The organism is Frondihabitans sp. GW821-FHT04F02 (assembly GCF_059420045.1).
Window position 1 is genome coordinate 56,481 of record NZ_JBWKSZ010000004.1, and the last position, 56,644, is coordinate 113,124.

Below are 56,644 nucleotides of genomic sequence, written 5' to 3' on the forward strand. Positions count from 1 at the left end.
ACCCCCGAAGCCACGAGAGGCTCTGGGCACAGAAGATCGCGTCGACAGCCCAGAACCCCAGGAAGACGATCAGCCACCCCACGACGATCGCCAGGATGAGTCCACCGCCGACAGTCGAATGGCTGATCAGGTAGGCCGCGAGGGCGACGGGCCAGAGCCCGAGAATGCCCAGAGCACCCGCGATGAGAGCCTGCGGCAGGGCGGAGAGTGCGCTTCTCCGGAACGGTGTCCGTCGGGAATCGACGGACGGCTCCGGGGACGAGCTCACGAGAGGGGACCCATCATCTGCGTGATGATCATCAGGTGCTCGCGAGTCTTCACCCGGTCCAGGTGCTGCACGTCTTTCGGGCCCCCGAGGGCCAGCAGCGGAACGTGGCCGAAGATCGTGTCGGCGTCGACGGGGCCGAGTTTCGCCACGGCGTCACGGTACAGAGGCTGATCCAACCTCGTATCGAGAAACGTCTCATCAGCGAGCCAGCGCGGAAGAAGGGAGAACTTGCTCGAGACGAGCTCGTGGGTTCCCTGGCGAAAGTTCAGGAGGCCGAACGACTGCTCGGCGGTGTCCCAGATGATGACGTCACCGAATGCACTCTGGAAGATCGGCACCGCAGTCGCGATCCCTGTGTAGGAGGACGAGATCACGACCGAGCAGTCATAGGGGTCGACGACCCTGATCAGCCCGTCAGCGAGGGTGCCGGTTCCTGCCTGCCAGAGAGCGGCAACCTCCGGCGGCACCCGTGAGGAGAATCCCTCGATGACCGCCTTGGGCACACTACCCGTCTTCACGAATCCCTCGAACGGGGAATCGACTTGCTTCTTGCGACCGAACACATGTCCTCCTTCTCATATCAGAGGGGCACGTGTTGGTCCCCCCGGGGATGGAACGAGGCCGCTGACTCACTAGCGCCGCTGAGACCGTGACCCCCACCCCAAGAGCCACACTGCAGTCTGCCTACCAGCTTGTCCGGTTTCCTGACTATGTCAAAGTCGTCCGGCCCCGCCCGAACGGATGAAGTCGACGCCGACTGACGTCGCTTGTCTGTGCCCACAACCGAGGGGCCTTCTGTGCGGAAGAGCTGGGGAGGGTCAACGTCGTCTACGACGTCAGCGGTCTTGAGCCAGCGTTAGAGGCACGACTCCGAGATCCCGATGTCTCTCGCGATTGGGCTGATCGGGGATTCGCCCCGCCGAGCGACTGCGACGACGTCGCGACAAACCCTTTTCACCATCATCCTGGTCGGAGGGGGTCCTGTTCTTCCACGCCCATGGACTGGAACCTCTGACGAGCGCCTTGCGTCTGGAGGAAGTGCGTCACTGACACCCGGGTGTACTCCAGTGCCGCACAGGCCAGCTGATTTGGCAGCGCCGTCGCGGTAGTTTCGCTTGGCGGTGCCCTGTGACTCTTTCTTAGAGTCATCATGCAAGCATCTTGATCAGCTCGAGATCCCGAGACCTGGTCGGGAGCGGCCGCTGACAACTGGGCGTGGACCCTGTAGCGCTTCTGCCCCGTGTCAGTTCCAGAGTGCTGATGGCCCTGCCGTCACTTGGCCATACGGGGGAAGAGTTTCTCGGCGGCAGACCGGTGCACCTCGCCCAGCCTGTCGGATCCTGGTCCGTCGTAGGTGTCGATGAAGTTGTCGAAGCGGGCGCTCCACTTCGGGTCTGCGTAGGGGTAGTCGCTGCCGTAGAGGACATGGCCCGGTTCCGCGAACGCTAGCAACGCTGGCAAGGACGTGGGGGTTGAGGACAGGGCGGTGTCGAAGTAGAACTTCCGTAGGCCCGCCTGGATGCTCTCCGGAGTGGTGCCGGGGTTGAACATCGCTGCGGCGCTGAATCGTTCCGCTGCGTAGGGCAGGAAGCCGCCGGCGTGCGACAGGATCACGCGCAGTTCCGGATGCCGGTCAAACACCCCGTGGGCAACGAGGTCTACGGCGGTGCGTGTGGTGTCGAATGGGAAGTCGACCAGGGCCGTGGGCAGTCCGGGGAGCTGCGCCATCCGGGGTGCGGTGGGATGCACGAAGACGACGGCCGAGCGTGCGGCGAGTTCCGTCCACAGTGGTTCGTAGGCGGGATCGCCGAGGTAGCGTCCGTTGGCGTTGGATAGGAGGAGTACGCCGTCAGCGTGGAGTTCGTCGAGTGCTCGCACGGCTTCGGCGATGGCTCCGTCGAAATCCGGGAGCGGCAGCACGGCGAAGTGCCCGAACCGATCCGGGTGTGCCCTGACCAGCTCGGCCTGGTAGTCGTTCAGTTCGCGGGCGAGCTCGCGGGCCGCGGCGTCATCGCCGAAGTGCACGCCTGGTGCGCTGATCGACAGGATCCCGGTCTCGATGCCCGCCTCGTCCATCATCCTGATCGCCGCTTGGGGGTCCCATTCGGGCATGAGCCACCCGCCGATGGCCCGGGGGCCCTGTCTCGGTGTCGTCCCGCCGCTGGTGTCCCAGGGGTTCCATTGCGCGGACCCGCCTTCGACCGCCTGCGCCCCGGTCCCGGCTGCACTGCTCATTGCCCGATCTCCTGCCGTCGCTAGTGCGTCGAAGTAGCGGGGTGGGAGCAGGTGCTGGTGAACGTCGATTCTGCCTGGCATGGTGCCGACCTCCTGTTGTGTCATGACTGCTGTCTACGGGGGTGAAAAGGGATTGCCTGGCTTGCTAAGGCGTGACCTCGGCGGGATTGCCGAGAGCGGCGTGGTCGGCGTAGGACGCCGGTGACGCAGTTGCCACTAGGAAGTCCTCGTTGCGGTGGCCCGCGCCCTTCAGGCGAGCGGCCGCCTCTTTTCTGCTGCGGATGAGCATCGCGATCAGGGTGAGCAGGATGCCGGCCACAGCCCAGATCGCTAGCCGGATGATCGGGCCGGAGATGGCGGCACCGTCGAAGTACTGAACCGAGCGCAGTAGGTCGAGAGAGTCCCCTTGCGGGAACACGTAGTACAGGGCTTGGAAGAAGTCGTTGAGAAGGTGGATACCAAGGGGCCCGCCAGAAGACGTGTTGCCGAGGATCACCAGCGCGAGCGTCGTGAGGAGTGCCGCAAGAGTTCCGCCCAGTGCGGCGACGCCGGTCACTGCTCCCCCGATGGCGAGCCCCGTGAGCCAGAGCGCCGCGAAAACGGCGCCGGGATTGACGGTCACCGCACCGAGGGCGGTGTCGATCCAGAGGGTGATCAACCCGGCCAGGGCACCCGTGTAGAGGACGAGGACGATGCTGCGCTCGACGAACCTCGACGAGGTGTCGACGGTTCCGAGGATACGGCCGAAAACCGTTGCGCCCAGCGCCGCGCCGAGTCCGGCAAACAGGATCGCGTAGAACTCGATGGATCCGACGGGGTCCTTCTTTGGCAGGGGTGCAAGGTCGGTGGTCGTGCTCGTGGTCTTCAATTGCTGGGCGATGGAGTCGCCGATGCCGGAGACCGCCTGACCGAGGCCACGACCCGCACCACTGGCAATGTAGGTGGTGACGACGGCGTCCTTTCCGGCTGCGGGAAGGACGACAGCGCCGTCCACTTCGCGGTCGAGCACGGCACCTCGCGCCTTCGCCTCGGACGACACGACCGTGAGATCAAGTGCCCCCTGCTGCTCTAGAGCCACGATCGTGTCCGCATTGCCGGCGACGGCGAGGTGCACATTGTTGGGTGTCGGATTTCCGAAGGCGCTCGAGTAGCTGGTCAGCATCGCCATAGCGAAAAGCAGGATCCCGATGGCCCCCAGGATCAGGTTGCGGTAGCGGTGCTGGGATCCCGGCCCCTCGGACGTCAGAGCGCCGCCTGCCACCGCCGCTTCGAACTCCGGGTGCTGCGGAGTGTCTTCCCGTCGTGGTGCCGACTCGGTTACGTGCGTCATCTTGTCCTTTACAATCGTCCAATAGTGGACAAATGTACATCAGACGTTGGAGTCTGACAAGATGGATCCATGTCCCAGGGAACGAGCACGCTGCCACCGGAAGGGCACCGGGTGGACCCGCGTGTCACCCGAACCCGCGCCGCCCTCATCCGGGCTTTGACGACACTGGTGTCCGAGTCCCCGAAAGGCGAGGTGATCTCGATGAGTGCGGTCGCGCAACGAGCTCGCCTGAGTCGGCAGGCGCTGCACAACCACTACAGCAATGTCGGCGACCTCGCGACGGATGTCTGGATCAGTCGGCTGCTCGAGGGCTGGCTTCCCCTCGATGAGAGCGCAGCCAATCTTGTCGAGGCCCTCACGCGCGCCGTGCAGGAGCGCGGAATCGAGCCGCTGCTTGCCGCCGGACGTGCTGATCGCGACTTCTTCGACAAACTCCGCGCCATCCCCCGTGGCGAGCGGGTCGCCGAGGTTCTTGCCGCAGCGGTCACCACGTGGTTGACGGATGCGGATCGTGGCTCCGATCGACCGAAGATTGCGCTCACGGGCGACGCCCGGACCTTCACTATCGGCGGCATGGTGGCGTTGGTCTCGACGTGGCAGATGGCCGAGAACCCGCCGGACATCACCGAACAGGTAGCGACTCTTCGCGCATTCGCGGCCGCGGCGGCCGCGGCTACCGTCGGCTGAGTCGGGCGGACACCGGTAAGCCCCAACGCTTGGCGCAGCCCGCCCGGAGCCTGAAGCGCCGGACGGGAAACACGCTAGGCGTCGTAAGCGACGTAGTGCAGTTCGGCGTCCTTTCGCTCCTCGTAGAGCTTCACGTACGATTGCGCGATGACGGCGGGCTCGGCGTCCGGGCGGCCGCCACCGATGAGAGCGGTGATCGCGACGAAGCCGACGTACACCCCCTTGTCAGCCAGTGCCTGGTTGAGATTCAGCGTCCAATTCCGGAGTCCAGCCGCGGCGATGTTCACGTTCCCGCGAACCGGTGTCTGAGACAGCGCCCCGCCACCCGTCGTCACGAGAACGGTTCCGGAACCGGCCGAGATCATCTCAGGCAACGCGGCACCGATGGCGGTGACGGCACCGCCCAGGTAGAAATCGATCTGCGGCTGCAGATTCTCCATCGTCACATTCAGAGCATCGACTGACTCGAGAGTGTGGTCTGCTGGCGAGAACTCGAGGACGTCGATGGGACCCAGTTCTGCCCGGATCGACTCGATGGCATTCTTGAGCGTCTCGGGCTCGCGCACATCCGCGGTGAAACCACGAGCGCGTATGCCCTCGCTGCCAAGGTTCTCTGCAAGTGCGTCGAGCTTGGACTGGTCGCGGGCAACGAGGGCGACATCGAAGCCCTTCTGCCCGAAAGCGCGAGCGATCTCGAGGCCGAGGCCGGGGCCGGCTCCGATGATGGTGATCAGGGGCATGATGCATCCTTTCGTAGCCCACCGCGGGGCCGGGCGTTCTGAAGCGGTAAGTTGAGGTGGTCCTCACGTGCGCTCAGCATATGTTGAGGTTGCCCTCAATTTCTACTGGAGTTGCTGTGAGCACTACGCCCCGCCTGCGTCGAGACGCTCAGGCGAACCTCGACAAGCTTCGAGCGGCCGCCATAACGGTATTCTCGCGGCGGGGTCTTTCGGCCCCACTTGAGGACATCGCTCGGGAGGCCGGCGTCAGCATCGGGACGCTCTACAACCGCGTGGGTTCCCGGGAGGAGCTCATCGACGCCGTCGTCCCGGACATCGCCGGCGCGAAACTCCGGACACTCCGGGAACGGACACTGGCTCAGGAGTCTTCTCGGGCGCAGCTGGAGACGTTCATCGCCGAGATGATCGACCTGCAGCTCAGCGACCCGGCCATGAATGACGCGATGCTACGGCGCTACCCCGACGCCGTTCTCCTCATCAACGCCTGCGAACGGTCCATGGCGCTCGGGGCGGAACTCGTCGAGAACGCCCACGGCGCCGGCGTGCTCTCGAAGGAATTCACCTCCGACGACCTCCTGACCGTGCTGTGGCTGGCTGCCCTGGCCAGCCACGATCCTGCCGCTCCGGACGGCTGGCGCCGCGTCATCGAGCGCAGCGTCTCCGCTGCGTGGATCGCAGAGGCCTGACGCCGTACGGCCTCTCCTCGGAGCGGGTCACGGCAGGATGTCGAGCACGCGATCGACGGCGCGTGCCACGACGTCCTCCGGCGCATCCTCGCTCGTCAGAGCCCACCACGTCAGGGCAGAGCTCGCCGCCGCAGCCAGCGCACTGGCGATAACGGTCGCGTCGAGGCCGTCGGAGGGAGCAGGTTCCCGACTCCTGATGAACGCCGTGATGCCTCTCGTGAGTTTTGCCACGCGCCGGGCTCCCTCGCCCGCGACTTCCGGGTTCGCAGCGATCACGCGGAGTCGGTGTCGCGTCACCTCGAGGGAACTCGCGGGGAAGGCCGCGGCCTCCTGGTACGCCGTAGCCAGTGCAGACGACACTGATACGCCGGCCGGGCTGTTGTCGAGAGACTCCTGGAGTCGACCTGCGAACTCGTCGAGCCCTCCCCACAGCAACGACGCCTTCGTCGGGAACAGCCGGAAGAGGTACCGGCGACTCACCGTCGCTGCTGACGCCACGTCCTCCATCGAGACACCGTCATAGCCGAGGTCGTCGAAGAGACGAAGCGCGGTGAGGGATACCGCTTCAGGATCGATAGTCCGGGGTCGCCCGACTCGGTTCTCACGCATCTCTACCCCTTTTGTGCACTCAGTGCTACAACTGTTCTTGCGCCGAGTCGGCGCGTCTCATCGAGGAGAAGTCATGACCACGACCACTGCCGGACGTTTCGCCGGCAAGACCATCATCGTCACCGGCGCCGGATCCGGCATTGGGCGCGCCACGGCCACCCGGATCGCCCACGAGGGAGGCCGAGTGATCGCCACCGACGTCGTCGTCGACCGCCTCTCCGCCCTGACCGAAGAACTGAGGGACTTCGACGTCGTCACCGTGCCCGGGGACGTGTCCCTCCCGGAGACCATCGAAGCGATCGTCGGCGCGGGAGGCGGCACAATCGACGGCCTCGCAAACGTCGCCGGGATCATGGACGCATTCCTCCCTCCGAGCGAAGTCGACGATGCAACCTGGGACCGCGTCTTCAGCGTCAACGTGACCGGACCAATGCGGCTCACCCGAGCCGTGCTGCCTCTCATGATCGAAGCAGGTGCCGGCGCCATCGTGAACGTCGCATCGGAAGCGTCACTTCGTGCGTCGGCATCCGGGGCTGCTTACACGGCGTCGAAGCACGCCATCGCAGGATTCACCAAGAGCGTCGCCTTCTTTCACGGCCCCCAGGGAATCCGGGCGAACGCCGTCGCCCCTGGAGCTGTGGCGACCAATATCGAAGCACCGATGAAGAGCGACTACGCGGCCTCTCGGGTGGGTCCGATCATGCAGGCGATCCTGCCGCCCACTGCGCAGCCGGAACAGCTGGCCGCTGCGATCGCCTGGCTCCTCAGCGACGACTCCGCGAATGTCAACGGCGTCGTGCTGCCGAGCGATGGCGGCTGGTCCACAATCTGACAAGAATGCGGGTGGGCTACGAGCGGCACGCTTGGGTGCTGCGCCGCCCGCGATGGAACGTCGGGGGCGGTTTCGGCAAGAACCATCGTGTTCATCTAATCGAATCGGCAGGCCAGTTCGATGTCATTTTTCGGCTCCCGCGAGGGCACCCTTCACAAAGTACTTCTGCAGGAACAGATAGGCGATGAGGATTGGTGCGAGGCCTATGAGGGCGGCGGCGGCGGCGGCACCGATGTTCGTCCCTTGGCTGGAGAAGAACACTGCCACCGCTGGTGCGAGGGTGCGCATGGGTGTGCTGCTGCTGATGTAGGAGCTCATAGCGAACTCGTTCCACACGTTTGTCGCTGTGAGGATCGTCACGGTGGCAAGCACCGGCTTCATCGAAGGTAAGACGATCTGCACGAAGGTTCGAATCGTCCCTGCGCCGTCCATGGCGGCTGCTTCCTCGAGGGAGATCGGCAGGGTTCGCATGAACTGGGTGAAGAGGAACACGGCTAGCGGAAGCTGCAGGGTCGTCAGGACGAGGATGAGTCCACCGAACGTGTTCAGAAGCCCAAGCCGGGACAGCATTGTGTAAAGGGGTACGAGGATGCTGAGCGGTGGAACGATCAGCATGCCTAAAAGTGCTAGCGAGACGACTCGGTTCAGACGAGTCAAGCGGCGCGCGAGGGGGTAGGCCGCCATGGCGCCGACGAGGCACACGAGGAACGTGCTGACCGCTGTGACGAGGAGGCTGTTCTCCAGCGCCCAGTCGAGGTGGCCGACCGAGAATGCCGTTGAGAAGTTCGAGAGCGTGGCTCCGGAAAACGGCGGCACCCAGAGGGAGCTGGTGTCCGTGACAGGTTTGAGCGCAGTGGTGACAGCGAGGTAGAACGGGGTGATCTGCACCAGCGCCACGATCGCCAGGAACACGGCTTTGCCGACGTTCGCTGCCTTCCGAGGACGCCGACCTCGCAGAGGAGCAGTCTGTGTTGACATCAGGCGGTCACATCCGTTCGGCTCATCCGGCGGACGAGGAACACCGACACGATCGCGATGATGACAAAGAGGGCAACACCCATCGCCGATGCATATCCCGCCGCCTGCTGACCGAAGTAGGTGCGGCCGATGAGCGTCGATACCGAGTTCGATGCGTAGCCTGGCCCTCCACCGGTGAGAACCTGGATGACGTCGAACAGCTTCAGACCGCCGATCAGGTTGATGATGACGCTCGACACGAACGCCGGTTGGAGTAGCGGGATCGTGATGGAGCGGAGCAGGGCCCAGCCGGAAGCGCCGTCGAGGGACGCCGCTTCGTACACGTCGGGGCTGATGCCCTGCAAGCCGGCGAGGTAGATGACCATGGAGATTCCGACGAACTGCAGCGTGTTCACCAGGATGATGATCGCGATGGCGCCCGGTCCGCTGCTCAGCCATGCGATGGGGCCGACACCCAAGCCGCCCACGACGTCGTTCAAGGCGCCTCGGTTGTACTGGAACACCAGGTAATACATCAAGCCCATCACCACGGGTGACACGAGCACCGGAAGGTAGACGATCGACCGCGCAACCGCAGGCATCCGTCCCCGTCCGTCGAGTGCGACGGCGAGGGCGAGTCCGAGGACCTGTTGAAGCAGCGTGCAGCCGAACCCGAACAGAAGCGTGTTGAGGAGCGCCGTGTGGAAGGTCGCGTCGGTGAAGAGTTGGGCGAAGTTCGCGATTCCTACGAATGCTTTGGTGGGTGAGTAGCCGTCCCAGTTGGTGAAGGCCAATCCGATGCCCTGGATCAGGGGCACGAACACGAAGATGACGAGGAGCGCCGCGGCGGGGAGGTACATGAGGTTCATGGCCCAGCCACGACGCGATGGCCGTGGGGATCGCTTCTGGATCGGCGGGAGGGTGGCGCTGGGCTGAGCCCGTGGCGGCAATATGTCGGTGACGTTGTTCACGATGATTCCTGAGACTCGTGCACGTCGGGGGCGGCGGCCGCCCCCGACGTGCTGGCGGTTACTTCTGGCCGTAGAGGGTCTTGTACTGGCGACCCATCTGGGTGGAAGCGGCTTGGACGGTGCTCTGCCCGGTGATCACTGAATCCGTGACCGCGATGAGGGTGTCCCATGAACCGTTGGGCAGATAAACGCGATCGAAATACGGCTGCACGGCGGTCGTTCCCGGCGTGACGTACTTGTTGAAGCTGTCTGCAAGAGAGCCGAAATCCACCTTGACGGTGGTCAGTCCCGGGGCGGACGCGGTCGATTCCGCGAGTGCGGCGGCGTTCTTCTGTTCCGCGAGGAAGTCGAGGAACTTCAACGCCTCCTTCTGGTGGGCGCTCGTCTTCGACACGCCGAACGAGTCCACTCCTTCGCCACCGACCAGGTAAGGCTTCTCGTCGCCGGTAGTCGGGAGCGGGATGAACCCGAGGTTCGCGTTCGGGTTGATCGTCAGCGCCTGGCTCAGGAGGACCGTTTGGAACAGTTCGAAGCCGGTGGTTCCACCGGCGAGTGCCCGTGCCATGTCGTCGGTTGACGCGGAGGAGTAGTCCTTGTTGAACCATCCGGCTGTCCGCCACTGCTGTACACGGTCGAGCATCTGCTCAAAGGGGGCCGAGACGAACGTCCCGTCCTTCATTTTCTGTCCCTGGGCGGTGTCGTATGTCTGCGCGGCGAGGTAGTCGCCCATGTGGCCTGCCGGGCCCTGATCTTTGCCGCTGGAGTAGATCGCGGTGGTGCCGGTGGCTTTGACCTTCGCGGCGGCGGCGTCGAACGCATCCCAGGTCGTCAGGGACGACGGGTCGACACCGGCTTTGCTGAGGACGTCCTTGTTGTACAGGATCCCAGCGGTGTCGGTTTCGCCAGGGAAGGCGAAGATTTCGCCGTTACTGTCGCGCATTGCGGAGTCGAGTGCCGGGTTGACGTTCTTCGCCCACGACTGGTCGGTCAGGGGGGTGAGGAACTTGCTGTAGCGCAGCAGCGACCAGCCGTGTGTCGAGAAGAGGTCGGGGACTGTGTTGGCCGCGAGTTTGACCTTCATGTCGTTCTCGTAGTTCGTCGATTCGGCGGTGAGCTGAATCTTGTCGCCGGTCTTCTTTTCGAAGTCATCGACGATCTTGGTCATGACCTTGTACTGCGGAGTGTCGGCGCCCATGTTGAAGAAAAACTGCATGGTGTCGCTGTCGGTGCCGGCGCCGGCGCGGCTGCAGCCGCTGGCGGTGAGGACGAGAGCCATCGCGCCGATCGCGGCGACGATCGTCCGTCTTTTCGAGAGTTGAAGCTTCATTGCTTGCCTTCTTTCGGGTATTCGTGATGAGGGTTGTGGTGCAGGAGGGAATGGGTCAGTCGGAGGTGACCTCAAAGACCCGAGCGGAGAGACCCGGTGTCGATGGGGCGAGCGTGATGTGGCCGTCGTCTCGTACTGAGGCTGTCCACGGCGCTGCTTTTGCCGGGAACACCTGGCGGAGCGAAGCTGGTGTCGCGCCGGCGCCGAGGTCAAGAGCGAGGGGCTCGATGGTCGATTCGCTGCGGTGCCAGACATAGAGAAGCGACCGGCCCGCGCCTCGTAGCCGGAGTGACAACGACGGCGCTTCCCAGTCCGGGTAGCCGCTCGGCCATTCAGGGACGGCATCAGCGATGTGGGTCCGTGTGGATTTGAACACCCGGACCGCTTCTCGGACGAGGTCGAACTGTGCATCGTTCATTTGGTTGATGAACCCGGACAGGTAAAGCCGCCCGGATAATCCCGTCACCATGGTGAATGCGATCTCGTCATCGCTCATCCACGGTTGCGGGTAGGCCCAGTTGCCGGCCTGTTCCGGCAGCATCTGCATCGGCGCCGAGGCCGCGATAGGCGGGTACAGGCGGAGGTCTTGCTGGTCGGATGTTGACTGCAGGTCAAACGCCTCCAGCATCCCGAAGTCCGAGCGCATGGCACCGGAGCTGCAGTTCTCGAATACCACATCCGGGTGGCGGGCACGAAGGGCGGTGAACCAGCCCAGGTGCGCCCGGTTGTGCGCCAGGAGTCCGGCCCCGGGAGAGAAGGCGTCGAGGTCCGTTCCGGCGCCGGGCATCACGTTGTAGTCCAGCTTGAAGAACTGCACGCCGAAGTCGGAGATGAGCCGGTCGAAGGTTCGATCAAGGTGCTCTCGGGCCGCCTCGCTCCGCAGATCGAGGAAGTAGCGGTCGTGCTCCCGGACACGGATCCCGTGTCGCTGCATGAACGCCTCGGCGGGGAGGCTTTCAGCGAGGGGGCTGCGGACGCCGACAACCTCGGGCTCGACCCAGATGCCGACCTTCATCCCGTGTGCGCGGATCGCTTCGACGACTTCAGCCAGACCGCCGGGGAACCGTCGCGCCGAGGGAAGCCACTCGCCGACGCTCGGCCACCAGTCCCCTTCTTCGCTGTCGTCGTACCAGCCGGCATCGATGCAGAAGCACTCCGCCCCGACCGCTGCAGCGGCGTCGATGAGCGGGAGCAGCCGCACAGTCGTGGGATCGCCGAGGATGGTGTTCATGAAGTCGTTGAAAACCAGGAGCGAGGAGGTGTCTGCGCGTTGCGCTCGCCGGATCCAGCGACGGTGCCTTGTCAGTTCGGCCACGGCGCTTGCCGCGCCGGCGTCGCCGATCGTGAACGACGCGGGCACAGACTCGAACGACGCCCCGGGGACGAGTTCTTCAGCCCAGTGGTGATGCAGGTCGGTCGGCCCGAGGAGGACAAGCGCCAGAGCGTCTTCGTCTTCCCTCTGGTTGTCGAGCTCCCAGCGCCAACCGCCGTTGTGCTCGAGCTGCCATGCGATCGCACGACCAGATCGTGGGTGTTCAAGCACCCCCGTAGGTAGTGCGCGAGCGGTCGTCCAGGTCGACGTTCCCGTGGCTGCCGTGTATCCGCGACCTGGCTGGTGATTGACCGCGGAGTGGAAGTCCCCGAGGCCGGACTGTGACCAGGCCTTCGTGATCGTCCATCGGTTCTCGGCGAGCTGTTCGCCGGATCCTGAGTGGAGGAATGCGTCGTGCGGGTCGTCGCCGTGACTGACGAGCGCGCCGATCGCGATGGTCGACAGGGCCTCGAGCACGACTGGCACGATGCCGTCGTTGCGGACCGACGTACGGACACGGGCGCCGGCAATCTCGGGTGACGCCGTGAACGTGACCGTCACGACAAGACCTGTCTTCTCATCGCGCTGTTCGATGTCCAAGCCCGCGACACCGTCGGTCGTCCATTCGCGGACATCGGTCAGACGAAGACGTGCACCCACGCCCGTGTGCGTGAACCGAGTCGTGTTCCGGGCGCGGCCGTCTCCAGTGATCATGGCTTCGACTAGCGGCTGTGTCGCTTCGGTGACAACGCGCTCGGGTCCCGCGTTGAGGCCGACGATCCGGACCGGGTGGTCGCCCGAACCAAAAGACACGGTCAGTGCGCCTGCATGCCAGTCGAAGACTCGTCCGGTGGGTGTCACGACTCCAGTGACCGACGATGGTTCCTGAGTGGCCAAGACGGTTTCCGCGCTCAAACGAGGCTCCCTTGCGCTCTGCGTTGCTTGAAGCCTCCATGAAAACGTTGATCATGAAAGCGTTGATCACGACACTAGGCGTCTCCCGTCAAACGTGCAAGCCAGCTATCTAGGCCAGCGGTGAGCTGGTGCTCTCGCGGTTGAGAAGCATGCTGCCCGGCCGGTCGCTCGGGTTTGCTTCGGAGTCCGGGTTGATGAGGAGCTCGAGAGCGGCCCTTCCTGCCCATCCCCAGTCGAGTCGGTAGGTGGTCAGGCTCGGCACCCAGCTCGAAGCGAGGGGGTGGTCGTCGAGCCCCGCGACACTGACGTCCTGGGGCACTCGACGTCCGGCATCGTGCAGGCTCCGCATGACCGCGAATGCGATCTCGTCGTTCGGGCAGAAGATCGCCGAGACGCCGGCATCCGCGGCGAGCTCGGCTCCAGCGCGAAGCGCAGACTCGACCGTCCAGTCAGACACAGCTGGTTCCGGCTGAGCGACTCCGCGTGCAGCCAGCGCCTCCCGCCATCCCAGCTCGCGGGGGTGCGAACGACCACCATAGTAGGGAACAGAGACGTAGTGGACAGTGCGGTGACCGAGGTCGAGGAGATGGTCCACGACCGCGCGCGCTGCGGCGCGGTCATCGACCAGGACGTGAGCTACGTCGGCATCGGTGTCAGCGCCGTTCGTCACCGTCGCAATCGGTATCGCGCCAAGCTTTGAGTGCAGCTGGATCGTGTTGTAGGAGTTGTAGTCCAAGACCACGACGCCGAGGATCGGCTGGGACAACAAAACGTCCACTGCGGCTGACACTCCTTCGATGTCGGCCGGATCGAGGATGGCGATAGCGACGACATATCCGCTCGCCCTGGCCCGGTCCTCGATTTCGGTCAGCATGCGCGAGCGGCCGTAAGCAGCAGTATCCGGTGCGATAACGCCCACGATCGGCTGCTGACCATGTACCAGGGCGCGTGCCGCACCGTTGGGGCGGTAACCCAGTTCGTCCATGGCGGCTCGGACTTTTGCCGTCGTCAGGTCGCTCACCGGTGTCGATCCGGTCATCACCCGCGACACCGTCGGTAGGGAGACGCCGGCGACACGGGCCACATCAGAGATCGTCGGAGGTCTTCGTCGATCTAGAGGCACAGTTCAGAACCGTATGCGATCGGAGCTCACCCGGCAACGCGAGGGAGGCTGGGGTGCAGCGGGAGGCCGAAGGTATTGCCTGCTACCTGCCGTGTCGCGTGGGTGACACTCCGGTCTTTTCACTTAGGGGACGACGGCCTACTTGTCGCAAGGGACACTCGACGAATGTTCTGATCGGATAATCATCGGGTGAGTGCACGCGAAGAACTCCGGTCGTTCCTGAAATCCCGCCGCGCCTCCATCGAGCCCGCTCAGGTTGGCTTCTCAACGTCGTCAAGCCGACGCGTGGCGGGCCTTCGTCGCGAGGAGGTCGCCGTCCGCGCCAATGTGAGCGTCGACTACTACACGCAACTGGAGCAGGGGCGGCAGATCACCCCGTCGCCTGTTGTCCTCGCTGCGATCTCCGACGCTCTCCTCCTCGACGAAGCCCAGCGCGACTATCTCCGACGGCTAACGTCGGAGGCCCACGATCCGCGTACCTGGGGGCCTGCGCCTGTCCCTGATGGCTTGGTGACTCTCCTCGGCGGCTTGCGTAACCAGGGCGCCTTCATCGTCGACCACCGCATGCAGGTGCTGGCCGCGAATCGGATCGCCGACAAGCTGATGGGCGGGTGGATCGCTGCGGGCAAGCACGACGGCAACCTGGCCACGTACGTGTTCCAGGACGAGTCCGCCCGGTCCACCCACCCCGATTGGGACGAAGTCGCCTCGAGTATGGTCGCGACCCTGCGCTTCGGCGCGGCCCGATGGTCGGATGACCTCATTCTGACCTCCGTCGTCGCCGAACTGGCCCACACACCCGACTTCGCCGAACTCTGGGACCGGCACGAAGTCGAGGCGAACACGTCCGGCTCGAAGCCCTTCCGTCTCGACGAAGACACTCTGGAAGTCGACTACGAGGTGCTCGTCGTCCCGACCGACGCTGAAGCCCGACTCACCATCTACAGCGCACAGCACGGGTCGTCCGCCGCCGCGTTCTTCTCCAAGGTCGATGACGCGTGGGCCCGTCCATCCTCCGGCCCGGATCCCTGGGTGGTGCTGACGGCACCCCGCTCCGGTGCCACCTTCTAAAGACAAGCCGTGACCCTCACGCTGGTGACATGAACGACTCCTCCCCGACCCCCACCCGAACTGCGATCGTCACCGGCGCCTCGAGCGGCATCTGCGCTGCGACCGCGCGGCGCCTCGCATCGGCCAGTTTCACAGTAACCCTCGTCGCCCGCCGCAGCGACCGCCTCGAAGCCCTCGCACAAGACATCCGCGCCGAGGGTGGGAGCGCCACCGTCATCGCCGCAGATCTTGCGAACGCCAGCTCTGCGCTGACCGTCGTCGAGCAGGCCACCCGAGAATCGGGTCGCCTAGACGCTGTCGTCAACGCCGCCGGCGTCATGCTGATCGGCTCCAGCGTGGAGCAGGACCCGACCGAGTGGGAACGCATGATCGACGTGAACCTTCGCGGACTCCTGCACCTGACCAAGGCGGCGCTGCCTTCCCTTCTGAAGACCGCGAAGAAATATGACGTCGCCACGGACGTGGTCAACATCAGCTCTGTCGCAGGCCGAGTCGTCGCCCCGATGACGGCCGTGTACACGGCGACGAAATTCGCGGTCACCGCCGCCACACAAGCGTGGCGGCAAGAGTTCGCCGGCACCGGTGTCCGATTCTCGGTGATCGAGCCCGGGTTCGTCGCAACAGAGCTCGGCTCCTTCCAGGAGGCGACCCGACAGTTGTACGACACGAGGAGCGCCGACCGCGAAATTCTGCGCGCCGACGACGTAGCGTCGGCCGTCGAATACGCCATCACAAGTCCCGCACGCGTCGCCGTCAACGAGATCGTCATCCGACCCGCCCACCAGGCGTAAAACGAATCGTTCAACCGATACTGGCGCCTGTCGAGAAGGCCTACTCGCCTTTGGTCACCGTGACGCCTGGAACCGAAAGAAGTGCACGACGGGGGTTCCTCTACCGGGCGGAGCTACATCCACAGACATAACGGCCGGGCTCGAGAGGGAGACCTCGTTTGGGTACCGGCACGAGCGCCTTCGACGACACGAAAGCCTGGAAAACGACATTTTGTTTTGGAAACCACACGACAGTTTCTGTGGCTTTGCAAGTCTCGACAACCTTCAAGAACATCCCGTGAAAAGGGTCTCGGATTCCTCGGACAGCGGCAGCCTCCGTCACGGGCTACCGTTTGCCACCTAGATTGTCGCGTTCCGCGGAAAGCGACAATCTAGGTGGCACTTCGACAAATTAGATGTCGGACGACACGCGACGCTACGCAGGCATATCCACGAACCGCGAGAACATCCCGTGGAACGCCACGGTGATCGTGTCTGTGGGGCCGTTGCGGTGCTTGGCCACGATGAAGTCGGCCTCGCCCTGGCGGGGGTTGTCTTTCTCGTAGGCCGACTCGCGGTGCAGCAGGATGACCATGTCGGCGTCCTGCTCAAGCGAGCCCGACTCGCGGAGGTCGCTGATCGCGGGCTTCTTGTCGGCGCGCTGCTCGGGGCCACGGTTGAGCTGCGAGAGGGCGATGACCGGAACCTGGAGCTCCTTGGCCATGAGCTTCAAGGCACGAGAGAACTCTGAGACCTCCTGCTGGCGGCTCTCGACCTTCTTGCCGGAGGTCATCAGCTGGAGGTAGTCGATGACGACGAGCTTGAGGCCCACCTGCTGCTTGAGACGGCGGCATTTGGCGCGGATCTCGACGAGGGTCATGTTGGGGGAGTCGTCGATGTAGAAGGGCGCGTCGTTGATGCGACCGCGCGTCTGGGCGATGGTGGTCCAGTCGCGGGCATCGACTGTTCCTTTGCGCATGTTCTGCAGCGGAACGCTGGACTCGGCCGACATGAGGCGCATGGCGATCTCGGACCGCCCCATCTCGAGCGAGAAGAACACGCTGGGCTCGTTGTGCTTGATCGAGGCCGCGCGGCACAGGTCGAGGGCGAGCGTCGACTTTCCGAGCGCTGGTCGGGCGGCGATGATGATGAGCTGACCCGGGTGCAGGCCGTTGGTGAGGGCGTCGAGCTGGGCGAAGCCGGTCGGTACGCCCGTCATCTGACCGTCGCGGCCGGCGGCGGCCTCGATCTCGTCGATGGCCGCGGTGACCGCGTCGGTCAGCGGGACGTAGTCTTCGGTCTGCACGCCGCCGGCGACGTTGTAGACCTCCGCCTGCGCGTTGTTGACGAGGTCGATGACCTCGCCCTCGCTGGCGTAGCCCATCTGCACGATGCGGGTGCCCGCCTCGACGAGGCGGCGCAGCACGGCCTTCTCGGCGACGATCGACGCGTAGTAGCCGGCGTTGGCGGCGGTCGGCACGAGGCTGGTGAGTGTGTGGAGGTACTCGGCGCCGCCCGCGCGGCTGAGCTCGCCGGCCTTGGTCAGCTCGTCGGTGACGGCGATGACGTCGGTGGGCTCGCCGTGCGAGTACAGGCCGAGCAGGGCGTTGAAGATGACCTCGTGCTTCGGCAGGTAGAAGTCGGCGGCGCGGACCGTCTCGATGACGTCGGCCGTGGCGTCTTTCGAGAGCAGCATGCCGCCGATGGTGCTCTGCTCGGCGAGGAGGTCGTGGGGCGGCGTGCGACGGTCGTAACCGGCTGAGCCGTAGCCCGGTGCGCTCGTTCCTGCGCCCGAGGACGAGTTGGAGGTGTACTGCGCCGAAGAGCCGCGGTCGCCCGATGCGTCGTTGGGGGCGAGTCCGAGATGGGCAATCGACACGGGGGCCTCCTGGCGGGTTCGGGGGAGCGGTTCTGGATGCTGCGTGCTCTTGGTCTACCGCCACCCTCCGACACCGTCGTCGGAGGGCTGGCAGCAACGCCGAGACCGGGTGAGAAAAGCGCGCGGGAACATCTCGGTGAGCACCCTTCGGGTGGTGCGTGAGCCGACGATTCCGCGCCTGGTTGAGGGCGCTGTCACACACTAGGGACTTGACCCCCGTCGCTCCAAACAGGCCTGTGGATAACGGTGTGGAGAATCTGGGAGAAACGCCGGGCCAACCTGGGGACAACTGTGGACAGTCCTGTGGAGAACAAAGTTTCTTTAGCCCGCACACGCCCTCTGACCAGGTGTTTCTCTTTCCACACCCACTGTGTGAAAAGTAACTTGAATCGAGGGTTGAAGGTTGATGATTCGTGACGCCCCTGTGCACAAAACGCTTGACACGGTGTCCCCCGAGCCGGTACGAGACAGCACTTCTGCGGACACGCGGTACCCCTTAAACGCCGATAGCGGCACATGCAAATGCATGCGCCGCTATCGAACGGGTGCTACTTGGCAGCGACCACCTGAAGGGCGATCGTGGCCACGACGTCTTCGCGCAGACGGATGGTGGCTTCGTGCTCACCGGTCAGCTTGATGGCGTTGGGGATCTCGACCTTGCGCTTGTCGATCGTGCCGACGCCCTGAGCCGAGACGGCAGCGGCGACATCGGCCGGCTTGACGGAGCCGAAGAGGCGCCCGCCCGTGCCGGTCTTGACGGGAAGCGTGATCTTGACGGCCTCGAGGCGGGCCTTCATGTCTTTCGCCTCCTCGATCGTCTTGAGCTCACGCGAAGCGCGGGCGGCCTTGATCGACTCGACCTGCTTCTCGCCACCGCGGGTCCACACGACACCGAATCCCTGGGGAACCAGGTAGTTGCGTGCGTAGCCGTTCTTGACGTCGACGACGTCGCCGGCCGAACCGAGGCCGGAGACCTCGTGGATGAGGATTACCTTAGACATTCGCTACTCCCTAGCGGATCAGCGGCCGGAGCCGGCGTAGGGGAGGAGCGCCATCTCACGGGCGTTCTTCACGGCACGGGCGATGAGGCGCTGCTCCTGGACGGAGACGCCGGTGATGCGGCGAGCACGGATCTTTCCGCGCTCGGAGATGAACTTGCGAAGGGTCGCGACGTCTTTGTAGTCGATGACGCCGACGCGGATCGCCTTCGCGGGAGCGGCGTTCTTGCCGCCCTTTCCGCGGAGGGGCTTGCGGCGGTCGCCGCTGCTCTTTCCAGCCATTGGATTCTGCTTTCAGTAATGAAGAAAATGAGAGATCAGGAGCGGGTGCCCCCGAACGACGAACTCAGAAAGGCGTCTCGTCGTTGTAGGTGCCGCCGCCGGGGGTGTTCCACACGTCGCCGGAGGAGCCGGAGCCGGACGAACCCGCTGAGCCCCCACCGGTCTGCGCGGGCTGACCCCACGGCTCGTCGGCCTGACCGCCGCCGTTGCCGCCGCCGACAGGCTGACGGCTCTGGCCGCCGCCGTTGCCGCCGAAGGATCCGCCGCCGTCGCGAGACGACGATGCGCGGGTCACCTGGGCGGTGGCGTAGCGGAGCGAGGGGCCGATCTCGTCGATCTCGAGCTCAATCGAAGTGCGCTTCTCGCCCTCTTTAGTCTCGTACGAGCGCTGCTTCAGGCGCCCCTGCGCCATGACGCGGGAGCCCTTCGTCAGCGAGGCGGCAACGTGCTCGGCGAACTCACGCCACACGCTGGCGCGCAGGAACAGCGCCTCGCCGTCCTTCCACTCGTTCGACGCGCGGTCGAACGTGCGGGGGGTCGACGCGATCGTGAAGTTCGCGACCGCGAGCCCGTTCTGCGTATAACGCAGCTCGGGGTCGGAGGTCAGGTTGCCCACGACGGTGATGACGGTTTCGCCGGCCACGGGCTACTCCGCGCTCGAAGCGGCGGGGGCAGCGGCGGCGGGAGCCTTCGCCGGAGCGGCAGCCTTGCGGGCGGCCTTCTCGTCGGCGAGCTTCTTGGCCTTGGCGACCATCTCGATGCCCTCTTCGGCGCGAAGGACCTTCGTGCGCAGAACGGCCTCCGAGAGACCGAGCTGACGGTCGAGCTCCTTGGTGGCGTCGGGGTTCGCGGTCAGGTTCACGACGGCGTAGATGCCCTCGTTCTTCTTCGCGATCTCGTAGGCCAGGCGACGACGGCCCCAGATGTCGACGTTGTCGATCGATCCACCGTCGTTGCGGATGACGTTGAGGAACTTGTCCAAGCTCGGAGCGACAGTGCGCTCATCGATCTCGGGGTCAAGGATCACCATCAATTCGTACTGATGCATGTCTAACCCACCTCCTTCGGACTTAACGGCCACAGTATTTCTGTGGCAGGAGGGTAGTGGCATCGTGCAGTGCAGTGACCGCGCAGGAACTGCGGCCACTCCAAGCAACCTTGACAGCCTACCGGGTCAGCGCTGCGTCCACCAGCCCAGCAGGCGCCGGGTGGCCTCCTCCTCGCCGAGGGGCCCCTCTTCCGTCCGCAGCTCGAGCAGGAACCGGTACGCCTCGCCGACCTCGCGCGACGGCTTGATGCCGAGGATCGACTGGATCTGGTCGCCGTCGAGGTCGGGACGCATCGAGTCGAGCTCCTCCTGCTCGCGCAGGACGGCGATGCGCTGCTCGAGGTCGTCGTAGGCGAACCCGAGCCGGTCGGCCTTGCGGCGGTTGCGCGTGGTGACATCGGCGCGCGTGAGCATGTGCAGGCGCTCCAGCTGGTCTCCGGCGTCGCGGACATAGCGGCGCACGGCCGAGTCGGTCCATTCGCCGTCGGTGTAGCCGAAGAAGCGGAGGTGCAGCTCGATCAGCCGGTAGACCGCGCCGATCGTGTCGTTGTCGAAGCGCAGGGCCTTTAGCCGCTTCTTCGCGAGCTTCGCGCCGACCACGTCGTGGTGGTGGAAGGTGACCACTCCGCCGGCCTCGAGCCGGCGCGTCGCCGGCTTGCCGATGTCGTGCAGCAGCGCGGCGATGCGCAGGGTCAGGTCAGGGGGAGTGCCCGGGTGGCGCTCCTTCTCATAGCCGATCGCCTGCTCGAGCACGGTGAGGCTGTGCTCGAAGACGTCCTTGTGGTGGTGGTGCTCGTCGCGCTCGAGCATCATGGCCGGCAGCTCCGGCAGGATCAGCGCAGCGATGCCGGTGTCGACCAGAAGCCGGACACCAGGAACGGGGTCGTCCGACCTCAGCAGCTTCGAGAGCTCGTCGTTGACGCGCTCCACCGACACGATCCCGAGCGTCCGGGCGCGATCGACCATGGCGGCGAACACGGCCTCCGACACGGTGAAGCCGAGCTGCGCCGTGAAGCGCGCCGCCCGCATCATCCGGAGCGGGTCGTCGCGGAAGCTGTCCTCCGGCGTCCCGGGCGTCTCAAGCGACTTCGCCAGCAGGTGCTCCACGCCCCCCGACGGATCGACGAGCACGCGCTCGGGCAGGCGGAGCGCCATCGCGTTCACGGTGAAGTCGCGCCGCACGAGGTCGCCCTCGAGCGAGGCGCCGAACTCGACCTCGGGCTTGCGGGTCTCGCCGTCGTAGACGTCGCTGCGGTAGGTGGTGATCTCGACGGTCTCGCCCTGGATGCGGGCGGCGATCGTGCCGAAGGCGCGGCCGACGTCCCAGGTGGCGTCCGAGATCGGCTCGACGATGGCGAGGATCTCATCGGGGAGGGCCGAGGTCGTGAAGTCGAAGTCGTTCACCGCTCGGCCGAGGAAGGCGTCGCGGACCGGACCGCCGACCAGGGCGAGCTCGTGGCCGGCAGCCTTGAAGGCTCGCGCCAGCCTGTCGACCGGCCCGGTCGAGGCGAGCGTGTCGAGTCTCTCGAGAGCTCCCGCGACAGATTCCATGACGGTCAAGCTTGCCACAGCGGGCCTCCCGCCGAGTTGTCCACAGGCCGGGCGCTTCGCCCAGTCTTCTCTGGACTCTTTCCCTAGACTCGCTAACGCCCTCATGAGAATCCTTTCCGCGCTCGCTGTCGCAGCCCTCGCCGTCGCCGCCCTCGGGGTCGGCCTGCCGGTCCTGCCTGCGACTGCCGCCGCGGCCGACGGAACCGTGACGGTGTCGGTGTCGCCTCGGGCGAGCGGGGTCATCCGCGACGGCGACGGCCTGAAGGCGACGGTGACCGTGCACAACGGCACCGACGCCGATCTCGACGCCGGCACCGCCCAGGTCTTCCTCGACCGGGCCACCTTCTCGAGCCGCGACCAGATCGACGCCTGGTTCGACCGCTCGGCGAGCGACACGAGCGACGCCCTCGGCTCGTTCATGACGAGCGTCGCGGTCCCCCCCATCGACGCCGGCGCCACCTCCTCGGCGGTCACGATCGACCTCTCCTCCGAGACGCTCTCCCTGAACGGCTACGACTGGGGGGCCAAGGCGTTCGGCGTCCGCTACAGCTCGGGCGGCGCCGCTCTCACCGAGGCGCACTCGAGCGTCGTCTGGTACCCGAACGACAGCTTCCAGGCGACCCGGCTGGCCGTGGCCGTGCCCCTCACCGTGCCCGAGTCGACCAGCGGCCTGATCTCGAGCGAGGCCCTGGCGAGCTACACGTCCGAGAACGGCGTTCTGACGCAGGAACTCGACGCCGTCCGCAACCGCGACGTCGCTATCGGCATCGACCCGATGATCCTCGCCTCCATCCGGATCCTCGGCAACGTCGCCCCGCCTTCGTCGATCACCTGGCTCCGCCGTCTAGAGACGGCGACGAACGAGACGTTCTCCCTCTCCTACGGCGACTCCGACATCTCGGCGATGCGCCAGGCCGGTGCCACGACGCTCCAGAAGCCGATCGACTTCACCGACGCGATCGCCGCCCAGGAGGCCGCCGAGCCCGACTCGTACGTCGCGACGGACGACACGACCGGCGCCGGCCAGACACCGCCTGCCGACGCGACCGCACCGGCGACGGAGGCCCCGACCGGGACGCCGACGTCGGTGCCCCCGACCTCGACCGTGCCGACGACGGAGTCGCTGCTCGCCTTTGCCTACACCGAGAGCGATGTGGCCTGGCCGCTGGAGGGGACGGTGGCGTCGGGCGACCTTCCGGTCTTCAAGTCGTCGGGCGTGAAGACCACGGTCCTGTCGAGCAGCAACGTCAGCACGTCGTCCGACACGACCGAGAACGCCGCCATCGACGTGTCCTCCTATAAGACCGTCGTCTCCGACGCCGAGATCTCGTCCATGATGCGCGACGCTGTCTCGGCCGGCAGCGTCTCGGAGTGGCGAAGCGACGTCGCCCAGCTGTCGGCCGAGCTGGCCACTCTCACCCACGAGCGCCCGAGCGACGCCCGCACGCTTTTCGCCACGCTCGGACGCAACTGGGCGACCACGGGGTCGCGCCTCGACGAGACGCTCGACGCCCTGGCCACGATGAACTGGGTCTCGACGGTGCGCTTCTCCGCGGCCGCCTCGGCATCGTCGAGCGACGCCACCCTCGCCGCCAAGAAGGCCTCCGCATCGCGCGTCTCGGCTCTCGAGCCGCTCGTGGAGGCCCAGGACGACCTGCAGAGGTTCTCCACCGCCCTCAAGACGCCGTCGACCGTGACCGCCAAGGAGCGCCTGCGGGTGCTCGCGCTCTCGGGTACGGCGTGGAGCGACAACCCGAGCGGTCTCGCTTCCGAGGTGGCGAAGGTCCGCACCCAGGTCGACCGCATCCGGAGCCAGATCGGCGTCGTCCAGAGCAGCGACGTGAACATCCTCGGCGACCGCTCCTCGCTGCCGATCTTCGTCCGCAACGACACCGCCTCGGCGGCGACCGTCTACCTGCGGGTGCAGCCGTCGAACTACTACCTCAGCGTCCAGCAGAAGGCCATCGCCGTGACCATCCAGCCCGACTCGCAGACCCGCGTCACCGTGCCGGTGCAGTCGGTCGCGAACGGCAAGGTCATGCTGACGCTGTCGCTCGCCACGAAAGACGGCGTCACCGTCTCGACGCCCTCCGAAGTCGCCATCAACGTGCGCGCCGGGTGGGAGACCGTCATCACGGCCATCTTCGCCGCTGCCGTCGTCCTGCTGTTCGGCGGCGGCATCTACCGGAGCATCCGCCGACGTCGCCGAGGCAAGTCGGGCGACGAGGGCGACGACGCGACGACGCCCGACCCGGCGGCCGGCACGTGAGCGCGCTCGACCCGGTCGGCGCCGAGAACCCCGACCCCGGCGCGGTCTCCGGAGTTTCTGCGGCGCAGTCGGCTCCGGTCATGAAGGCTCGCAGCCTCGGACGCGCCAGCGCGCTGCTCGCGGGCGGCACGATTGTCTCGCGCGTGCTCGGCTTCGCCAAGACGGCTGTGCTCGCGGCGGCCATCGGCCAAACCGGTAGCCGCGCGGCCGACGCGTTCACGGTGTCGAACCAGCTGCCGAACAACATCTACGCCCTGGTGGCGGGAGGCCTGCTGAGCGCCGTGCTCGTGCCGCAGATCGTGAAGGCGGCCAAGGGCCCCGACGGCGGTCAGCGGTACATCAACAAGATCGTCACGCTCGGCACGACCGTCTTCCTGGTGGTGACACTGATCGGAACCCTGGCGGCGCCGTTCCTCGTCAACCTCTACGCGCACCAATCCGACACCGGCAAGGCGGGTTTCTCGCCGGAGGCCATAGCCCTGGCGACCGCTTTCGCTTACTGGTGCCTACCGCAGATCTTCTTCTACGCCATCTACTCGCTGCTGAGCGAGGTGCTCAACGCGAGACAGATCTTCGGGCCGTTCACCTGGGCTCCCGTGCTCAACAACGTCGTCTCGATCCTCGGCCTCGTCGTCTTCATGGTGCTGTTCGGGGGAGCGGGCGAGAACAGCCTGGTCGCAGACTGGACCCCCGGCCGCATCGTCGTGCTCGCCGGAACCGCGACGCTGGGAGTGGCGGCCCAGGCCGCCTTCCTCCTGCTGTTCTGGCGCCGGGCCGGCCTCACGTTCAAGCCCGACTTCACGTGGCGAGGCGTTGGCCTCGGCGCGACGGGCAAGGCCGCCGCCTGGATGTTCGCGCTGATCCTCGTCACGCAGCTCGCCGGCATCGTGCAGAGCAACGTGGCGACCATCGGCACGGGTGCCTCGAGTGCCGTGCTGTCGAACGCGTGGCTGATCTTCATGCTCCCGCACGGAATCATCACCGTCTCGATCGCGACTGCCTACTTCACCTCCATGACCGCCGACGCCGATCGCGGCGACCTCCGCGCTGTTCGCAACAACCTGTCGTCGTCGCTCCGCACCATCGGCATGTTCATCGTCTTCGCCGCAGTCGCGCTGTCGGTCGTGGCCTACCCGTTCGCGCGCTTCTACGAGTCGCGCTACGACTACGTCGCGGCGATGGCCCACGTGATCCTGGCCTACCTGCCGGGGCTGATCCTCTTCAGCATGCTGTTCGTGCTGCAGCGGGTGTTCTTCGCCTTCCACGAGCAGCGCACCGTCTTCTTCATGCAGCTGGTCCAGTCGGGTGTCTTCGTCGCGGGCGCCCTCCTCTGCTCGGCGGTCGTGCCGGCCGATCACATCGCCGTGGCTGTGGCGATCACGACCTCTGTGGCGGGCAGCGCCCAGGCGGTCGTCGCTCTCGTTCTCGTGCACCGTCGAATCGGCGGGCTCGACGGACGCTGGGTCGCTCGGCGCCACATCCAGTACCTCGTCTTCTCGGTGATCGCCGGGGTCGTGGGCGTTCTCGTCGTGACGGGACTGGGGGGTTACCACCCAGGCGGATTCGGCCTCTCCGGCCGCGTTCCAGCCATTCTCACGGTGATCATCGCCGGACTGGTCATGGCGGCGGTGTATCTCGGGCTGCTCACGGTGGCACGGATACCCGAGCTCTCGGCGATGACCAAGCCGGTTCTCCGTCGCCTGCGGCGCTCGTAGGCGCGTACCCCGAGTTCCTGCGTCCCTTACCGGCACCTGAGAGCCCCGGGGCACACGGAATACGCGGAAGCTAGGCTGTGTTTCACCGCACAGGCGACCGGACACACGGTCGCCACCCCAATCGAAAGGTCGCAATGCGTCAGGTCATCATCATCGGTTCCGGCCCCGCCGGTTACACCGCTGCGATCTACGCCGGTCGTGCCGGTCTCGCGCCCCTCGTGGTCGCCAGCTCCGTCGAAGCCGGCGGCGAGCTCATGAAGACCACCGAGATCGAGAACTTCCCGGGCTTCCCCGAGGGTCTTCAGGGCCCCGAGCTCATGTTCAAGATGCAGGAGCAGGCCGAGAAGTTCGGCGCCGAGGTTCTCCTCGACGACGTCGTCGAGCTCGACCTCAGCGGCGACATCAAGAAGGTCACGCTCGGTTCGGGCGCGGTCGAAGAGGCACTCACGGTGATCTTCGCGACGGGCTCCGCCTACCGCAAGCTCGGCGTCGAGGGCGAAGAGCGCCTCTCAGGCCGCGGTGTCTCGTGGTGCGCCACGTGCGACGGCTTCTTCTTCAAGCAGAAGGAGATCGCGGTTGTGGGCGGTGGCGACTCCGCCATGGAGGAGGCCACCTTCCTCACGCGCTTCGCCACCAAGGTCTATGTCATCCACCGCGGCGACACCCTCCGCGCGTCGAAGATTATGCAAGACCGCGCTTTCGACAACGAGAAGATCGAGTTCCTCTGGAACAAGAAGGTCACCGCCGTCACCGGCGACGAGAAGGCGGCTGGCGTCACGCTGACCGACACCGTCGACGGCACCGAGTCGCACCTGGACCTCGAGGGCCTGTTCATCGCGATCGGCAACGACCCGCGCGTGCACCTGGTCCACAACCAGCTCGACCTGACCTCCGACGGCACCATCGCCGTCGAGGGCCGCTCGTCGAAGACCAACCTCAAGGGCGTGTTCGCCGCTGGCGACGTCATCGACATCACCTACCGTCAGGCCATCACGGCTGCCGGTTCGGGCACCGTCGCAGCCCTCGACGCCGAGCACTACCTCGCCGGCCTCGACAAGGCCGTTCTCGACCAGGCCAAGGGCGCGGCGCCCGCCGAGCCCGTCACCGCCTCCGCCTAGTTCCTGCACCTCCAGAATTCGACTTCTCCACGAAAGGGGAACCCCATGAGCAACGCAACCGCAGTGACCGACGCCAGCTTCGAGCAGGACGTCCTCAACTCCGACGAGACGATCCTCGTCGACTTCTGGGCCGAGTGGTGTGGCCCGTGCCGCGCCGTCTCGCCCATCCTCGACCAGATCGCCGAAGAGCACGCCGGCAAGATCAAGATCGTCAAGCTCAACGTCGACGACAACCCCCAGATGGCCATGAAGTACCAGATCACGTCGATCCCGGCGATGAAGGTCTTCAAGTCGGGTGAGGTCGCCAAGACCATCATCGGTGCCAAGCCCAAGCCGGCCCTCGAGGCCGACCTGGCGGACTTCCTCGCGTAGCCAACCGCGATGAGAGCCCGCCCAGCAACCATGCTGGGCGGGCTTTCTTCTGTTAACAGGCGACTTCCGAACGACTCGACGCTCTCACCCCGACCCGTATTCTTAACCGAAACCCCCACACAGACAGGGCACTCCATGACCAACCAGGGCACCAACCTCGATCCGTGGTACGACAGCTACGCAGACCGCACGGCAGGCCTCAGCGCCTCCGAGGTGCGAGCCCTGTTCGCTGTCGCCTCGCGCCCCGAGGTCGTGTCTCTGGCCGGCGGGATGCCGTACGTGTCGGCGCTGCCGAAGGAGATGGTGCTCGGCTCCATCGAGAAGGTCATGCACGACAACGGCCCGATGGCGCTGCAATACGGCTCGGGGCAGGGCACACCGGCGATCCGAGAGCACATCATGCAGATCATGGCGCTCGAGGGCATCCGGGGGAGCGCCGACAACGTCGTCGTGACGACCGGCTCGCAGCAGGCACTCGACCTCGTGACGCGCCTGTTCATCAACCCCGGCGACGTCGTGCTCGCCGAGTCGCCCAGCTACGTCGGCGCGCTCGGGGTGTTCCGTGCGTATCAGGCCGACGTGGTGCACGTCGCGATGGACGACGAGGGCCTCGTGCCGGAGTCGCTGCGAGAGACCATCGTCGCTCTCGAGGCCGCCGGTCGCCCGATCAAGTTCCTGTACACGATTCCGAACTTCCACAACCCCGCCGGGGTCACGCTGACCTGGGCGCGTCGCCTCGAGATCCTCGACATCTGCCGATCGCACGGGATCCTCGTGCTCGAGGACAACCCGTACGGCCTCCTCTACTTCGATCAGCCGGCACCGCAGGCGATGCGCTCGGTCGACGACGAGGGCGTCATCTACCTGGGCTCGTTCTCGAAGACGCTCGCCCCGGGCTTCCGTGTCGGATGGGCACTGGCACCCCACGCCATCCGAGAGAAGCTCATCCTCGCCAACGAGAGCGCTACGCTCGCGCCGAACTCGTTCGGCCAGTACGTCATCACCGAGTACCTCGACCAGACCGACTGGAAGGGGCAGATCGATACCTTCCGCGGAATCTACTCGGAGCGACGCGACGCGATGCTGTCGGCGCTGGGGGAGTACCTGCCCTCGCTGACGTGGACGAAACCCGATGGCGGCTTCTTCGTCTGGGTCACGCTGCCCGACGAGCTGGACTCGAAGGCGATGCTGCCTCGCGCGGTGAAGGAGCTCGTCGCCTACACGCCCGGCACAGCGTTCTTCTCGGACGGCCAGGGTCGGTCGAACATCCGGCTGTCGTTCTGCTACCCGACACCGGAGTCGATCCGGCTCGGAGTGAGCCGACTCGCGACCGTCATCAACGGCGAGATCGACCTTCTGCGCACTTTCGGCGGTGCGAGCATGACGCAGTCGATCCCGACTCGATCCGGCGTCGGAAACCCGCCTCCGAACACTCTCTGAACCACCCTCTGATCTGCACTTCTTCACCGCACGAAGGCTCAGAACCGAAATGAAGGCACTCTTCGCATGACCACGCCCCTCATTCCCGCTTCGATTCGCACTGTGACCGTCCTCGCGGGCGGAATCAGCCACGAACGCGACGTCTCGCTCCGATCGGGTCGACGCGTCGCCGACAGCCTCATCGCCCACGGCGTGAAGGTCGAGCTGCGCGACCCCGACGCGTCGCTTCTCGGTCACCTTCAGACGACTCGGCCCGACGTCGTGTGGCCGGCGCTGCACGGAGCGAGCGGTGAAGATGGCGCCCTGCGCGGTCTCCTCGAGGCGGTCGACATTCCCTTCGTCGGGTCACGCGCGACAGCCGCGCGACTCGCATGGGACAAGCCGACGGCCAAGGCGCTCGTCGCTCGGGCCGGGGTCCGAACGCCGCGGAGCATCACCCTGTCGCACGACTCGTTCCGTGAGCTCGGCGCGGCGAGCGTGCTCGAAGCGATCGGCGAGGAGCACCCAGTCCCTGTCGTCGTGAAGCCCGCCCGCGGTGGTTCCGCGCAGGGTGTCACGGTTGTCGACGACGTGGCCGGCCTGCCCCGCGCCATGGTGGACGCCTACACCTACTGCGAGGACGTCATCATCGAGCAGAAGATCGTCGGAACCGAGATCGCCGTCGGGGTTCTCGACACCGGCGACGGCCCGGTGGCCCTGCCTGCCGTCGAAATCGTTCCTCGTTCGGGATTCTACGGATTCGAGGCGCGCTACAACGCGGGGGAGACCCGGTTCTTCACACCTGCTCGTCTTTCGGAGGAGGTCGCCGCGGCGGCCGCCGCCGCTGCTGTGGCGGCGCACGAGGCGCTCGGCCTGCGTCACCTGTCGCGCGTCGACCTGATCGTCGACGCGGCCGGAACCCCGTGGTTCCTCGAGGTCAACGTGCTGCCCGGTCTGACAGAGACGTCGCTCGTGCCGCTGGCGCTCGAGGCCGCCGGGTACGACCTGGGCTGGGTCTACGCGGAGCTGGCGCAGAAGGCCATCGCTGACCACAGGGCGTGAGGTGCGGGGGCGCGATTGCTCTGAGATTGGCAAGGATGTGCGGGGTAGACGTCCTTGTGGCGTGTGCGGTTCGCGGCGGCGATCCTGGTGGCACGCGCACTCGAGAGTGCTTTTCCTCGTGAGCGTGCGCGGCGTCCTTTTCGAAGGATCGCGCTGGCTGGCGGCACTCGTTGGGCTTCGCAAGGATGTGCGAGGTTAGCGTCCTTGTGGGCGGCGCACGCTCGAGCGCACTTCCTTGAGGGCCATACGCCCAGAGCCTCGTCTCCTCGTGAGCGTGCACTCCGTCCTTACCTAAGGATCGCGCTGTCCCACCCTGCGACGGAGGCCTCGCAAGGACACGCGAGGTCGGCGTCCTTGTATGGGCCACCTTCTCCGTCGACGTTCCTTGTGAGCCGTGCGCCCAGAGCGTCGTCTCCTCGTGAGCGTGCACTCCGTCCTTGCCTAAGGATCGCGCTGGCCCGCGCTGCGACTGGTGCCTCGCACGGACACGCGAGGTCGGCGTCCTTGTAGGCGGCGCACTCCCCGCCACCGTTCCTTGTAGGCCAGGCGCCCGGAGCGTTATCTCCTCCTGAGCGTGCGCGGCGTCCTTACCTAGGGATCGGCATACGCAATCGAGGGCGCCGCGTGATGCCATGCATCGTGAGCGGCGCTGAGACCGCGCATGTCCATTCACGGCCCTCGCCCCGCGCTCCGTCAAGCATGCCGTCGGGGCACGACCACTCCACACGCTCCCGGCAGCCTGGGGTTGAGCCGCGGACCCGTACCCCTCGCAATCCGTCGTTCGACAAAGAGCCCTAGCCCGCTTCTCTTCGACTCCAATCCATTCAGTTCGCAGGTCCGTCGGGCCACCGTGGCGCTCCCGCCGCCCTCACCCCGCCCCGCCCGCCTCGGCCCGTCGAGTTCACCCCAGTCGCTCCGTATACCCGCTGTCGACAGCCGACTCTCAGCACGCAAAGTGCCGTACCCGCCGAGCCCAGACCCATTAACTAGACGCCCCGCGCCCAATAACTCTGTTTCACGTGAAACAAGCAACTCGCTGCCGTGAAGTCGGGTCGCGGGTCAGCAGTTTCACGTGAGACACGGAGATAGACGCACCGCCGTCCACCCGGGCCTCGGTGATCGCAGAACCCGCACGGCAGGCTCCACCCACCAACCCCCAGAACCAGGAAACGCACCGTTTCACGTGAAACGATGCGCTCCGAAAAGGACGTGCTGCCGACCTAGACGCCGAACGGATCCTGCCCGAGCTCGCCCAAGATGCGGTTCAGGTCGCCAACTGAAGCGAAGTCGATGGTGATCGAGCCCTTGCGCGCACCCAGCACCACCTTGACACGAGTGTCGAGCCGATCGCCGAGCTTGTCTGCCACCTCGATCAGGTGTCCCTGCGTCGCACCGGTCTGCGGCTGCGGGCGCTTCGGCTTCACGGTGAGCCCAGCAGCAGCGGCCTCGGCCGCGCGGACGCTCAGATCTTCGTTCACGATCTTGTCAGCAAGGCGTTCCATGCCGGCGGCGTCGCCGACCGACAGAATCGCTCGGGCGTGACCGGCCGAGAGGACACCTGAGGCGACCCGTCGCTGGACGGGGGAGGGGAGGCGGAGCAGGCGGATCGTGTTGGTGATCTGCGGGCGGCTCCGACCGATGCGGTCAGCAAGTGCCTCCTGGGTGATGCCGAAGTCGGAGAGGAGCTGCTGGTATGCCGAAGCCTCTTCCAGAGGGTTCAGCTGAGCGCGGTGGAGGTTCTCCAAGAGGGCATCTCGGAGCATCGACTCGTCGGCGGTGTCCTTGACGATGGCTGGGACGGTGGCGAGGCCGAGCTGCTTCGTCGCACGCAGACGGCGCTCGCCCATGATCAGCTCGTACTGCGGACCACCCGCCTGAAGGTGCTTGAGCGGGCGGACGACGATGGGCTGGAGGACGCCGACTTCGCGGATGGAGGCGACGAGTTCCTGCAACTCCTCTTCGCGGAACTCTGTACGAGGCTGCTGCGCGTTCGGGACGATGTCGAGCGGGTTCAGACTCGCGAGGCGGGCGCCGGGAACAGCGATGAGGTCGTCGGCGGTCTGCTCGCGCATGGGGAAGAAGACGTCGACGGGGCGGCCCTGCGTCTCGTCGGCGACGGGGATGAGCGCGCCGATTCCGCGGCCGAGTCCGGTTCTCTTCGTTGCCATCAGCGGGGTACTCCTCGGTGTGCGAGCTCGGACGCGGCCTCGAGGTACGAGAGCGAGCCGGGGGAACTGGGGTCGTAGCTGATCACGGACTGCCCGTAGCCGGGCGCCTCGCTGATCCGCACCGACCGGGGAATCATGGTCGTGAAGACCTCTTTGGGGAAGTGCTCCCGAACGTCGGCAGCGACCTGCTGAGACAGGTTGGTGCGTCCGTCGTACATCGTAAGCAGAATGCTCGACACGGTGAGCACCGGATTCAGATGCTTCTCGATCAGCTGAATGTTGCGCAGGAGCTGGCTTAGACCCTCCAGCGCGTAGTACTCGCACTGAATCGGAATCAGGACCTCCTGCGCAGCGACGAAGGCGTTGATCGTCAGAAGCCCCAGCGACGGCGGGCAGTCCACGAAGACGTAGTCGAAGCGGCGGTTCTCTCGCTCTGTCTCTGTAAGGAAGTTCTCAAGAGCGGTGCGGAGTCGCTGCTCGCGAGCCACCAGGGAGACCAACTCGATCTCGGCGCCGGCCAGGTGAATCGTGGACGGGACGCAGTACAGTTCGGCGAACTCGGGGCTCTTCTGGATCACATCGACGATTGCGGATTCTCCGACGACGACGTCGTACACGCTGGCCGTCTCCGCTCGGTGCTCGACGCCGAGGGCGGTGGAGGCGTTGCCCTGCGGATCGAGATCGATCACCAGAACGCGCGCTCCGCCACGAGCGAGACCGGCCGCGAGGTTGACCGTTGTGGTGGTCTTGCCCACGCCGCCCTTCTGGTTCGACACCGTGATGACACGCGTCTTGGATGGGACCGGGAGTGGATCGTCTTTGATGGCCTCACGCCGACGTGTGAGGTCGGCGATCTCGCGAGCAAGGGGAGTGGTCGCATCGAAGCTGACACCGCCGGAACCGGCACGGCCGGCCCGAGCTGCGTCGGATATCGAGGCGCCTGAAGCTTTACTCACCGGATAGATCTCCGAATCGCAGGGTTTCACGTGAAACCGGCCGCCCAGGAGGGGAAAGCTTCGAGACGCGAGCGAATAGAACCTTGCGTCACGCAGCTGGAACCGTGAGAACCCGGGTGCCGCTAGTCAGTCAACTGTAGCCCGAAAGACGCGTGTGGTTTCTTCCACAAGGCCTCCTCCGAGCTCGATCACCTGGACGTCAATAAGGTGATTTCTGGCGATCACCTTTCGCGCGGCTTCGACCTCCGCCTCGACGCGAGCCCCCTTGAGGAACAGCAGCTCTCCGCCCGTCCTCACGAGCGGAACCGTCAGGGGGATCAGCTTCGAGAGGGCACTCACGGCTCGAGCTGTCACCTGGTCGAGCCAGGGATTGATCTCAGCTTCTTCTGCCCGTGCCCGGACGACCTCGACGTTCGTAAGTCCCAGGCGGTCCGCCTCGGCACGGAGCCAGTCGGTGCGTCGCTCCATCGGCTCGATCAAGATCATCGTCACATCCGGCCGAGCTGCGGCGAGAACAATACCCGGCAGGCCAGCGCCGGAACCGATGTCACCGACCCGCCCATCCCGTACGAGCAAGGGGGCGAGAAGCCCGCTATTGATGACATGCCGCGTCCACAGGCGTGGCAACTCTAGAGGACCGATGAGTCCTAGCTCCTCACCGTACTGAGCAAGGTCGGCCGTGTACTGGCGAACGACCTCGAGGCGCTCTCCAAAGAGGGTGGCCGCGACGGCGGGCTCGACCTCGAGCTCAGATAGAGGGGCGTTCATCGTTTCACGTGAAACGGAGCTGAGCGATTCATAAATTGAGAATTACTCAGGAACGAGTCACGACGGTGTGACGATCGCGCCCTTCACCCTCGGACTCGGAGCCGAAACCACGAGCCGCGACGATGTCGTGGACGAGCTTGCGCTCGTAAGACGACATCGGGGGGAGCGAAGCGGAGGTGGCGCCCTCTTCCAAGCGAGCCACGGCTCGGTCGACGAGGGTGGTCAGTTCCTGCTCGCGAGTGGCACGCGAACCCCCGACATCGAGGATCAGCCGCGAGAACTCGCCCGTGCGGGTCTGCACGGCGATACGCGTGAGCTCTTGGAGCGCGGTGACGGTGTCGGGCTTCGACAGGACGCGGAGGTCGTTCTCACCGGACGAGTCGACTGAGATGTAGGAGCGACCGCCCCGGGTCTCGATGTCGATGTCTCCGTCGAGGTCGAGGATGTCGAGCAGCTCTTCGATGTAGTCGGCGGCGATGTCGCCCTCGTCGAGGTCGGAGTCGCCGGCGGGCGACCCGGTCTCGGAAGCCGCGTCGGACGCCCCGTCGACCGCGTCGGACGCCCCGTCGACCGCTTCGGGAGCGTCGTCGACCGCTTCGGGAGCGTCGTCGCCCGAGGGGACCTCAGTGTCGGCGGTGGCCGTCTCGACCTCGAGCGCGGCGTCGTCGATGGCAGTGTCGGAGTCGGCTGCGGGCTCGGAGGAAGGGGAAAGGGAGCTCATCGGGCCCCTCCGTTCTGCTTCTTGGCGCGGTTCTTGCCGACCGGCTGCGTGCGCTGTGTGGTGGTGCGCTTGGGCGTCTCGATCTCGGTGACGGTGATCTCGGTCAGCGTCTTCAGCCCGCCGCTCTTGCCGCGCGCCTCGCGGTCTTTGCGGCGCTTCTCGAGCCGGGCTTCGCGGGCGATCGCCGCATCGCTGCCGGGGGTCGGGCTGTTGCGGATGACGATGTACTGCTGGCCCATGGTCCAGAAGTTGGAGGTCAGCCAGTAGAACATGACGCCGAGCGGGAAGGAGAGGCCCGAGAAGAGGAAGACGAGCGGGAGCACGTACAGGAGCATCTTCTGCTGGCGGTACATGGGGCTCGCCTTGGTCTCAGGCGACATGTTCTTGCTGGTCAGCTGGAGCTGCGTGTAGAACTGCGACGCCGTCATGAGCACGATCATGGCGCCGGCGATGAGCTTCACCGAGATGACGTCGGAGTTCGTGAAGGTCTCTTTGAGGGGTGCGCCAAAGAGCGTGGAGTTCGCGAATGCGTCAGACAGGTTGCGGTTCAACAGGCCGATGCCGACCTTGTCGAGCTGCGCGTTGTGGAGAACGGTGTAGAGCGAGAAGAACACCGGCATCTGGATCAGAAGCGGAAGGCACGACGAGAGCGGGTTGGTACCCGTCTCCTTGTAGAGGGCCATGGTCTCGCGCGACATCGCCTCGCGGGAGAACTGGTCTTTCTTGCCCTTGTACTTGTCCTGGATCTTCTTCAGCTGCGGGGCGACCTCCATCATCCGCCGCTGGTTCTTGATCTGGCGGACGAAGATCGGGATGAGGCAGACGCGCACGACGATGGTCAGCAGCACGATCGACAGGACCCACGTGACACCGGCGTCAGGGTCGAGTCCGATGGCTGTCAGGACGTAGTGCCATCCCACGAGGATCGCCTCGACCACCCATCGGATGGGGTAGAGGATCGTGCCGATGAAATCGAGCATGTCTAGGGTCAGCCCTTCTGGTGACTGTGGACGGGCACGAGCCCGGTAGGCGAAACAGGTGCGCCGAAGGCCGGCGAAGCGGGGGTGGAGTCGGCCGGCACAACGAAGCCGCTGGCCAGGATCGATCTCGAATGCTCATGGCGGGAGTGTGGAACATCGTCGATGCCGCCGGACGCCCAGGGATTGCAGCGGACGATGCGCCAGGCCCCGAGGCCGATGCCCCTTACGGCCCCGTGCGTCTGGATCGCCCGGAGCGTGTACGAGGAGCAGGACGGGTAGTACCGGCAGACGTCGCCGTAGAGAGGCGAGATGACGGCCCGGTAGGCGCGCAGGATCGCCACGCACACGTTGCGTGGGAGGAGTGCCAGGAACTGGACCGTGCGCCTCACCGCTTCACACCCTTCGCACCGATGACCTCGGTGATCTCTTGGAGCAGGGTAGACCACCGAACTGCATCCGAGCCTGGTAGCGCGCGGATCACGACGTCCGTTCGCTCCAGGGGGAAACCCGAGGCCAGCAGCTCGTGCGACACCGCCTTCAAGCGACGTCGGACGGTGTTGCGGACGACCGCGTTCCCCACCGTCTTGGCGACGATGAACCCGAAGCGTGGAGCATCGGTCGGGGCTGAATCCGGGCGCACGTAAACGACACAGTGCGCCGTGGCCGACTTGCGACCACGACGCACGGTGTTGCGGTAATCGTCTGCGCGGACGATCCGGTTGGGCTTAGCCAGCACCGAAGCCTCTTCCGCGGAGCCGAGGCTCGTGCGAGATCCGGCCTACGCCGAGAGCTCGGTGCGGCCCTTGCCGCGACGAGCGGCGAGGATCGCACGACCGGCACGGGTGCGCATGCGAGCGCGGAAGCCGTGCTTCTTGGCGCGACGACGGTTGTTCGGCTGGAAGGTGCGCTTGCTCATGGTTTTGTCTCCAGAAGGAAAGGGACCGAGCTGAACGCGCCGGAGACACGTGCCGCAGTCCGAGAAGTCTTGTCAGCCTGAAGGTGGCTGAAATCAACTGGTTAAAACTACGCGAGCCGGGCCTCGGGGTCAAACGGCACGCAAAACACCCATTATCCACAGTGGGGAAAACCTGGGTTGTGTTGACCACGCCGTGTCGAACTAAGGTGGGGGAGTCCTGCGCGAGATCACCCGGGATCTGGGGGATCAACCGCCCGTCCGGCTTCTCCGCGGCAGCTTTGCACCGGTGGATAACCCTGTGTAGAACTACCGAGCCCGGACAGCACCGCTACGAACGAGCAGCGCGACGAACGAGCAGCGCGACGAACAAGCAGCGCACGAACAAGCACCGCACGAACAAGCACGCGACGAACAAACAGAGAGCAGCAACGTGACCAGCACGATCGACCCGGTCCAGGGCCTCTGGCGGACCGTGCTCGCGCGCCTCACGAGCGACGACCGCATCACCCCGCAGCTGCACGGCTTCGTCAACCTCGTCGAGCCGAAGGGCGTCCTCGGCGACACCCTCTACCTCGAGGTGCCGAACGAGCTCACCCGCGGGATGCTCGAGCAGCGCGTGCGCGAGCCCCTGCTCGAGGCGATCTCGCTTCTCGACGACTCGCCCGTCGCCAGCTTCGCGATCACGGTCAACCCCGACATCACGCCCGATCTCCTGAGTCAGCCGCAGCAGCCGGCCGAGTCGGAGCGCTACGTCGAGCCCCCCTTCGTGCCTGCTCCGGTGCAGCCCGTCTCGCTGACCGCGGCTCCCACGAAGCGCACCGACTCGCGGCTGAACCCGAAGTACTCGTTCGACAACTTCGTCATCGGCGCCTCCAACCGCTTCGCCCACGCCGCCGCGGTCGCGGTCAGCGAGGCGCCGGCCAAGGCCTACAACCCGCTCTTCATCTACGGCGAGTCCGGGCTGGGCAAGACCCACCTCCTCCACGCGATCGGGCACTACGCCGAGAGCATGTACCCGGGCATCCGCGTCCGGTACGTCTCGAGCGAGGAGTTCACCAACGACTTCATCAACTCGATCGCGAACAACCGGTCGAGCCAGTTCCAGCAGCGCTACCGCGAGATCGACATCCTGCTGATCGACGACATCCAGTTCCTGCAGGGCAAGGACTCCACGCAGGAGGCCTTCTTCCACACCTTCAACACCCTGCACGACCACGACAAGCAGCTGGTCATCACCTCCGACCTCCCGCCCAAGCACCTCACCGGCTTCGAAGACCGGATGCGCTCGCGCTTCGAGTGGGGTCTGATCACCGACGTCCAGGTTCCCGACCTCGAGACGCGCATCGCGATCCTCCGCAAGAAGGCCCAGAGCGAGAAGCTCCAGATCCGCGACGAGATCCTCGAGTTCATCGCGACGAAGGTGTCGAGCAACATCCGCGAGCTCGAAGGCACGCTGATCCGGGTCACCGCGTTCGCCAGCCTGAACCGCACGGCGGTCGACATGCCGCTCGTCCAGACGGTCCTGAAAGACCTGATCACGCTCGACGAAGACAACGTGATCGCTCCGGTCGACATCATCAATCACACTGCCGACTACTTCAAGCTCTCGGTCGACGACCTGTACGGCTCGTCCCGTTCGCAGGCGATCGCAACGGCCCGCCAGATCGCGATGTACCTCTGCCGCGAGCTCACCAACCTCTCCCTCCCCAAGATCGGGCAGCTGTTCGGCAACCGCGACCACACCACGGTCATGTACGCGAACAAGAAGATCTCCGAGCTGATGAAGGAGCGCCGGTCGATCTACAACCAGGTCACCGAGCTCACCAGCCGCATCAAGCAGGACCACCGCTACAAGTAGGCGTTTCACTCGCGCACGCCGGGCGCAGACAGCCGAGTCGAAGGCGCAGGAACTTCCCTGCCGGCTCGGCTCTCGCCTGTTAACCCCCCTCCGTCGCTCCCCTCCGAGAGCCCTGGCGGGCCCAGGGGAGACGTCTCCGTGGGCACCTGGATCGTCGGGTTTCCCCAGTTGTGGATAACTTGTGGAAAGTCGTGGATAAGTCGTGTATGAATTGTTCACTCTTCGAGGTGCCCTGTGAATGACACGAATTCCGACCCTGCCGAAACCAACAGGTCCACCCCGAGGCGCTCACAATCCATCAACAACTCACACAGATGTAGTTCCCTGTGCCTGAGCGGTTATTAACAAGTTATCCACACTGTGCACAACGGTTAAGACTGTTACTCCTTCTTAGAAAAGGATTGGGAGAGAGACAACCTTGTGGACGGCGGAGGCGGCGGAGGCCCCAGGACCCGGCTCGAGAATTGCTGTGCCAGTATTAACCGGCATCGACCTGCTCTCCGTTGGTGCCCGACAGTCCGAATAGGGGTCACAGCGTGAAGTTCCAGGTCAACCGCGATGTCTTCAGCGACGCCGTGTCGTTCGCAGTGAAGCTCCTTCCGCAGCGGACCACTCTTCCGATCCTCAGCGGAGTCCTGATCGAGGCTCACGAGGGCGGGCTCACGCTGTCGTCGTTCGACTACGAGGTCTCATCGCAGACGAGCATCGCAGCCGAGGTCGACGAGCCGGGCACGATCCTCGTCTCGGGCCGGCTCCTGGCCGACATCGCTAACCGCCTGCCCAGCGCCCCCGTCGTGTTCACCACCGAAGACACCCGCATCAGCGTCGCCTGCGGCTCCGCCAACTTCTCCCTGCTGAGCATGCCCGTCGAGGAGTACCCCACGCTGCCGGCCGTCGGCGAGCAGTCGGGCGTCGTCCCCGGCGACGCGTTCTCCCTCGCCGTGTCGCAGGTCGCCGTCGCGGCGAGCCGCGACGACGTCACCCCGGTCATCACCGGCGTGCAGCTCGAGGTCACCGAGAACGCCCTCTCGCTGGTAGCCACCGACCGGTACCGCGTCGCGGTGCGGGGGATCGACTGGGACCCGGGCACCGCAGCTTCGACCCAGACGCTGACCGCGCTCGTTCCTGCGCGCACCCTGCAGGAGGTCGGCAAGACGTTCGGCAACGCCGCGACGCTGTCGGTCGCGATCACGGGTTCGGAGGACCGCGAGCTCATCGCGTTCCAGGCCGACAACAAGATCGTCACGTCGTTGCTCATCAAGGGCAACTTCCCGCCCGTCAAGCGGCTGTTCCCCGAGACGGTCGAGAACTACGCGGTGATGAACACCGCGGACCTCGTGGAGGCGACGCGTCGCGTGTCGCTCGTCCTCGAGCGCGAAGCAGCTTTGAGATTCACGTTCACCATCGACGGCCTCACCCTCGAGGCCATCGGTAGCGAGCAAGCGCAGGCGTCAGAGTCGATCGACGCGCTCCTGACCGGAGAAGACACCGTGGTTTCGCTGAAGCCGCAGTTCCTCCTGGACGGACTGGGAGCAGTCCACTCCGAATTCGTCCGCATCTCGTTCACCAAGACCGAGAACCCGAACAAACCGGGGCCCGTCCTGATCACGAGCCAGTCCTCGAAAGATCAGCCGGGTGCGGACAGCTACAAGTACCTGCTCCAGCCCAATCTCCTGCTGCGCTGACCGCGCGCTTCCACCGGACGTGCGCCCGAAACCGACGCGCGGACACCTGAACAAAAGGAACCTCATGCACATCGGCCTCATCGGTCTCGGCAAAATGGGCAACAACATGCGCACCCGCCTGCGCGAGCACGACATCGAGGTGACCGGGTACGACCACAACCCCGATGTCTCCGACGTCGCCGACCTCAAGGAGCTCGCCGCCGCACTGCCCGCCCCCCGCATCGTCTGGGCCATGGTCCCGTCGGGCGCCATCACCGCCGGCGTCGTCAAGGAACTCTCGGAGGTGCTCTCCGAGGGTGACATGGTCATCGACGGCGGCAACTCGAAGTGGACCAGCGACTTCGACAACGAGAAGCTCCTCGCCGAGAAGGGCATCAAGTACATCGACGCCGGTGTCTCTGGCGGCGTCTGGGGCCTCAAGAACGGCTACGGCCTGATGGTCGGCGGATCCGACGAGAACGTCGCCCTCGCCATGCCGATCTTCGACGCCCTTCGTCCCGAGGGCCCCAAGGCCGAGGGCTTCGTCCACGCCGGCCCCGTCGGCGCCGGCCACTACACGAAGATGGTCCACAACGGCATCGAGTACGCCATCATGCAGGCGTACGGCGAGGGCTTCGAGCTCCTCGAGGCGAAGAAGGACCTCGTCAAAGACGTCCCCGGAACCTTCAAGGCCTGGCAGCGCGGCACGGTCGTGCGCTCCTGGCTCCTCGAGCTCCTCGTCATCGGCCTCGAGGCCGACCCGAAGTTCGACGAGATCTCGGGCTACGTCGAGGACTCGGGTGAGGGTCGCTGGACTCTCGCCGATGCCATCGAGCTCGCTGTGCCGATGCCCACGATCAGCGCTTCCATCTTCGCCCGCTTCGTCTCCCGCCAGGGCGACGGGTCGCCGACGATGAAGGCCGTCGCGGCGCTGCGCAACCAGTTCGGCGGCCACGCGGTCAAGAAGGCCGACTAGCCTCTCCGTTCCACCCAGAGGGGCCCGCGTGCGTGTACTCCACCTCAGCCTGACCGATTTCCGCAACTACGCGTCTGCTGAAGTCGAACTCGCGCGCGGGCCCAATCTCTTCGTCGGCCGCAACGGCCAGGGCAAGACGAACCTCGTCGAGTCCCTCGGCTACCTGGCCACCCTCGGATCGCACCGTGTGTCGAACGACTCGGCGATGATCCGGGCCGGCTTCGATTCGGCGATCGTGCGGGCCAAGATCGAGAGCTCCGAGCGCGACCTGCTCGTCGAGGTCCAGATCAACCGGTCCGCGCCGAACCGCGCGCAGATCAACCGCGGCGCGATCAAGCCCCGCGAGCTTCCCCGCTACTTCTCGAGCATCCTGTTCGCCCCCGAAGACCTCTCGCTCGTGCGGGGGGAGCCGGGTGGGCGCAGGCGGTTCCTCGACGAGCTGCTCGTGGCGCGCAACCCTCGCCTGGCCGGAGTGCTGTCGGACTACGACAGGGTTCTCCGCCAGCGCAACACGCTGCTGAAGTCGGCGCGTAATACCGGCGTCAAGGGCGACAAGCTCTCCACGCTCGACATCTGGGACGACCGCCTCGTCGTGCTCGGCAGCGAGATCATCGCGTCGCGCGAGATGCTCGTCGAGGCGCTGCGGCCCGAGGTCGGCGCCGCGTACCAGTCGGTCGCCGGCGACGATCACGCCGCCGACCTGTCGACGGTCGTCAGCATCCGCGGCAGGCTGCAAGAAGATGACGACGCGATCGAGTCGGCGCAGCCGGCCCTGCCCGCGGCCGAGATCGAGCCGACATTCCGGGAGGCGGTCGCGCGGGTGCGCCGCAACGAGCTGGAGCGCGGCGTCACGCTCGTGGGGCCGCACCGCGACGATCTCTTCCTGCAGCTGAACAGGCTTCCGGCGCGCGGCTACGCGAGCCACGGCGAGTCGTGGTCGTTCGCCCTCGCCCTCAAGCTCGCCTCGGCCGCCGTGCTCCGCCGCGAGTCGGCCACCGGCGACCCGGTCATCGTGCTCGACGACGTCTTCGCCGAGCTCGACCGGACTCGACGCGAGCGCCTCGCCGATGCGGTCGCGGACTACGAGCAGGTGCTCATCACGGCGGCGGTGGAGGAGGACGTCCCGGAGAGACTCGCGGCGCACGTCGTGCGGATCTCGAAGGGGAGAATCGTCGAATCGGAACCACCCCGAGTTCCTGCGCCCGTGGCTTCCGCTCCCTCGCCCGAGGCGTCGATCGACGGCGGCGCATGAGCCCGCGCAGGCCGGGGCCGGTCGACGACAACGAGGCGCAGCGCGTCTACCTCCGCTTTCGGCGGGTGTTCGGCGATGCGTCGAGCCGAGGTCGCGACGCGAAGCGGCGGATCGCACGATCGGGAGCCCCGAGCCAGCCGTTCTCGAGCGGCCGCGACCCGAAGGGGATCGCCGACGTGATCCTCGGCGTCACGACAGAACTGGGCTGGAACTCGGCCCTGGCGCAGTCCGACCTGATGAACGCGTGGCCCGATCTCGTCGGCGCGGAGCTCGCCGGCCACTCCGTTCCGGTCGGAATCGAAGACGGCACCCTCACCGTGCAGTGCGACTCGACGGCGTGGGCGACGCAGCTCCGATTGATGCGGTCGCAGATCACGACGTCGATCGTCACGACCTACCCGCAGGCGGGGATCGAGTCGATGCGTTTTCTCGCCCCCAACGCCCCGACCTGGAAACGGGGTCCCAGATCGGTTCCAGGGCGTGGTCCTCGCGATACTTACGGTTGACAGGGGTGAATCGGTCAACCAGCCCAGGAAAATCGCTCTGAGGGCGTATTTCGCCCGCTGGGCCGACCTCCTGCGATAGACTTGTCCCGTCGCGCGCGAGGCCTCCGTAACCAGATACGACGGTGTGTCCACAGCCCCGTCTGCGACGTATCGAGAACAACGGCAGGAGCCCCACAACTGATGTCACCGAAGTCCAGCGACGGCACCGATCACTCCTACGAAGCCAGCGACATCCAGGTACTCGAAGGGCTCGAAGCGGTTCGCAAGCGTCCTGGCATGTACATCGGCTCCACCGGTCCCCGCGGTCTGCATCACCTCGTCTACGAGATCGTCGACAACGCCGTCGACGAGGCTCTGGCGGGGTACTGCGACACGATCCACGTCACCATGCGCGAAGACGGCGGCATCCGCGTCATCGACAACGGACGCGGCATCCCCGTCGACATCCACCCGGTCGAGAAGAAGTCGACCGTCGAGGTCGTCCTCACGGTGCTGCACGCCGGCGGCAAGTTCGGCGGCGGCGGCTACGCGGTCTCGGGTGGTCTGCACGGCGTCGGCTCATCTGTCGTGAACGCTCTGTCGACCGAGCTCGACGTCGAGGTGCACCGCCAGGGTTCCGTCTGGCGCCAGAGCTTCACCGACGGCGTGCCGGTCGCGCCTCTCGCCCAGGGCGAGGACGCCCCCGACACGGGGACGACGATCACCTTCTGGCCGAACGCCGAGATCTTCGAGACCGTCGAGTTCGACTACGAGACGCTTCGTGCCCGCTTCCAGCAGATGGCCTTCCTCAACAAGGGCCTCCGCATCACGCTGACGGACGAGCGCCCGCTCCCGGAGGACGCCCCCGACGGCGCCACGGTCAAGAGCGACGACTTCATGTACGAGAAGGGGCTCGAGGACTACGTCGAGTACCTGAACGCGACCAAGAAGGTCGAGGTCGTCCACGACGACATCATCAGCTTCGAGGCCGAGGACACCGATCGGCGCATGGCCCTCGAGGTCGCCATGCAGTGGAACACCTCGTACAGCGAGAGCGTCCACACCTACGCCAACACGATCAACACCCACGAGGGCGGCACTCACGAAGAGGGCTTCCGCGCCGCGCTGACGACGGTCGTCAACAAGTACGGCAAAGAGAAGAGCCTGATCAAGGAGAAAGACGAGAACCTGTCGGGCGAGGATGTCCGCGAGGGCCTCACCGCGGTCATCTCGATCAAGCTCGGCGAGCCGCAGTTCGAGGGGCAGACGAAGACGAAGCTCGGCAACACCGAGGCCAAGTCGTTCACGCAGAAGGTCGCCTACGACCAGATCAACGACTGGTTCGACAAGAACCCGATCCAGGCCAAGGAGATCATCAAGAAGGGTCAGGCCGCGCAGGCGGCTCGGCTGGCAGCTCGCAAGGCCCGCGACTCCACGCGTCGCAAGGGCGTTCTCGAGTCGAACGGCATGCCCGGCAAGCTCAAGGACTGCCAGAGCAAAGACCCGGCGCTCAGCGAGATCTTCCTGGTCGAGGGCGACTCGGCCGGCGGCTCGGCCGTCCAGGGCCGCAACCCCGAGACTCAGGCGATCCTCCCGCTCCGCGGCAAGATCCTCAACGTCGAGAAGGCCCGCCTCGACCGCGCTCTCGGCAACAACGAGGTGCAGTCGATGATCAAGGCGTTCGGCGCCGACATCGGAGACGACTTCGACCCCGAGAAGGCCCGGTACCACAAGATCGTGCTCATGGCCGACGCCGACGTCGACGGCCAGCACATCACGACGCTGCTGCTGACGCTGCTCTTCCGGTACATGCGCCCCCTGATCGACCTCGGCTACGTCTACCTGGCCATGCCCCCGCTGTTCAAGCTCAAGTGGTCGAACGCCCCGCACGAGTACGTGTACAGCGACCTCGAGCGCGACGCCCTGACCGCGGCCGGCAAGGCCGAAGGCAAGCGCATGCCGAAAGACAACGGCATCCAGCGCTACAAGGGTCTCGGCGAGATGGACTACAAGGAGCTCTGGGAGACCACGATGGACCCCGAGACCCGCACGCTCCGCCAGGTCACCCTGGACGACGCGGTAGCCGCCGACACGATCTTCAACACCCTCATGGGCGAAGACGTCGAGCTGCGACGCAACTTCATCCAGCAGAACGCGAAAGACGTTCGCTTCCTCGACATCTGATCCCCACCCGAGTTCCTGCACTCGTGCAGGGTCCCGAGTGATCGTCACGTGCAGGATGCACGGGGCCGACAACCGAAAGAACACGAACGATGGCAGACGAGACCGACGACACCACCGGCGGCATCCCCGAGGGCGTGGCCCCACGAGAGTTCGCCGCTCAGCTGAAGCGCGACAGCATCGAAGCCGTCGACCTCCAGCTCGAGATGCAGCGCTCCTACCTCGACTACGCGATGAGCGTCATCGTCGGGCGTGCGCTCCCCGAGGTGCGCGACGGCCTGAAGCCGGTGCACCGCCGCGTCATCTACGCGATGTACGACGGCGGCTACCGCCCCGACCGCGCGTTCTCGAAGTGCGCCCGCGTCGTCGGCGAGGTGATGGGAAACTTCCACCCCCACGGCGACTCCGCAATCTACGACGCGCTCGTCCGCCTCGTGCAGCCGTGGAGCCTCCGCTACCCGCTGGCGCTCGGCCAGGGCAACTTCGGCTCGCCGGGGAACGACGGCGCGGCCGCCCCCCGGTACACCGAGACCAAGATGGCTCCACTCGCCCTCGAGATGGTCCGCGACATCGACGAGGACACTGTCGACTTCCAGGACAACTACGACGGCCGCACGCAGGAGCCGGCGATCCTGCCGGCCCGCTTCCCGAACCTGCTCGTCAACGGCTCGGTCGGCATCGCCGTCGGCATGGCGACGAACATCCCGCCGCACAACCTTCGCGAGGTCGCCGCCGGCGCGCAGTGGTACCTCGAGAACCCCGAGGCCAACCGCGAGGAGCTCCTCGAGGCGCTCATGCAGCGCATCAAGGGCCCCGACTTCCCCACCGGCGCGCAGATCCTCGGCGTGCGCGGGATCCACGACGCCTACCGCACCGGCCGCGGCTCGATCACGATGCGCGCCGTGGTCAACGTCGAGGAGATCCAGAACCGCACGTGCCTCGTCGTCACCGAGCTGCCGTACCAGGTGAACCCCGACAACCTCGCGATCAAGATCGCCGACCTCGTCCGCGAGGGGCGCGTCGCCGGCATCGCCGACATCCGCGACGAGACCTCCGGCCGCACCGGCCAGCGCCTGGTCATCGTGCTCAAGCGCGACGCAGTCGCGAAGGTCGTGCTCAACAACCTCTACAAGCACACGTCGCTCCAGGAGAACTTCGGCGCGAACATGCTCGCCATCGTCGACGGCGTGCCGCGCACCCTGCCGCTCGACGGCTTCATCTCGGCGTGGGTCGCGCACCAGATCGAGGTCATCGTCCGCCGCACGCAGTTCCGTCTGCGCAAGGCCGAGGCCGACGCGCACATCCTGCGCGGCTATATCAAGGCCCTCGACGCCCTCGACGAGGTCATCGCGCTCATTCGCCGGTCGCCCACCGTCGACGAGGCCCGATCGGGCCTCATCGAGCTGCTCGACATCGACGAGCTCCAGGCCAATGCGGTGCTCGCGATGCAGCTTCGCCGCCTGGCCGCCCTCGAGCGCCAGAAGATCCAGGACGACCACGACGAGCTCGAGCGCAAGATCCTCGACTTCCAGGACATCCTCGCGAAGCCGGGTCGCCAGCGCAGCATCGTCAGCGACGAGCTCAAAGAGATCACCGACAAGTTCGGCGACGACCGCCGCACTGAGATCATGTTCGGGTTCGACGGCGACATGAGCGTCGAAGACCTCATTCCCGAGGAGGAGATGGTCGTCACGCTGACCCGCGGCGGCTACATCAAGCGCACGCGCAGCGACAACTACCGCTCTCAGCACCGCGGCGGCAAGGGCGTCAAGGGTGCCCAGCTCCGCGCTGACGACGTCGTCGACCACTTCTTCGTGACCACGACGCATCACTGGCTGCTGTTCCTCACCAACAAGGGCCGCGTCTACCGTGCCAAGGCGTACGAGCTGCAGGAGGCCGGCCGCGACGCCAAGGGCCAGCACGTCGCCAACCTGCTCGCGATGCAGCCCGACGAGGAGATCTCGCAGGTCCTCGACATCCCCGACTACGAAGTCGCCAGCTACCTGGTGCTCGCCACCCGCGACGGACTCATCAAGAAGACGGCGCTGACCGAGTACGACACGAACCGGACCGGCGGCATCATCGCCATCAATCTGCGTGAGGGGGACGAGCTCGTCTCCGCTCTGCTGGTCGACGAGCACGATGACCTCCTCCTGGTCTCGCGTCACGGCATGTCACTGCGCTTCACCGCCTCCAACGACTCGTTGCGCCCGATGGGCCGCTCGACGTCGGGCGTGAAGGGCATGACGTTCCGCGACGCCGACAGCCTCCTCTCGGCATCGGTCGTCGACGAGGCCGGATTCGTCTTCGTCGTGACCGAGGGCGGCTACGCGAAACGCACCGCCGCCGACCAGTACCGCATCCAGAACCGCGGCGGTCTCGGCATCAAGGTCGCCAAGCTGGCCGAAGCCCGGGGCGATCTCGCCGGCGCCATGATCGTCTCCGAGGACGACGAGGTGCTCGTCGTTCTGTCCGGAGGCAAGGTGGTAAGGTCTGCCGTGTCCGAGGTACCAGCCAAGGGCCGCGACACCATGGGCGTCGTCTTCGCGCGGTTCGCCGCCGACGACAAGATCATCGCCGTCGCACGCAACTCGGAGCGCAACCTCGAAGGTGCGTCCGACGAGAGTGCCGATGAAGATGCGCCTGAAGACGGAGGCGCAACCGGTGCAGAGTCTGCCACGGTTGACGAAAGCGCCACCGAGGCTCCAGACGGTGCCGACGACACCACGGGTGACACCGCCGGAGAGGACACGACGAACGAATGACTAGCGTCGCTGAAAAGCTTCAGAACAAGGCCAAGAAGCCAGTCGGCACCAAGCAGGTGCGACTGAAGCTCGTCTACATCGACTTCTGGTCGACGGTGAAGCTGTCCTTCCTCATCGCGGTGGCACTCGGCATCATCACCGTCGTCGCGACGTTCCTGATCTACGTGATCCTCACCCGCCTGGGGATCTTCGACACCGTCGACACCCTCCTGCAGGAAGTGCTGGGCGACAACAGCTTCACACTGCAGAACACGCTGTCGATCGGGCAGGTGATGCTGTTCGCCGTCGTCGTGGCCATCTTGAACATCGTGATCGGCACCGTGCTCGGTGCTATCGCCGCTCTCCTCTACAACCTGAGCGTGCGGATCACCGGCGGGCTGCTCGTCGGATTCACCAACAACTGAAGCCGATCCACGACAGAGCCGAACGACGACAGAGCTGAACGACGCCGAGCCGGCGCCGATTTAGCGAATGGCCGCGAATACGGTACTGTCTTATTCGGTCCAGGGGGCTATAGCTCAGGCGGTTAGAGCGCTTCGCTGATAACGAAGAGGTCATAGGTTCAAGTCCTATTAGCCCCACTCCATGCTGATAACCGGCATGAAGATCCCCTTCCCGGGGTAGCACCACCCGGGGCCTTAGCTCAGTTGGTAGAGCGCCTGCTTTGCAAGCAGGATGTCGGGAGTTCGATTCTCCCAGGCTCCACTCGATTCGCCTCCTCGTGTTCGGTTCGCCTTCGGCTTACCTCGCGGAAAACTCTCGTCGTGCTTGTTCGGCCGCTGCCGGCGGCATGCCGCATCGGCGGCATGCCGCATCGGCAACAGCGGATCCTCGTCTCGGCGGCCCGGTACCTGTCGGCGGGTGGGACGGGAGAAGCCCGCCCCCTTGCGGGGACGGGCTTCGTGGGGCACTGGATCGTGCGCTCAGGCCTTGGTCTCTTCGTCGTCGGCAACCCACAGCTCGTCGTCGGCACGGAGCGTCTGCGCCGCGGCGTAGACGACGGCGGCCAGTGCGCCGATGCCGAGGATGATCAGGAAGACCTTGCCGCCGCTGAGGCCCTTCTTCTTGGACGTCTTCTTGGCGACCTGCTTCTGGACCTTCTTGGCCTGAAGGGCGGCCTTCGCCACCTTCTTCGTGGCCTTGGGGTGCTTGCGAGCGGCCTTTGCGGCCTTCTTCAGCGCCTTGCGCTTGGCACGGCGGCTGAGCTTCTTGCCCTTTTTCTTCAGACCGTCGATGTCGAGGTCGGGAAGAGCATCGCTCAACGGGCTCGACGCGACGGCGGCCGAGACGGCGGGAGCGACATCCTTGACCAGCTTCTCCTTGGCCTGGCCGGCTGCGGCCGTGGCCGAGGCGACACCGGACGAGACGGCGGGCTTGACCTGCGCGTCGAACGCGGCCTTGACGCGCGGAGCGACGTCGTTCTTCACGACTTCGGCGGCTTCGGCGCCCGCGGCCTTCCAGAAGTCGGCAGAGTGGCCGAGGACTTCGCGCTGCTCTCCCCAGATGCCGGCGGCATCCCCCTGGAGCTTCTTCAGTTCGCGTGTGCGCTTGCGTGACGTGGCCATTAGCTCTCCCTCGTGTGGATCATTGCGACGATCAACCCATCCTGGCACGCGCTCCCCTGACAGGTCACAGGATGATCTCTGAGGAACGACTGAATCTCGATGTCCCTGTGGAAGAATCGTCACCATGTCATCGCACACCGCTGTAGCCACGATCACCACGAACCTCGGCACGATCAAGGTCGACCTCTTCGGCAACCACGCCCCGAAGACCGTCGCCAACTTCGTCGGCCTCGCCACCGGCACCATCGAGTGGACCCACCCCGCCACGGGCGTGAAGTCGACCGACAAGCTGTACGACGGCGTGGTCTTCCACCGCATCATCCCGGACTTCATGATCCAGGGCGGCGACCCCCTCGGTCAGGGCGTCGGCGGCCCGGGCTACAACTTCGACGACGAGATCCACCCCGAGCTCACCTTCAAGGAGCCCTACATCCTCGCCATGGCCAACGCCGGCACGCGCGGCGGCAAGGGCACCAACGGCTCGCAGTTCTTCATCACCACGGTGGCGACCCCCTGGCTGCAGGGCAAGCACACCATCTTCGGCGAGGTCACCGACGCCGAGTCGAAGAAGGTCGTCGACGCCATCCAGGCGACCCCGACCGACGCGCGCGACAAGCCGATCGACGACGTGGTGATCCAGAGCGTCACCATCGACGAGGTCTAGGCCTTAGTGACGAACGTTCCCCGCAACGCCGACAACTTCTGCTACCGCCACCCCGACCGGCAGAGCTTCATTCTCTGCCAGCGGTGCGGGCGCACGATCTGCACGCAGTGCCAGACGCCGGCAGCCGTCGGCGTCCACTGCCCGGAGTGCGTGCGCGAGCAGCGCGGCAGCATGCCGCGGGTGAAGCCGCGCGTCGTGACGCGCATGAACGGCCTGGCGTCGTCGGGCGGGCCCGTCGTCACCTACGGGCTGATGGCGTTGGCCGGAGTCGGCTTCCTGATCGGGCTCGTGCCCGGCGGGTTCAACCTGCTGGGCTTCAACGGAGCCCTGGCTCTGTCGCAGCCGTGGCGGATCGTCACCGGGATCTTCGTCTACAGCGGCATCTTCGCGATCATCCAGCTGGCCTTCAACGTCTACATGCTGTGGGCGTTCGGATCGATGATCGAGCGGGAGCTCGGCCGGGCGCGTTTCATAGCCCTGTACGTGCTCGGCGCCCTCGGCGGCGAGCTGGCCAGCTCGATCTTCATCCCGGGCTACATCGTGCCGATCGTCGGATCAGCGATGTTCGGCCTGTTCGGGGCCTTCTATGTGATCCTGCGGTCGAGAGGGCAGCAGGCGAACCAGATCCTCGTTCTGATCGCGCTGAACATCGTGATCGGGCTCGTCCTGGGTTCGCCCTGGCAGATGTACATCGGCGCCGCTGCGATCGGCGCTCTGTCGGCGCTGATCTTCACGCGCACCCAGCACCGGTCGCAGCTGAACGCTCAACGAGGCCTGACGATCGGCCTCGGGGTCGCGCTCATCGTGATCATCCTGGTCCGGTCTGCGACGCTGACCGGCGCCATCGGCTGACGCTATCCACGACGAAGGCCCCGCATCTCGCCTGAGATGGGGGCCTTCGTCGTGGAGCAAGTTATCCACAGGTCCATCCACAGTGGGGATAGTTACACCCGTGTAAGACCGATCGTTATCGAATCGCTCGGAGGCTCGGATCAGCGCCAGCGCGTGGTCATCAGGAAGCCGATGAACATGATGCCGAAGCCGATCAGGATGTTCCACGACCCGAGGGACGGAACAGGCAGGGTGCTCTGCGACACGTAGTAGACGATGATCCAGACGAGCCCGAGAAGCATGAAGCCGAACATCACCGGCTTGAACCAGACGGGGTTCGGTCGGTTGGCGGACGATCCCTCGCCGGTGCGTGCCGCCGGTGCGGTGGTCTTCTTATCTCTGGCCATGGGCAGAAGTGTACCGGCATACCGGCTGTGCAGACTCTGGCTGCCCCTGTGGACAACCTCTTCACGCTCACGCACGCGCCCGTAGAATCGTGTGATGACCGACTCGCTGACTCGCCGGAGCTCCCGACGCTCGTCGCGCCGTCGCACGTCCGTCGTCGGCGTCGCTGGGGAGGTCCTCATCACCCTCGGCGTGGTCGTCCTGCTCTTCATCGTCTGGCAGCAGTGGTTCAACGACATCCTGGTCTCCGGCACGACGCGCAGCGAAGCGTCGTCGCTCAGCCAGAAGCTGCACGATGAGGCCGGCGCCGGGCCGACCACCGCACCCGTCGACGGTGACTACGGGACGCCGGCCATCACCCCGGCCGCGAAAGACGGCGAGGCGTTCGGCGTGCTCTTCGTGCCCCGGTTCGGCGCCGACTACCAGGTGCCGGTCGACGGCGGCACAGGCACGGCCCAGACGCTCGACACCGGTGCGGCCGGCCACTACGACTCGACGCAGATGCCCGGGCAGGTAGGCAACTTCGCCATCGCCGGCCACCGCACCACGCACGGGGCTCCGTTCGCGAACATCGCTCAGCTGAAGATCGGCGACCACATCTACGTGCAGACGAGCAAGGGCTACTACACCTACACGTTCCGCAACCTCCAGTACGTCAAGCCGACGCAGGTCCAGGTGCTTCAAGTCGTTCCCGACGCCCCGACGATCGACGCCGCCTCGAAAGACCGGCTCATCACCCTGACGAGCTGCAATCCGAAGTACAGCGCCGCCGAGCGGATCATCGCCTACGGCGTCTTCGACTCGTGGCGACCCCTGTCCGCCGGCCCACCCGCCGAGATCGCGTCGCTCGCGACGACGAAGTCGTAGGCGCTCGTGTACGCCGCCCTCTGGAGAGTGCTGCCCGGCCCCTGGTGGGTGCGGGTGCTGATCCTGATCGTGCTCCTGGCCGCCGTGCTCTACGCGCTGGTGACCTGGGTGTTCCCCTTCGCCGATTCCCTCATCCCTTCCCCTGACGTTACGGTTGACTCCCCATGACTCGCATCCTCGTCGTCGACAACTACGACAGCTTCGTCTACACGCTCAACGGCTACCTCCAGCAGCTCGGCGCCGAGACAGAGGTCGTGCGCAACGACTCGTTCTCCGGTTCCGACTCGGCCGCCCGCATCGCCGACTACGACGGCGTGCTCCTCTCGCCGGGCCCTGGTACCCCGGCAGCCGCCGGCGTCTCGATCGACGTCGTGCACGCGGCTCTCGACGGCGGCACGCCCCTTCTCGGCGTCTGCCTGGGTCACCAGGCGATCGCGGAGGCTCTCGGCGCAACCGTCACGCACGCCGAAGAGCTCATGCACGGCAAGACCTCCCGAGTCACGCACGACAGCAGCGAGTTCTACGCGAACGTTCCGCAGCCGTTCCTCGCTACGCGCTACCACTCCCTCGCCGTCGTCGACGACACCGTGCCCGCCGAGCTGGAGGTCACCTCACGCACCTCCGGTGGCGTCATCATGGGGCTCAAGCACCGCGATGCTAACGTCTACGGTGTGCAGTTCCACCCCGAGTCGGTGCTCACGGAAGGCGGCTACAGCATGATCGGCAACTGGCTCGCCGTCGCGGGTCTGCCGACGGCGGTCGATGCCGCCAAGGGTCTGAGCCCGCTCGTCAACCTCGGCTGAGGCGGGGCGACCCGCAGGGGGTGGCTCGACGGCCAGTTCCTGCGCCGCAGGTCGTGAGAACCCGGCCGATCGTGCTGGCGGGGCCACCGCGAGAAGGCATGCCGAGGGTGCGCGCCGACGCTGCTACTGACCGCTGCAGACGGTCAGAGTGATCGTCGACCCCTGAGGCTGCTCGCCGACGGGCAGCGACTGGGTGCTGACGATGTTGCCGGTGCACGAGTCGTCGGCGGTCGTCCGCACGTCGAGGCCGAGCGACGAGAGCGCCGACATCGCGTCGGCGACCGACTTCTCTGTCACGTCGGGTACGTTGACGGTCCCGCTCGAGACGACGAGGTCGACGGTGCTGCCCGGCTCGACGCTGGTCCCTGGTTCAGGTGTGGACGAGATGACCGTGCCTGCCGCGACCGTCGGGCTGTCCTGCTCGCTGACGGAGCCCTGCTGCAGACCGAGGGTCGTGAGCTGGTCCCAGGCGTCGGCGGTGGATGATCCGCTGACGTCGGGCATCGCCACGGTGTCGGGGCCGGTCGAGACGTAGACGGTGATGATCTCGTCTTTGGCGACGGGCGTGCCGGCGGGCGGGCTGGTCTTGACGATGTCGCCCTCGTCGACCGACTCGCTCGTGATATCGGAGCGCTCGGGTACCAGACCGAGCTTCGTCAGCTTCGCGGCGCCGGTCTTGTACGGCTCGGAGGCGACCGTCGGCACGTCGATGCCGGCCGTGGAGGGCAGGACGACGGGTGACAGGCGGGCGACCCAGATGACCACGGCGATGACGATGATGGCGATGAGCACGATCCCGGCCCAGATCCAGGCGACGGGCGGCCGCGTCTGGGTGCGGGCGGGGCGGTTCGCCTCGCTGCTGTTCAGCTCTTTGAGCGCCGCCTCGGAGCCCATGGCCGCGTTGGGGTTGACCCCGAACATGGTCGTGGTCGTGTCGGCGGCCGCCACGGTGACGTGCTGCTGGCGACGGGCCGGGAGATTGCCGGATCCGGCGTCGACGACGTCGCTGCGGAACTCCGCCGCGCTCTGGAACCGGTCGAACCGGCTCTTGGCGAGGGCGTGGAGCGTGACGGCGTCGAGGGCCGGTGAGATCGCCGGGTTGAGCACGCTCGGCGGCACGGGCGGCTCGCTGACGTGCTGGTACGCGACGGCGACGGGCGACTCGCCGCGGAAGGGCGGCCGGCCGGTGAGCAGCTCGAAGAGGAGCACGCCGGTCGAGTAGAGGTCGGAGCGAGCGTCGACGGTCTCGCCGCGGGCCTGTTCGGGGCTGAAGTACTGGGCGGTGCCGAGGATCGCCGTGGTCTGCGCGACGGTGGCGGCGGAGTCGGAGACGGCCCGGGCGATGCCGAAGTCCATCACCTTGACCTGGCCGGTGTGCGTCAGCATCACGTTGCCGGGCTTGATGTCGCGGTGCACGACGCCGGCGCGGTGCGAGTACTCGAGGGCGGTCAGGACACCCTCGGTGATCCTCACGGCCTCCTTGGGATCGAGCGGCCCCTCGGCGACGATGTCTTTGAGCAGGCGCCCCTCGACGTACTCCATGACGATGTAGGGCACGAGCACCTGGTTGCCCAGGGCGTCGCGCACGCTCTCTTCGCCGGCGTCGAAGACACGCACGATCGTGGGGTGCGCCATGCGGGCGGCGGCCTGAGCCTCCTGGCGGAAGCGGGTGCGGAAGGCCGGGTCGCTGGCGAGCTGCGACTTCATGAGCTTGATCGCGACCTGGCGGCCGAGGCGGGAGTCGGTGCCCATGTAGACGTTCGCCATGCCACCGTGACCGATCAGGTGACCGATCTGGTAACGGTTGGCGAGGAGGCTGATCCCCTCGGTCACGCCTTCAGCCACGAATACTCCCAAAATGCCACGGTCCCGACCAGTGTACCTGGGCGGGACCGTGGAGGTCTGGGCGCGCTGTGAGGGCGCAAGTACCTACAGCAGACCTACTGGTTGCCTTTTCCGTTGCCGTTGTTGCCGTTTCCGTTGCCGTTCGTGCCATCGCCGGCAGCCGGATCGGTGCCGTCGTCGGTCGGATCGGCCGACGGCGCCGCCGTCACGGTGACCGACACGCCGGCCGACGCGGCCGAGGTGACGGACCCGCACTTGGCCTTGTAGCTGAACGTCAGCGTGCCGACCTCGGTCGACTTCACCGTCACGGTCGTCGTGTTGGCGCCGACCGAGTTCGACGTCTTTCCGCCCGAGTCGGTGCCGCCCGAGATCGTGTAGCTGAACCCGGTGAGCGAGTAGCCGACGGGGCAGCCGGTGTAGGTCGGGATCGTGATCGTCGCCGTCTGCGTCGTGTCGATCGCGGTGGGTGCCGCCGTGGGCGCGCCCGGCTGGTCGGCCGAGGGGGCCGCCGTGTAGACGTAGATCACGATCGGGGTCGTCTTCTTGACCACGCCGGTCGGGTTGACCTTGTAGACCTTGCCCTGGTCGGCCGTGGTCGGTGCGGTCTGCGAATCCTGCGACGTGTTCACCTCGAAGCCCATGTCGCCGAGCAGCAGGCGCACCTGCGCCTCGGTCTTGCCGGTGTAGTCGGTCTGCACGATCAGAGCGCTGTCGTCGGTCGGCGTCGTGGTCGGCGTCGGCGACTCCCTGGGGGTGCTCGACGACTTCGGCGGGGCCTTGGTCGTCTCCTGCGCCGACGGCGTGCCGCCGTTGGTCAGAGCGAACGCGAGGCCGATGCCGCCGCCGACGACGATGATGATGGCGAGCACGATGATCGGCCAGAACCACGGGCCGCGCTTCTTCTTCTGAGGCTCCTCGTCGCCCTCGCCGGGCGTCTCGACGAGGCCGGTGCCGAGGCCGGGGTTCACTGCTGTCGTCGGCGCCTGAGCGTCGGCGGCCGACATGAGGCGGGTGGTCGCGTCTGCAGCGGCGAACACCTGGGTCGCGGCGTCGCCGGCACCCCCGATTCCGAGCATCGGAACTGCGGCGGTCGCCGCCGCCACGTCGCCGCGGCGAAGAGCCCGGGCCGCCTGGGCCAGCGCCGAAGCCGACGCGGGTCGCTCCGCCGGCTTCTTGGCGATGGACGAGTAGACGAGCTTGCGCACGGGCTCGGGGATGGTCGTCGGCAGATCGGGCGGCGTCTCGTTGATCTGCGCCATCGCGATTGCGACCTGCGACTCGCCCGTGAAGGGGCGGCGGCCGGCGAGGGCCTCGTAGGCGACGATTCCGAGCGAGTAGATGTCGGTCGAGGGCGAGGCCGGGTGACCGGACGCCTGCTCGGGCGAGAGGTACTGGACGGTGCCCATGACCTGGCCGGTCGCGGTGAGCGGCACCTGGTCGGCGATGCGGGCGATGCCGAAGTCGGTGATCTTGACTCGGCCGTCCGGCGTCACGAGGAGGTTGCCGGGCTTGATGTCGCGGTGCACGAGGCCGGCCGCGTGAGCCGCCTGAAGTGCCGACGCCGTCTGCGCGACTATGTCGAGCACCTTGTCGGTGGGGAGCACGCGGTCGCGCTCGAGCACGGTCGACAGGGCCTCGCCGGGCACGAGCTCCATGACTAGGTAGGCGCTGCCCTCCTCCTCGCCGTAGTCGAAGACGTTGGCGATGCCCTCGTGGTTGACGAGAGCGGCGTGACGGGCCTCGGCGCGGAAGCGCTCGAGGAACCCCGGGTCGCCGAGGTACTCGTCTTTCAAGATCTTGACCGCGACGGTCCGGCCGATGACCAGGTCGGTCGCCTGCCACACCTCGCCCATGCCGCCGATCGCGACCCGGGACGACAGCTCGTACCGTCCGCCCAGAGTGAGCCCGCTGAATGGCCTCATTTGTTGAGCACCGCCTCCATCACTTGCTTTGCGATCGGTGCCGCAACCGTATTGCCGACCGCCGACTGTCCCTGACCGCCACCGTTCCCCACGACGACCGCCACTGCCACCTTCGGGTCTTTCGCCGGAGCGAATCCCGTGAACCAGAGCGTGTAGGGGTCGCCGTCACCGTTCTCCGCGGTGCCGGTCTTGCCCGCGACGTCGACGCCGCTAATTCTTGCATTGGTTCCGGTGCCCTTGTTGACGACCTCGGTCATGAGCTCGGTCAGAGTCGCCGCGGTGTCGGAGCTGATCGGGGTGCCCAGTTCTTGAGCCTGGAACGACTTCAGGGTCGACAGGTCGGGGTTCACGATGCTCTCGATGAGCGTGGGTGTCATCTCGGTGCCTCCGTTCGCGATCGTCGCTGTGGTCATGGCGACCTGCAGCGGCGACTCGCGGACGCTGCCCTGCCCGAAGGACTGCAGCATCAGGGTCGCGGTGTCGTCGGTGTAGGGGAACACGCTCTC

General features: G+C 66.0%; 54 protein-coding genes and 2 tRNA genes (2 of these 56 only partly in view). 26 read left to right on the forward strand and 30 right to left on the reverse strand.

Annotated elements, in window-relative coordinates; translation table 11 throughout:
• The 4 genes from AC07TY_RS11765 to AC07TY_RS11780 form a co-directional block, all read right to left on the reverse strand.
• A protein-coding gene (locus AC07TY_RS11765; RefSeq protein ID WP_488625159.1) for a hypothetical protein crosses the window boundary here: on the reverse strand, positions 1-268 show its 5' portion. It extends 173 nt beyond the left edge of the window; only the first 268 of its 441 coding nucleotides appear in the window; it begins with the start codon at positions 266-268; its stop codon lies off the left edge, out of view.
• Positions 265-786 (reverse strand): T6SS immunity protein Tdi1 domain-containing protein, encoded by a 522-nt coding sequence (locus AC07TY_RS11770; RefSeq protein ID WP_488625160.1) that lies wholly within the window; start codon positions 784-786, stop codon positions 265-267. The genes AC07TY_RS11765 and AC07TY_RS11770 overlap by 4 nt, the downstream gene beginning before the upstream one ends.
• A gap of 754 nt (positions 787-1,540) precedes the next feature.
• Positions 1,541-2,608 (reverse strand): amidohydrolase family protein, encoded by a 1,068-nt coding sequence (locus tag AC07TY_RS11775; RefSeq protein WP_488625161.1) that lies wholly within the window; start codon positions 2,606-2,608, stop codon positions 1,541-1,543.
• Between the two features lie 40 nt (positions 2,609-2,648).
• Positions 2,649-3,833, reverse strand: coding sequence for a hypothetical protein (locus AC07TY_RS11780; RefSeq protein WP_494785479.1), 1,185 nt, complete (start codon positions 3,831-3,833; stop codon positions 2,649-2,651).
• A gap of 69 nt (positions 3,834-3,902) precedes the next feature.
• Here AC07TY_RS11780 and AC07TY_RS11785 point away from each other — a divergent pair, with 69 nt between their 5' ends.
• On the forward strand, positions 3,903-4,520 hold the full coding sequence (locus AC07TY_RS11785) for a TetR/AcrR family transcriptional regulator (RefSeq protein WP_488625163.1): 618 nt from the start codon (positions 3,903-3,905) through the stop codon (positions 4,518-4,520).
• Between the two features lie 74 nt (positions 4,521-4,594).
• On the opposite strand, the gene AC07TY_RS11790 is transcribed toward AC07TY_RS11785, so the two are convergent.
• A complete protein-coding gene (locus AC07TY_RS11790) occupies positions 4,595-5,260 on the reverse strand; it encodes an SDR family NAD(P)-dependent oxidoreductase (protein WP_494785480.1) in 666 nt (221 codons plus the stop codon).
• A 116-nt stretch (positions 5,261-5,376) separates the two neighbouring features.
• Here AC07TY_RS11790 and AC07TY_RS11795 point away from each other — a divergent pair, with 116 nt between their 5' ends.
• On the forward strand, positions 5,377-5,946 hold the full coding sequence (locus tag AC07TY_RS11795; protein WP_488625165.1) for a TetR/AcrR family transcriptional regulator: 570 nt from the start codon (positions 5,377-5,379) through the stop codon (positions 5,944-5,946).
• Between the two features lie 27 nt (positions 5,947-5,973).
• Here AC07TY_RS11795 and AC07TY_RS11800 read toward each other — a convergent pair whose 3' ends face one another.
• On the reverse strand, positions 5,974-6,555 hold the full coding sequence (locus AC07TY_RS11800; protein WP_488625166.1) for a TetR/AcrR family transcriptional regulator: 582 nt from the start codon (positions 6,553-6,555) through the stop codon (positions 5,974-5,976).
• 73 nt (positions 6,556-6,628) lie between these two features.
• Here AC07TY_RS11800 and AC07TY_RS11805 point away from each other — a divergent pair, with 73 nt between their 5' ends.
• Positions 6,629-7,387 carry an SDR family NAD(P)-dependent oxidoreductase gene (locus tag AC07TY_RS11805; protein ID WP_488626751.1) on the forward strand — a complete coding sequence of 253 codons (759 nt, stop codon included), beginning with the start codon at positions 6,629-6,631 and terminating at the stop codon, positions 7,385-7,387.
• 123 nt (positions 7,388-7,510) lie between these two features.
• On the opposite strand, the gene AC07TY_RS11810 is transcribed toward AC07TY_RS11805, so the two are convergent.
• The 5 genes from AC07TY_RS11810 to AC07TY_RS11830 all read right to left on the reverse strand — a co-directional run bounded on the left by AC07TY_RS11810 (position 7,511) and on the right by AC07TY_RS11830 (position 13,953).
• A complete protein-coding gene (locus AC07TY_RS11810; RefSeq protein WP_488625167.1) occupies positions 7,511-8,299 on the reverse strand; it encodes a carbohydrate ABC transporter permease in 789 nt (262 codons plus the stop codon).
• Between the two features lie 65 nt (positions 8,300-8,364).
• A complete protein-coding gene (locus AC07TY_RS11815) occupies positions 8,365-9,204 on the reverse strand; it encodes a carbohydrate ABC transporter permease (RefSeq protein ID WP_494785481.1) in 840 nt (279 codons plus the stop codon).
• A gap of 169 nt (positions 9,205-9,373) precedes the next feature.
• Positions 9,374-10,642, reverse strand: coding sequence for an ABC transporter substrate-binding protein (locus tag AC07TY_RS11820; RefSeq protein ID WP_494785482.1), 1,269 nt, complete (start codon positions 10,640-10,642; stop codon positions 9,374-9,376).
• Positions 10,643-10,697: 55 nt separating this feature from the next.
• Positions 10,698-12,815 (reverse strand): glycoside hydrolase family 36 protein, encoded by a 2,118-nt coding sequence (locus tag AC07TY_RS11825; RefSeq protein WP_488625170.1) that lies wholly within the window; start codon positions 12,813-12,815, stop codon positions 10,698-10,700.
• A 163-nt stretch (positions 12,816-12,978) separates the two neighbouring features.
• The gene (locus AC07TY_RS11830; RefSeq protein ID WP_488625171.1) at positions 12,979-13,953 is read right to left on the reverse strand and encodes a LacI family DNA-binding transcriptional regulator; all 975 of its coding nucleotides are present in this window, start codon (positions 13,951-13,953) and stop codon (positions 12,979-12,981) included.
• Between the two features lie 228 nt (positions 13,954-14,181).
• Here AC07TY_RS11830 and AC07TY_RS11835 point away from each other — a divergent pair, with 228 nt between their 5' ends.
• Together AC07TY_RS11835 and AC07TY_RS11840 are read left to right on the forward strand one after the other, a co-directional pair.
• The gene (locus tag AC07TY_RS11835) at positions 14,182-15,063 is read left to right on the forward strand and encodes a helix-turn-helix transcriptional regulator (RefSeq protein WP_488625172.1); all 882 of its coding nucleotides are present in this window, start codon (positions 14,182-14,184) and stop codon (positions 15,061-15,063) included.
• Positions 15,064-15,092: 29 nt separating this feature from the next.
• On the forward strand, positions 15,093-15,854 hold the full coding sequence (locus AC07TY_RS11840) for an SDR family oxidoreductase (RefSeq protein ID WP_488625173.1): 762 nt from the start codon (positions 15,093-15,095) through the stop codon (positions 15,852-15,854).
• Between the two features lie 415 nt (positions 15,855-16,269).
• On the opposite strand, the gene dnaB is transcribed toward AC07TY_RS11840, so the two are convergent.
• The 6 genes from dnaB to AC07TY_RS11870 all read right to left on the reverse strand — a co-directional run bounded on the left by dnaB (position 16,270) and on the right by AC07TY_RS11870 (position 21,591).
• Complete coding sequence (dnaB, locus tag AC07TY_RS11845; protein WP_255410963.1) at positions 16,270-17,712, reverse strand: replicative DNA helicase; 1,443 nt, start codon at positions 17,710-17,712, stop codon at positions 16,270-16,272.
• Between the two features lie 548 nt (positions 17,713-18,260).
• Positions 18,261-18,713, reverse strand: coding sequence for a 50S ribosomal protein L9 (rplI, locus tag AC07TY_RS11850; RefSeq protein ID WP_123506637.1), 453 nt, complete (start codon positions 18,711-18,713; stop codon positions 18,261-18,263).
• An 18-nt stretch (positions 18,714-18,731) separates the two neighbouring features.
• A complete protein-coding gene (gene rpsR, locus AC07TY_RS11855; RefSeq protein ID WP_055964231.1) occupies positions 18,732-18,992 on the reverse strand; it encodes a 30S ribosomal protein S18 in 261 nt (86 codons plus the stop codon).
• A 64-nt stretch (positions 18,993-19,056) separates the two neighbouring features.
• On the reverse strand, positions 19,057-19,635 hold the full coding sequence (locus AC07TY_RS11860; protein WP_494785483.1) for a single-stranded DNA-binding protein: 579 nt from the start codon (positions 19,633-19,635) through the stop codon (positions 19,057-19,059).
• Positions 19,636-19,638: 3 nt separating this feature from the next.
• Positions 19,639-20,040: a 30S ribosomal protein S6 gene (gene rpsF / locus AC07TY_RS11865; protein WP_123506639.1), complete on the reverse strand. Its 402-nt coding sequence runs from the start codon at positions 20,038-20,040 to the stop codon at positions 19,639-19,641.
• 126 nt (positions 20,041-20,166) lie between these two features.
• Positions 20,167-21,591: a CCA tRNA nucleotidyltransferase gene (locus tag AC07TY_RS11870; RefSeq protein WP_494785484.1), complete on the reverse strand. Its 1,425-nt coding sequence runs from the start codon at positions 21,589-21,591 to the stop codon at positions 20,167-20,169.
• Between the two features lie 103 nt (positions 21,592-21,694).
• Between AC07TY_RS11870 and AC07TY_RS11875 the strand changes: the two genes are divergently transcribed.
• The 6 genes from AC07TY_RS11875 (at position 21,695) to AC07TY_RS11900 (ending at position 29,546) form a co-directional block, all read left to right on the forward strand.
• A complete protein-coding gene (locus AC07TY_RS11875; protein ID WP_494785485.1) occupies positions 21,695-23,860 on the forward strand; it encodes a DUF6049 family protein in 2,166 nt (721 codons plus the stop codon).
• The gene (gene murJ, locus AC07TY_RS11880; protein ID WP_494785486.1) at positions 23,857-25,575 is read left to right on the forward strand and encodes a murein biosynthesis integral membrane protein MurJ; all 1,719 of its coding nucleotides are present in this window, start codon (positions 23,857-23,859) and stop codon (positions 25,573-25,575) included. The genes AC07TY_RS11875 and murJ overlap by 4 nt, the downstream gene beginning before the upstream one ends.
• A 134-nt stretch (positions 25,576-25,709) precedes the next feature.
• Positions 25,710-26,693: a thioredoxin-disulfide reductase gene (gene trxB, locus AC07TY_RS11885; protein ID WP_494785487.1), complete on the forward strand. Its 984-nt coding sequence runs from the start codon at positions 25,710-25,712 to the stop codon at positions 26,691-26,693.
• A gap of 45 nt (positions 26,694-26,738) precedes the next feature.
• Positions 26,739-27,065 (forward strand): thioredoxin, encoded by a 327-nt coding sequence (trxA, locus tag AC07TY_RS11890; protein WP_123506643.1) that lies wholly within the window; start codon positions 26,739-26,741, stop codon positions 27,063-27,065.
• A gap of 135 nt (positions 27,066-27,200) precedes the next feature.
• Complete coding sequence (locus tag AC07TY_RS11895) at positions 27,201-28,505, forward strand: aminotransferase-like domain-containing protein (protein WP_494785488.1); 1,305 nt, start codon at positions 27,201-27,203, stop codon at positions 28,503-28,505.
• A gap of 66 nt (positions 28,506-28,571) precedes the next feature.
• On the forward strand, positions 28,572-29,546 hold the full coding sequence (locus AC07TY_RS11900) for a D-alanine--D-alanine ligase family protein (protein ID WP_488625179.1): 975 nt from the start codon (positions 28,572-28,574) through the stop codon (positions 29,544-29,546).
• A gap of 1,220 nt (positions 29,547-30,766) precedes the next feature.
• Here the strand turns inward: AC07TY_RS11900 and AC07TY_RS11905 are convergent.
• The 8 genes from AC07TY_RS11905 to rpmH form a co-directional block, all read right to left on the reverse strand.
• Positions 30,767-31,714, reverse strand: coding sequence for a ParB/RepB/Spo0J family partition protein (locus tag AC07TY_RS11905; protein WP_123506646.1), 948 nt, complete (start codon positions 31,712-31,714; stop codon positions 30,767-30,769).
• The gene (locus tag AC07TY_RS11910) at positions 31,714-32,646 is read right to left on the reverse strand and encodes a ParA family protein (RefSeq protein WP_123507096.1); all 933 of its coding nucleotides are present in this window, start codon (positions 32,644-32,646) and stop codon (positions 31,714-31,716) included. Before AC07TY_RS11910 ends, AC07TY_RS11905 begins: the two co-directional genes overlap by 1 nt.
• Positions 32,647-32,796: 150 nt before the next feature.
• Entirely contained in the window at positions 32,797-33,438 is a 642-nt protein-coding gene (gene rsmG, locus AC07TY_RS11915; RefSeq protein ID WP_494785489.1) for a 16S rRNA (guanine(527)-N(7))-methyltransferase RsmG, read from the reverse strand.
• A gap of 46 nt (positions 33,439-33,484) precedes the next feature.
• On the reverse strand, positions 33,485-34,108 hold the full coding sequence (locus tag AC07TY_RS11920) for a Jag family protein (protein ID WP_494785736.1): 624 nt from the start codon (positions 34,106-34,108) through the stop codon (positions 33,485-33,487).
• Between the two features lie 47 nt (positions 34,109-34,155).
• Positions 34,156-35,139 (reverse strand): membrane protein insertase YidC, encoded by a 984-nt coding sequence (gene yidC / locus AC07TY_RS11925; protein ID WP_123506649.1) that lies wholly within the window; start codon positions 35,137-35,139, stop codon positions 34,156-34,158.
• 8 nt (positions 35,140-35,147) lie between these two features.
• Positions 35,148-35,528, reverse strand: a complete 381-nt coding sequence (yidD, locus tag AC07TY_RS11930; RefSeq protein ID WP_494785490.1) for a membrane protein insertion efficiency factor YidD — start codon at positions 35,526-35,528, stop codon at positions 35,148-35,150.
• Positions 35,525-35,875, reverse strand: coding sequence for a ribonuclease P protein component (rnpA, locus tag AC07TY_RS11935; protein ID WP_494785491.1), 351 nt, complete (start codon positions 35,873-35,875; stop codon positions 35,525-35,527). Before rnpA ends, yidD begins: the two co-directional genes overlap by 4 nt.
• Before the next feature lie 42 nt (positions 35,876-35,917).
• A complete protein-coding gene (gene rpmH / locus AC07TY_RS11940; RefSeq protein WP_043595303.1) occupies positions 35,918-36,055 on the reverse strand; it encodes a 50S ribosomal protein L34 in 138 nt (45 codons plus the stop codon).
• A gap of 430 nt (positions 36,056-36,485) precedes the next feature.
• On the opposite strand from rpmH, the gene dnaA reads away from it, so the two are divergent.
• The 10 genes from dnaA (at position 36,486) to AC07TY_RS11990 (ending at position 47,941) form a co-directional block, all read left to right on the forward strand.
• A complete protein-coding gene (dnaA, locus tag AC07TY_RS11945) occupies positions 36,486-37,913 on the forward strand; it encodes a chromosomal replication initiator protein DnaA (protein WP_488625185.1) in 1,428 nt (475 codons plus the stop codon).
• 536 nt (positions 37,914-38,449) lie between these two features.
• Positions 38,450-39,598 (forward strand): DNA polymerase III subunit beta, encoded by a 1,149-nt coding sequence (gene dnaN, locus AC07TY_RS11950; protein ID WP_488625186.1) that lies wholly within the window; start codon positions 38,450-38,452, stop codon positions 39,596-39,598.
• 64 nt (positions 39,599-39,662) lie between these two features.
• Positions 39,663-40,553, forward strand: a complete 891-nt coding sequence (gnd, locus tag AC07TY_RS11955) for a phosphogluconate dehydrogenase (NAD(+)-dependent, decarboxylating) (RefSeq protein WP_123506654.1) — start codon at positions 39,663-39,665, stop codon at positions 40,551-40,553.
• 28 nt (positions 40,554-40,581) lie between these two features.
• Entirely contained in the window at positions 40,582-41,805 is a 1,224-nt protein-coding gene (recF, locus tag AC07TY_RS11960) for a DNA replication/repair protein RecF (RefSeq protein ID WP_494785492.1), read from the forward strand.
• The gene (locus AC07TY_RS11965) at positions 41,802-42,311 is read left to right on the forward strand and encodes a DciA family protein (protein WP_123506656.1); all 510 of its coding nucleotides are present in this window, start codon (positions 41,802-41,804) and stop codon (positions 42,309-42,311) included. The genes recF and AC07TY_RS11965 overlap by 4 nt, the downstream gene beginning before the upstream one ends.
• Positions 42,312-42,491: 180 nt before the next feature.
• Complete coding sequence (gene gyrB, locus AC07TY_RS11970; protein WP_123506657.1) at positions 42,492-44,474, forward strand: DNA topoisomerase (ATP-hydrolyzing) subunit B; 1,983 nt, start codon at positions 42,492-42,494, stop codon at positions 44,472-44,474.
• An 89-nt stretch (positions 44,475-44,563) separates the two neighbouring features.
• Positions 44,564-47,236 carry a DNA gyrase subunit A gene (gene gyrA, locus AC07TY_RS11975; protein WP_123506658.1) on the forward strand — a complete coding sequence of 891 codons (2,673 nt, stop codon included), beginning with the start codon at positions 44,564-44,566 and terminating at the stop codon, positions 47,234-47,236.
• Entirely contained in the window at positions 47,233-47,640 is a 408-nt protein-coding gene (locus tag AC07TY_RS11980; protein WP_123506659.1) for a DUF3566 domain-containing protein, read from the forward strand. The genes gyrA and AC07TY_RS11980 overlap by 4 nt, the downstream gene beginning before the upstream one ends.
• A gap of 103 nt (positions 47,641-47,743) precedes the next feature.
• Positions 47,744-47,817, forward strand: a tRNA-Ile gene (locus tag AC07TY_RS11985).
• Between the two features lie 51 nt (positions 47,818-47,868).
• Positions 47,869-47,941 (forward strand) — tRNA-Ala (locus AC07TY_RS11990).
• A gap of 218 nt (positions 47,942-48,159) precedes the next feature.
• On the opposite strand, the gene AC07TY_RS11995 is transcribed toward AC07TY_RS11990, so the two are convergent.
• A complete protein-coding gene (locus tag AC07TY_RS11995; protein WP_494785493.1) occupies positions 48,160-48,801 on the reverse strand; it encodes a hypothetical protein in 642 nt (213 codons plus the stop codon).
• A gap of 124 nt (positions 48,802-48,925) precedes the next feature.
• Here AC07TY_RS11995 and AC07TY_RS12000 point away from each other — a divergent pair, with 124 nt between their 5' ends.
• Positions 48,926-49,465 (forward strand): peptidylprolyl isomerase, encoded by a 540-nt coding sequence (locus tag AC07TY_RS12000; RefSeq protein ID WP_123506661.1) that lies wholly within the window; start codon positions 48,926-48,928, stop codon positions 49,463-49,465.
• Between the two features lie 6 nt (positions 49,466-49,471).
• Positions 49,472-50,317, forward strand: a complete 846-nt coding sequence (locus AC07TY_RS12005) for a rhomboid family intramembrane serine protease (protein WP_494785494.1) — start codon at positions 49,472-49,474, stop codon at positions 50,315-50,317.
• 140 nt (positions 50,318-50,457) lie between these two features.
• On the opposite strand, the gene AC07TY_RS12010 is transcribed toward AC07TY_RS12005, so the two are convergent.
• Positions 50,458-50,703 carry a cell division protein CrgA gene (locus tag AC07TY_RS12010; RefSeq protein ID WP_123506663.1) on the reverse strand — a complete coding sequence of 82 codons (246 nt, stop codon included), beginning with the start codon at positions 50,701-50,703 and terminating at the stop codon, positions 50,458-50,460.
• A 94-nt stretch (positions 50,704-50,797) separates the two neighbouring features.
• Between AC07TY_RS12010 and AC07TY_RS12015 the strand changes: the two genes are divergently transcribed.
• The 3 genes from AC07TY_RS12015 to AC07TY_RS12025 are packed head-to-tail and all read left to right on the forward strand — an operon-like array spanning position 50,798 to position 52,371.
• Complete coding sequence (locus AC07TY_RS12015) at positions 50,798-51,568, forward strand: class E sortase (protein WP_494785495.1); 771 nt, start codon at positions 50,798-50,800, stop codon at positions 51,566-51,568.
• A gap of 6 nt (positions 51,569-51,574) precedes the next feature.
• Entirely contained in the window at positions 51,575-51,736 is a 162-nt protein-coding gene (locus AC07TY_RS12020; RefSeq protein ID WP_494785496.1) for a hypothetical protein, read from the forward strand.
• Positions 51,733-52,371, forward strand: a complete 639-nt coding sequence (locus AC07TY_RS12025; RefSeq protein ID WP_494785497.1) for an anthranilate synthase component II — start codon at positions 51,733-51,735, stop codon at positions 52,369-52,371. The genes AC07TY_RS12020 and AC07TY_RS12025 overlap by 4 nt, the downstream gene beginning before the upstream one ends.
• A 123-nt stretch (positions 52,372-52,494) precedes the next feature.
• On the opposite strand, the gene pknB is transcribed toward AC07TY_RS12025, so the two are convergent.
• The 3 genes from pknB to AC07TY_RS12040 all read right to left on the reverse strand — a co-directional run.
• Positions 52,495-54,204: a Stk1 family PASTA domain-containing Ser/Thr kinase gene (gene pknB, locus AC07TY_RS12030; RefSeq protein WP_494785498.1), complete on the reverse strand. Its 1,710-nt coding sequence runs from the start codon at positions 54,202-54,204 to the stop codon at positions 52,495-52,497.
• Positions 54,205-54,311: 107 nt separating this feature from the next.
• Positions 54,312-56,138, reverse strand: a complete 1,827-nt coding sequence (locus AC07TY_RS12035; protein ID WP_494785499.1) for a protein kinase domain-containing protein — start codon at positions 56,136-56,138, stop codon at positions 54,312-54,314.
• Positions 56,135-56,644 carry the 3' portion of a peptidoglycan D,D-transpeptidase FtsI family protein gene (locus AC07TY_RS12040; protein ID WP_494785500.1) on the reverse strand. The gene runs 945 nt beyond the window's last position, so 510 of the gene's 1,455 nt are visible here — the last part of the coding sequence; its start codon lies beyond the right edge, outside the window; the stop codon is at positions 56,135-56,137. Before AC07TY_RS12040 ends, AC07TY_RS12035 begins: the two co-directional genes overlap by 4 nt.

What these genes read in the sequence shown, in the direction of transcription:
- AC07TY_RS11775 (WP_488625161.1), bottom strand. Translation starts at nt 2,608, where the DNA reads ATGACACAACAGGAGGTCGGCACCATGCCAGGCAGAATCGACGTTCAC.
- AC07TY_RS11780 (WP_494785479.1), bottom strand. Translation starts at nt 3,833, where the DNA reads ATGACGCACGTAACCGAGTCGGCACCACGACGGGAAGACACTCCGCAG.
- AC07TY_RS11785 (WP_488625163.1), top strand. Translation starts at nt 3,903, where the DNA reads ATGTCCCAGGGAACGAGCACGCTGCCACCGGAAGGGCACCGGGTGGAC.
- AC07TY_RS11790 (WP_494785480.1), bottom strand. Translation starts at nt 5,260, where the DNA reads ATGCCCCTGATCACCATCATCGGAGCCGGCCCCGGCCTCGGCCTCGAG.
- AC07TY_RS11800 (WP_488625166.1), bottom strand. Translation starts at nt 6,555, where the DNA reads ATGCGTGAGAACCGAGTCGGGCGACCCCGGACTATCGATCCTGAAGCG.
- AC07TY_RS11805 (WP_488626751.1), top strand. Translation starts at nt 6,629, where the DNA reads ATGACCACGACCACTGCCGGACGTTTCGCCGGCAAGACCATCATCGTC.
- AC07TY_RS11815 (WP_494785481.1), bottom strand. Translation starts at nt 9,204, where the DNA reads ATGTACCTCCCCGCCGCGGCGCTCCTCGTCATCTTCGTGTTCGTGCCC.
- AC07TY_RS11820 (WP_494785482.1), bottom strand. Translation starts at nt 10,642, where the DNA reads ATGAAGCTTCAACTCTCGAAAAGACGGACGATCGTCGCCGCGATCGGC.
- AC07TY_RS11840 (WP_488625173.1), top strand. Translation starts at nt 15,093, where the DNA reads ATGAACGACTCCTCCCCGACCCCCACCCGAACTGCGATCGTCACCGGC.
- rplI (WP_123506637.1), bottom strand. Translation starts at nt 18,713, where the DNA reads ATGTCTAAGGTAATCCTCATCCACGAGGTCTCCGGCCTCGGTTCGGCC.
- rpsR (WP_055964231.1), bottom strand. Translation starts at nt 18,992, where the DNA reads ATGGCTGGAAAGAGCAGCGGCGACCGCCGCAAGCCCCTCCGCGGAAAG.
- rpsF (WP_123506639.1), bottom strand. Translation starts at nt 20,040, where the DNA reads ATGCATCAGTACGAATTGATGGTGATCCTTGACCCCGAGATCGATGAG.
- AC07TY_RS11870 (WP_494785484.1), bottom strand. Translation starts at nt 21,591, where the DNA reads ATGGAATCTGTCGCGGGAGCTCTCGAGAGACTCGACACGCTCGCCTCG.
- AC07TY_RS11875 (WP_494785485.1), top strand. Translation starts at nt 21,695, where the DNA reads ATGAGAATCCTTTCCGCGCTCGCTGTCGCAGCCCTCGCCGTCGCCGCC.
- trxB (WP_494785487.1), top strand. Translation starts at nt 25,710, where the DNA reads ATGCGTCAGGTCATCATCATCGGTTCCGGCCCCGCCGGTTACACCGCT.
- trxA (WP_123506643.1), top strand. Translation starts at nt 26,739, where the DNA reads ATGAGCAACGCAACCGCAGTGACCGACGCCAGCTTCGAGCAGGACGTC.
- AC07TY_RS11895 (WP_494785488.1), top strand. Translation starts at nt 27,201, where the DNA reads ATGACCAACCAGGGCACCAACCTCGATCCGTGGTACGACAGCTACGCA.
- AC07TY_RS11900 (WP_488625179.1), top strand. Translation starts at nt 28,572, where the DNA reads ATGACCACGCCCCTCATTCCCGCTTCGATTCGCACTGTGACCGTCCTC.
- AC07TY_RS11905 (WP_123506646.1), bottom strand. Translation starts at nt 31,714, where the DNA reads ATGGCAACGAAGAGAACCGGACTCGGCCGCGGAATCGGCGCGCTCATC.
- rsmG (WP_494785489.1), bottom strand. Translation starts at nt 33,438, where the DNA reads ATGAACGCCCCTCTATCTGAGCTCGAGGTCGAGCCCGCCGTCGCGGCC.
- yidC (WP_123506649.1), bottom strand. Translation starts at nt 35,139, where the DNA reads ATGCTCGATTTCATCGGCACGATCCTCTACCCCATCCGATGGGTGGTC.
- rpmH (WP_043595303.1), bottom strand. Translation starts at nt 36,055, where the DNA reads ATGAGCAAGCGCACCTTCCAGCCGAACAACCGTCGTCGCGCCAAGAAG.
- gnd (WP_123506654.1), top strand. Translation starts at nt 39,663, where the DNA reads ATGCACATCGGCCTCATCGGTCTCGGCAAAATGGGCAACAACATGCGC.
- AC07TY_RS11965 (WP_123506656.1), top strand. Translation starts at nt 41,802, where the DNA reads ATGAGCCCGCGCAGGCCGGGGCCGGTCGACGACAACGAGGCGCAGCGC.
- gyrB (WP_123506657.1), top strand. Translation starts at nt 42,492, where the DNA reads ATGTCACCGAAGTCCAGCGACGGCACCGATCACTCCTACGAAGCCAGC.
- gyrA (WP_123506658.1), top strand. Translation starts at nt 44,564, where the DNA reads ATGGCAGACGAGACCGACGACACCACCGGCGGCATCCCCGAGGGCGTG.
- AC07TY_RS11980 (WP_123506659.1), top strand. Translation starts at nt 47,233, where the DNA reads ATGACTAGCGTCGCTGAAAAGCTTCAGAACAAGGCCAAGAAGCCAGTC.
- AC07TY_RS11995 (WP_494785493.1), bottom strand. Translation starts at nt 48,801, where the DNA reads ATGGCCACGTCACGCAAGCGCACACGCGAACTGAAGAAGCTCCAGGGG.
- AC07TY_RS12000 (WP_123506661.1), top strand. Translation starts at nt 48,926, where the DNA reads ATGTCATCGCACACCGCTGTAGCCACGATCACCACGAACCTCGGCACG.
- AC07TY_RS12010 (WP_123506663.1), bottom strand. Translation starts at nt 50,703, where the DNA reads ATGGCCAGAGATAAGAAGACCACCGCACCGGCGGCACGCACCGGCGAG.
- AC07TY_RS12015 (WP_494785495.1), top strand. Translation starts at nt 50,798, where the DNA reads ATGACCGACTCGCTGACTCGCCGGAGCTCCCGACGCTCGTCGCGCCGT.
- AC07TY_RS12025 (WP_494785497.1), top strand. Translation starts at nt 51,733, where the DNA reads ATGACTCGCATCCTCGTCGTCGACAACTACGACAGCTTCGTCTACACG.
- AC07TY_RS12035 (WP_494785499.1), bottom strand. Translation starts at nt 56,138, where the DNA reads ATGAGGCCATTCAGCGGGCTCACTCTGGGCGGACGGTACGAGCTGTCG.